The following is a 57,671-nucleotide window of genomic DNA, read 5'->3' on the forward strand; positions in this document are numbered from 1 at the left end:
GAAAGCGGCCCGCGCAGCGGGCCTGTTCCCTGTTGTTAATGGGAGCGGGTTTATGCCAGTGATGCGACAATAGACGGAAGACGGAGGCAGGTGAGCGCCGGCAATACAGCGACAGGCGGAAGTAGGTTTATGCCAGTGATGTGACAATAGACGGGAGTAAGTGAGCGTCGTCAATACAGCGACAGGCAGAAGCAGGTCAGCGCCGGCAATAGAACAACAGGCAGGAGCAGGTCAGCACCAGCAATACAGCAGGCAGGAGCAGATATTAGCGCCAGCAATAGAACAACAGGCAGGAGCAGATATTAGCGCCAGCAATACAACAACCACCAGGAACAGGTCTGCTGCGCAGACCGCCTTCCGTCCGGCGGAACAAAAAAATCGGCTTAGCCTGACGCCACCAATACAGCAGCATACAGGCATTTACCAATACACTACCCCATACCACAGCGCAGAACGGCGACGTGCCCGGAAAGGGGGAGCGCGAGGGGGAAAAGCGGGCTTCGTAACTCCGAGCGCCTTTCCCCCTCGCAAACCTGCCCACGCCAAAGTGTCCCCCCGAAAGGGAAAGAGCTTCACTGCCAAAGTGTCCCCCCCCTGGAAAGAAACTATCCGTCAGAAGACACAGGCTCTCCGCCCAGGAGCGTCCGTCAGACGCCCGACATTGTACAATATCTGGTACAATTTTCTCATTATTTTTATCAATAATACAATTACATGTATATTATAAAGAACATACTTCCAAGCTGTTGACTTTAAATTCGGAATCTGTTATCTTATGGTCGTCATGAGAAATGTTATATATTACTAACTGCGCGGGCGGTGAACGAAATATTGAGACAACAGGAAAGGATGTGTAACAAATTGGCAAAAGTTGATTTTGAACAGTGGAATGGTTTTAAGGGTGATCGTTGGAAAGAGAAGATCGATGTTCGTAATTTCATCAGTATGAACTATACACCATATGATGGAGATGCTTCCTTCCTGGAAGCACCAACAGAGGCAACAGATAAACTCTGGGGCAAGCTTCAGGAGCTTCAGAAAGAAGAGCGTGCTAAAGGCGGCGTTCTTGATATGGAGACAGAGGTAGTAACAGGAATTACAGCATACGGTCCTGGATATATCGATGAGGAACTCAAAGACCTGGAGCAGGTTGTAGGTCTTCAGACAGACAAACCTCTGAAACGTGCTTTCATGCCATACGGCGGAATCAAAATGGCAGAGCAGGCATGTGAGACTTATGGATACCATGTAAGCGACAAAATCAAAGATGTTTTCAACAACTATGAGTTCAAAACACACAACCAGGGTGTATTCGATATCTACACACCGGAGATGAAGAGAGCACGTCACAACAAGATCCTTACAGGACTTCCGGATACTTACGGACGTGGACGTATCGTAGGTGATTACAGACGAGTTGCTCTTTACGGAATCGATCATCTGATCGCAGGTAAAGAGAAAGATTTCGCAGCATGCGACCGTCAGGGTATGAGACGTTATGACTTCCAGCTTCGTGAGGAGATCGCAGATCAGATCCGTGCTCTGAAGAAGATGAAAGAAATGGCTCAGATCTATGGCTTTGATATTTCCCAGCCGGCTAAGAATGCAAAGGAAGCATTCCAGTGGCTGTACTTCGGATATCTTGCAGCGATCAAAACTCAGAACGGAGCTGCAATGAGTGTTGGACGTATCTCCACATTCCTTGATATCTATATTGAGAGAGACCTTGAGAACGGAACTCTTACAGAGAAAGAGGCACAGGAGCTTGTTGACCATATCGTAATGAAATTCCGTATGGTTAAATTCGCTCGTATCCCGTCTTACAACCAGCTCTTCTCCGGTGACCCGGTATGGGCAACTCTGGAAGTAGCAGGTATGGGACAGGACGGACGTTCCATGGTAACAAAGAACGACTATCGTTTCCTTCATACACTTGAGGATATGGGACCGGCTCCGGAGCCGAACCTTACAGTTCTCTACTCTTCAAGACTGCCTGAGAACTTCAAGAAATATGCAGCAGACATCTCTGTTACAACAAGTTCCATCCAGTATGAGAACGATGATGTTATGCGTCCGGTATGGGGCGATGACTACAGCATCTGCTGCTGTGTATCTGCTACAGAGACAGGTAAAGAGATGCAGTTCTTCGGTGCTCGTGCAAACCTTGCAAAATGCCTTCTTTACGCGATCAACGGCGGTGTTGATGAGAAGACAAAACAGCAGGTAGGACCTCAGTATCAGCCGATCACTTCCGAGTACCTTGACTATGACGAAGTAATCGCAAAATATGATCAGATGATGGACTGGCTTGCACATCTGTATGTTGGAACACTGAACATGATCCACTACATGCATGATAAATACTACTATGAGGCAGCTGAGATGGCACTTATCGATACAAAGGTTGACCGTTCCTTCGCAACAGGTATCGCCGGATTCTCACACGTAGTAGATTCCCTTTCCGCTATCAAATATGCAAAAGTAAAAGCAATCCGTGACGAGGACGGAATCACAACAGACTTCCAGGTTGAGGGTGACTTCCCACGTTATGGTAACGATGATGACAGAGCAGACGAGATCGCAACAACTCTGCTTTCCACATTCCTTGAGAAGCTGAAACACATCCATACCTATCGTGATTCCAAGCCAACCACATCCATCCTTACCATCACATCCAACGTTGTTTATGGTAAAGCTACAGGATCTCTTCCGGACGGAAGAAAAGCTGGCGAGTCTCTGGCACCGGGAGCAAACCCGTCTTACGGCGCAGAGCAGAACGGACTTCTTGCTTCCCTGAACTCTGTTGCAAAGCTTGACTATGAGGATGCCCTTGACGGAATCTCCAATACTCAGACGATCAACCCGGATGCACTTGGCCATTCTGAGGAAGAGCGTACAGAGAATCTTGTAAATGTACTTGACGGATACTTTGACCGTGGTGCACATCACCTCAATGTAAACGTATTCGGTAAAGAGAAACTTATCGATGCTATGGAGCATCCGGAAAAAGAGGAGTATGCAAACTTCACGATCCGTGTTTCCGGATACGCTGTTAAGTTCATCGACCTTACAAGAGAGCAGCAGCTTGACGTTATCGCAAGAACCTGCCACGAAAGGATGTAACAAAAAATATGGACGACCAGAAAAAAATCACTGGCTACGTCCACTCACTGGAGAGCTTCGGCTCTGTTGACGGACCAGGAGTCCGGTATGTGATCTTTTTGAGCGGCTGCGCCATGCGCTGTCAGTTCTGTCACAATCCGGACACCTGGCAAATGAAAACAGGGACGGAGTACACAGCAGATGAGCTGCTTGAAAAAGCCTGCCGATACCGCTCTTACTGGGGAAGTAAGGGCGGTATTACTGTGAGTGGAGGCGAGCCACTGTTACAGATCGATTTCCTCACTGAGCTGTTCAGAAAAGCAAAAAAACTTGGGATCCACACAACACTTGATACCAGCGGCAACCCTTACACAGAAGAGGGTCCGTGGTATGAAAAATGGGAAGAGCTGATGAAGTACACAGATCTTGTCATGCTGGATATCAAGCACATTGATGAGGAACAGCATAAGATCCTCACAGGATGTACCAATAAAAATATCCTTGCCATGGCCCGGAAGCTTTCCGATATGGGCGTATCCATGTGGATCCGTCACGTACTGGTTCCGGAACGCAATGACCGGGATGACTATCTCCACCGGCTGGCTGACTTTATTGCAACACTGAAGACAGTTGAGAGAGTGGAGGTTCTTCCATATCACACACTCGGAACCTTTAAATGGGAAAATCTGCATATTGATTATCCGCTGAAGGGAATCAATCCGCCAACGAAAGAACGTATCGAAAATGCGGAAAAAATCCTGGGAGCAGGTACACAGTAATAAAAAAACCATATCTTATGTCGAAAAACAGACATAGATATGGTTTTTTTGATGTTTACACCAGTTCTTTGTTTTTGATCAGCATTTCTTTGATGATATCCTGTGTATAGGAACCTAAGTGGCGCTGAGTATCCCGGTCAAGCTCTGAAGGAATGATAGGCTTGCCATATTCGATCACTACGTGTGTAGGTGTCATCTTCGGGAAATTGGCCTCCCAGATATTGGCAGAGTTGCTGATCGCAATAGGAATGATCGGGCTTTTGGCTCTGGCTGCGATCTTGAAGCTGCCGTCATGGAAAGGCAGCATTTCTGTTTCATCAGCATTCTTATTTCTGGTTCCTTCCGGGAAGATACATACGGAAATGCCGGATTTCACATAGTCTGCGGCCTGAAGAATCGTTTTCAGACCCTGCTTGATATCCTCTCTGTCGAGAAAGAGACAGTAGAGATTGCGCATCCAGTTGGAGAGCAGCGGATAATGCTCCATTTCCTTCTTGGCAACATAGCCGGTGCGGATCGGACAGCGGCTGTAGGTGAGCAGGATGTCGAAATAGCTCCGGTGGTTTGCTACATAGAGAACAGCCTGATCCTTTGGAACGTTTTCTTCGCCGATGACGGTGACTTTGGCGCCTGTGATCCACAGGATGAATTTGAATATGGCCTGTACCATGCGCAGAGAGCTGATATCCTTAGTCATGGGAGAAAATTTCCCGATGATCCATTCTACAAGGAGAACCGGAATGGTCAGCACCAGATAGGCGATCACCACGATACAGACAAGTATGAATCGAATCATGTCTTTTGTCCTTTCTGTTATAGATACTTGCGGAGAGTTCCGCAGTAAGATGGTATTTTATATTATACGAAGAAAATCCGATAGTTGCAATAAATCTTTCCCTGCTCACATAGAATAAATACTGAATAATGCAGGTGGCTTATATTATGAAAAAAGCAGTATTTCTGCGGATCGTGCTGACAGCTGCCGTGCTGGCACTGCTGCTTTCCGGGTGTCGATTTGTCCGGGTGGAGGAAGAAGAACGAAAACCGGTAGATTACATCGTTGTGGAACGCCGGGATATCCCGGAGGAGCTTTCCAGGCTTATGGAAGAAAAAAAGGAAAAGGAATTTCAGCTGAGTTATGAAACCGGAGAGGATCTTTATCTGGCCAAAGGGTACGGGCGGCAAATGAGTGGCGGATACAGCATTCAGGTAGAGGAGCTTGGAGAATCCTCGAATGGGATATTTTTTGTTACAAAACTTCTTGGACCGGAGGATCTTAAGGAGGCAGGAGTTCCGTCCTATCCCTGCATTGTGATAAAAACCCGGAAACAGGAAAAGCCGGTAACGTTCCGGGAAAGCAGCAGTCCGGTGAACAAAGAGTCGGAGAAAGGGGAATAGACTGTGGAATTAAAAAAAGAAAGCATGCAGATATTAAAGGAAAAAAGCAGGGCAAAAAGTCAGATCACTTTTGATGAGGATTTTAATGTACCGGATGCAAAACCGGATGCAGGAAGACTGATCCAGAATAAGGGCAGGATCATTATGGATGATGTCCGTCTTACTGACGGGAAAGGTATTCTTACGGGAAATCTGCAGGTAGATATCCTTTATGTGGGGGAAGAAAGAGGAATCGTCAGCAGTCTTACTGCAAAACTTCCATTTGAGGAAACCTTGAACCTGAAGGATATCATAAACGGGGATAAAATGTGTCTGAAGTGGGAAATTGAAGATCTTACGATCCGCCTGATCCATTCCAGAAAGCTTAATATCAAAGCTTTGGTAACTTTTTGTGCGACTGTGGATGAAACAGAACAGATCCGCCTGCCGGTGGCGCTGGATGCAGAAGAGGTATCCGTCAGAAAAAAAACAGTCCGTTTTCTGGGACTTACCGTACATAAAAAAGATACACTCCGGATCAAGGATGAGTATACCATTGCCTCCAATCGTCCGGATATCGCCAGCCTGATCTGGTATACTATGGATGTACGTGGGCTGGATCTGAAGCCGGAGGAAAATGTGGTAAAGGCAAGGGGAGAGCTGTCCGTTTTTGTGCTGTACGGAGCTGAAGATACAGAAGCCCCGGTGCAGTGGCTGGAATATTCGCTGCCTTTTTCCGGAGAAGTGGAATGTCCGGACTGCACGGAGGAGCTGATCCCGCTGATCGAAGCTTCGGTGATGCATCAGAGCCTGGAGGCCAAACCGGATGTCGATGGGGAAGAACGGATCCTTGTTTCGGATGTTGTGCTGGAGCTGGATATGAAATTTTTCAGGGAAGAGGAATATGATCTTATTACCGATGTGTATACACCGATCCGTGAATGTGTTCCGGAAGGAAAGAATGAGGTACTGGAACGGCTTCTGGTACGTAATTTTTCCAGATGCAGGATCAGTGACAGAATCCAGGTAAAGGAGACTCAGGGAAAAGTCCTCCAGCTGTGTCACAGTCAGGGAAAAGTGAAGATCGATAAGACCAGGATCGTAGAGAACGGTGTGCAGGCAGATGGCGTGGTCATGCTGAAGATCCTGTACATTATTGGAAATGATGATATGCCGTTTTATTCCATGGAGGCAATGATACCGTTTTCCCATATGGTGGAAGCAAGAGGGATCCGACAGGACAGCTGTTATCAGTTAAAAGCAAAGCTGGAGCAGCTTTCCGCAGCCATGGCAGATGGAAATGAGATCGAGATCCGGGCAACTGTAGGACTGGAGCTTCTGGCAGTTGCCAGAGAACCGGTATTTATCATTGAGAAAGTAGAGGAAAAACCACTGGATATGAAAAAACTCCAGGCTATGCCGGGAATCCTGGTTTATATGGTAAAACCGGGAGATGAATTGTGGGATATCGCAAGGAAATATCACACATCTATCCAGGAGATCCGGACGATCAATGCTCTCAAGGAAAATCAGGAACCCTCTCCGGGAACTCCGCTTCTTGTTGTAAAAAAAGTGGAAGGTCAGATCAAATAAAAAGTGGAATATTTTGCTGTTGAAAAGAATGTAAAAATCATATAAAATACATGTATAAATACTGTATACAAAGTACAAATGGAGGGGCTTATGCGTTTAAAAGCAATGGCAAAGATCAATCTCGGACTTGATGTTCTGGGAAAGAGAGAGGACGGTTATCATGAGGTACGCATGATCATGCAGACCATCCGTATGTATGATATCCTGGATATCAGAAAGACCAGACGGCCGGGGATCGTACTGACGACCAATCTTCCGTTTATTCCTACAGATCAGAGAAATCTTGTATATAAGGCAGCACAGATGCTGATGGAGGAGTTCGATGTTGAAGAGGGACTTTCCATCAAGCTTCGTAAATTTATCCCGGTGGCAGCAGGCATGGCAGGAGGCAGCTCCGATGCAGCGGCCGCATTTGTGGGTGTGAACCGGATGTTCCATTTAGGGCTTACCGAAGAACAGCTGATGGAACGTGCAGTAAAGGTCGGAGCAGATGTTCCGTATTGTATCATGCGGGGAACAGCTCTTGCGGAGGGAATCGGAGAGAAGCTGACCAGACTTCCGGAAGTTCCGAAATGTTATGTTCTGATAGGAAAACCGGGAATCAATGTTTCCACAAAAACAGCCTATGAGAATCTGAATCTGGAAGGGATCGGCAAACATCCGGATATCGATGGACTCATCGGAGCTATCAGAAATAATGATCTGTATGCCATGGCATCCAGAATGGAGAATGTATTTGAACCGGGGATCATCCGACAGTATCCTGTGATCGGCAATATCAAGAACCTTATGGAAGAAAAAGGTGCGCTGAAAGCTGTGATGAGCGGAAGCGGTCCTACTGTGTTTGGAATCTTTGATAATAGGGATAAGATGGCCGCGGCAGCCAGAAGCCTCAGAAAGAGCGGGCTTGCAAAGACTGTATTTGCCACGGATATTTACAATAGAGATGGAGGAGTTACAAATGACAAGTGATTTTTCTGTGGATATGAATGAATATCTGCCGCTTCGGGATGTTGTTTTTAACACCTTGCGGCAGGCAATCCTGAAGGGAGAGCTGAAGCCGGGCGAAAGACTTCTGGAGATCGCCCTTGCAGAGCGTCTTGGCGTGAGCAGAACACCGGTGCGTGAGGCTATGCGCAAGCTGGAGCAGGAAGGTCTTGTAGTGATGATCCCACGCAGAGGTGCACAGGTAGCCAGCATCACAGAAAAGGATCTGAACGATGTTCTGGAGGTGCGTATCGCCCTCGAAAATGTTGCCATAGAAAAAGCGTGCAAGCTGATCACAGAGGATGAGCTGGGAAGGCTCTGGGTGGCAGCCAAGGAATTTGAAAAAACAAAAGCAGAGGGAAATCTGGTCCGTCTGGCGGAAACCGATGTGGCTTTCCACGAGATCATATATCAGGCTTCTGATAATAAGCGTCTGAATCAGGTCCTGAATAATCTCCGTGAGCAGATGTATCGTTATCGTGTAGAGTATCTGAAGGAGGAGCAGACAAGAAATCTTCTGGTTAGTGAGCATGAAGAGCTGGTAAAAGCCATCCGTGAAGGAGATGTGCAAAAGGCGCAGGATATTTCTTTCCATCATCTGGAGAATCAACGAAAAGCGATCATCCGTACTATCCGCGCGGAGAATGAGGCCAAAGAGGCCGAGAAAAAAGAATAAGAACCGGATATGCGGGAATATTAAGAGAGATGTCATTGGGGCATCTCTTTTTTTAACCGAATGCGGATGCTTTTATCCGTCTGACTGCATAAAGGATGGTGGCTTTATGGAAACAAGGAAGATATCGATATCTCTTCATGAAAATGAATCGTATATCCGGAAACGGTGTGAAAACTGCGATGATATCCTGATCAGGCCCATGCGCCTTGGTGAGGGACATAAGGCGGACTGTCTGATGGTCTATATTGAGGTTGCGGTTTCAAACATGATGCTGGATGATTCTGCTATCGGAAAAATGATCAATCATTTCTGGGAGATCCCGGAGGAAAAGATCCGGGAATTTATCCGCCGAAACAGTCTTGGAATTGCAGATGTGAAGGAGCTGTCTTCCATGGAGGAGGTATTTGGTGCCATTCTTTCGGGAAATGCAGTTTTCTTTCTGGATGGATACGACAAAGCAATGAAAATTTCCAGTAAAGGATATCCGGGGCTGGCTGTATCAGAGGTGAAAACGGAAAAGGTCCTCAGAGGCTCCAAGGAGGGGTTCTGTGACAGTGTAAAAACCAATGCGGCCCTTGTGAGAAAGCGGATCCGTGATACCAGGCTGAAGGTGGAGCAGAGCAGCATCGGTGTACGCTCCAATACGGTGGTACAGCTTCTTTATGTGGAGGATCTGGTCCATGAGGAGCTTCTGACTGCTGTGAAAGAGCGCCTGGAATCTTTTGCAGTGGACGGGATCCTGGACAGCGGGATGCTGGAACAGCTGACAGAAGAAGCATGGTATTCTCCCTTTCCTCAGTTTCAGACAACGGAGCGGCCGGATCGGGCTGCCCAGGAGCTGCTGAATGGAAAAGCAGTTCTGCTCTGTGACAATTCGCCGGTGGCACTGGTGGTTCCCGGAGCATTCAACAGTTTTATGGAAAGCAGTGAAGACTGGTACAATCGTTTTGAGATGGCATCCTTCCTGCGGGTGCTCCGGTATCTGGCCATGGCTGTGGCAACGCTGCTCCCCGGACTTTATCTGGCTGTGATCCGGTTTCATACACAGATCCTTCCGGCGAATCTGATCCTTTCCTTTGCACAGGCAAGAGAGGGCGTTCCATTTTCCAGTGTAGTGGAGCTGGTGTTCCTGGAACTGTCTTTTGAGTTGATACGGGAGGCTGGTGTGCGGATCCCGGGAGCTCTTGGAAATGCCATTGGGATCGTAGGAGGACTGATCATCGGACAGGCTGCGGTGGAAGCCAATCTTGTCAGCCCGGTGGTAGTGATCATCGTGGCACTGACAGCACTGGGATCACTGGCTATACCTAATGAGGAATTTGCTTCTGCATTCCGGCTTCTGAAGTACGTTTTTCTGTTTCTGGGAGGATTTCTAGGTATATTCGGAATCGTGTTGGGACTGTATCTCACCATGGCGCATCTGGCAGGACTTTTAAGCTTCGGTGTCCCATATCTGGTACCTTTTGTAGAGAAGAACAGTGAGGCGGAAACCGGTGGAAGGATTTTGCGACAGCCCTTCCGGAAGCGGAAATTCCGGCCGCTGTATGCCAGAAATGCCCAGAAACGCAGGCTTCGGACAAGGCCATGGAGCCGGAAAGGATAAAGGCTATGAGATTTGCGGAGAATAACAGGATTTCCCACAGACAGCTTTTTCGTCAGATCATACTGGTGTTTCCGGCGCCGTTTCTGCTGTGCCTGTTTAAGAATGGAGCGATGTTGGGCATCAGTGCCATGGCAGGGACAGCTGCTGCGGCCGTAGTGCTCTCTTTTTATGTAATCTGGCTGATACGTCTGACACCTGCATATGGGGAGCTTTTCAAAAGGACAGGAAGTTTTACTGTACGATTTATTGGCCTGTTCTTTTTGGTATATGTGATCGCAAGTTCGGCATTTCTTTCGGGCCTTCTGGGGGAGGTGATCCCGGAAAGTCTGATCAGCGGGATTTCCGGAAAATGGCTGTCTCTTCTTGCAGTTGCAGCCTGTAGTCTGGGAACGCATCGCGGAATGCAGAGAAGAGGGCGGATCGCTGAGGTGTCCGGAAGGATTTTTCTGGCAGGGATCCTTCTTCTGATGCTTTTATGTGCAGGGCAAGGAAAAACAGAGTACTTTATGGAAGTGATGAAAGATCCGGAAACAGGATTTACAGGAGAGCGATGGCTCCATGATTTGTATACACTTTTGTGTGCTTTTTCAGGAGCAGGACTTCTTCCCTTCGGGCTGGAGTATGCAAAAAAACAGGGAAGTGCCAGAAAACCTGTGATCCTGGCTTTTCTTACAGTTTGCGGGATCATTTTTGGAATGCAGCTCCTTCTTCCGGCAGTCTTTGGTGGTGCACGCCTTAAAAACGAGATCTGTCCGGTACTGCCTCTTCTGGAGGGTGCAGATCTTCCGGGAAACGTACTGGCGAGATTTGATGTGATATGGATGGGGTTTCTGGTATTCGGACTTTTGTTTTCTCTGGGAAGTTTGTTTCATTACGGAAATCAGATCGCGGAAAAAACCGGATTCGGGACCGGTCGGTACTGGATCCCGGCAGCAGGCTGGCTGCTTTCCCTGTATGAGAGAAACGGGATGGGGATCCGGGAGTATTATGGCTGGTATCTGGGGTACATCTTTGTGCCGTTTCTGATTGTGATACAGCTTTTTCTCAGTACGGAAAACCGGGGAAGACGGAAGAAAAAAGTAACTGTGGCAGGACTTGTCCTGGTCATCACTTTGACGGGATCAGGCTGTGCGGCAGTAGAACCGGAAAAAAGAGCTTATCCGCTGGCACTGGGGGCCGGTGTTTCAGAGAATGGCTTTGTGCTGAAATATGCAATGCCGGATATGAGTACAGCTACCGGACAGGAAAAACCGGACGAAGATCCGATTTCTGTGCTGACTCTTTCCGGCCGGGACTTTCAGGAGATCGAGGCAGTTTACAACCGGTCTCAGGAAAAATTTCTGGATCTGGGTCATCTTGAAGTGCTGATCCTGGATGAACAGATTCTGGAAGAGGGATCCCGGGAAGCACTGATCGGATATCTGAAGCAGGAAGAGCATATCGGAGAGGATGTCTACGTGTTCCGGACGGATATGCTGGGAGATGTTTTTCACTGGAAGGGAGCCCGGGAAAGCTCCATAGGGGAATACCTTCAGGGAATCCAGGAGAACCGCACATCCGGGCAGCAGAAGAAGGGTGTGACTCTGCGGGAGGTATATCATCAGTTCTGTCAGGATGGAACGCTGCCCTGGCTTCCGGAGATATGGGTGGAAGGTGAGCTTCTGGAAGTGGATTACGGCAGTAATGAATAGATGGGAGCCGGACTGTTAATAATACAGATGATGATCAGTACGATAAATCGTACAGTATATCTCTGGATAAGATCATCAGAAGATTTTTGACAGGAGGGCTTGCTCATGGAGCATATAAAAATGAAGAAGCATGTATTAAAAAAAGCAGGAGGGTTCCTTTTGCTCACGGCAGTGATCCTTGCAGGGAGTACCTGGGAGAGAAGAACTGCAGGTGATCGGCAGCCACAGTTTTATGCCTGGTGGGGAACGATCTACCCGGAATTCTGCTTTGAAAAAGCAGAGGACAACGGGGAAAATAAGCCGGTGAAGATATCCTTCTGGCTTGCGCAAGCCCTGGATTGGTGATACAATATTTCAACGGACCAATCACGTTCGATTAATTATTTCAGGAGATAAGATCAATGAATATAGACAGAAACGCACCGGTGGGTGTGTTTGATTCCGGTATCGGAGGACTGACAGTAGCCCGGGAGATCATGCGCAATCTCCCATCGGAAAAAATCGTATATTTCGGAGACACAGCCAGAGTTCCCTATGGAAGCAAATCCAGAGAAACAGTGATCCGTTATTCCCGCCAGATCATTCATTTTCTGCAGGAACAGAAGGTGAAGGCCATTGTGGTGGCCTGTAATACAGCCAGTGCATTTGCTCTGGATGCGGTGAAGGATGAACTGGATATCCCGATCCTTGGAGTGATCGAGGCTGGTGCCAAAGTTGCTGCCCAGGAAACCAGAAATAAACGGGTGGGCATTATCGGAACGGTGGGCACGGTAGGAAGCGGTATCCATGCCTCTTATCTGAAGGAACTGGATCCGGAGATCACCGTGATCGGAAAAGCGTGCCCGCTGTTTGTTCCGCTGGTAGAAGAGGGCTGGTATCATGATCCGGTCACCGAGGAAGTTGCCAGAAGATATCTGAAGGAGCTGCAGGAGCAGGAGATCGATACACTGATCCTCGGATGTACGCACTATCCTCTTTTAAGATCTACCATACGCAAGATCATGGGTGAGGAGGTCTGCCTTGTGAATCCTGCATATGAGACGGCGCTGGAGCTTAAAAAGTTACTCTCCAGACTGGATCTTGCCAGCAATGAGGTAGCACAGGAGGAATTCCCGTATCGCTTTTATGTAAGTGATCTTGCAGAGAAGTTTAAGGATTTTGCCAATTCCATCCTGCCGTATAACGTAGAAAAAACACAGAAGATCGATATCGAAAAATATTAAACAGATCTGTACATAAATGATAGGAGAAAAGAATGCAGAAAGAAGTTTTGATCCATGTAAGAGGGCTTCAGATGATGGATGCACAGGGGGATCAGGAACCTATAGAGATCATTGTTCCGGGACAGTATTATTTCCGCAATGGTTCTCATTACCTCAGATATGAGGAACTGCTGGATGAAACAGCAGAGCCCACCATCAATTACATAAAAGTATCCGGAAAGGGTCTGGAAGTCAGCAAGAAGGGACTGGTCAATGTACACATGGTATTTGAACAGGGCAAAAAAAACATGACCTATTATACTACCCCTTACGGAACACTTCAGATGGGAATCTCAGCTACGAATCTGGAGCTGACGGAAAGCGAAGAGAACCTTCAGATCAAAGCAGATTATGCGCTGGATATGAATGAAGAACATGTGGCAGACTGCTATCTGGCGATCCAGGTACAGCCAAGAGACTGCAAGGATTTTGTTTTATAGATCCTGCAGAAAATAAAAGATATATAATTACACTACATAAGAACAGCCGCCATGCATCAGGGGAATTCCTGAAAGCATGGCGGCTGTTTTGGATTCTGATCATTTACGGAATCTTGCGAGGAAGCCTTTTTTCTTCTTCTGTGGTGCTTCGAGAGAACCACGGATTCCTTTTACGCCAACGATGTAAAGGCCGCTGACTTCAGCTTTGATCTCTTTTTTGACCGGGATCAGATCAAAAACTTTTTCATCTGCAATAAGGATGTTGATCTTCGGACCAACTTTGGCTTTTACGATCGGAAGCTTGGACCGGCGCATAAGCTTAGGTGTCTGGTCGATGACCATCTGTGGAAGTCCGGAATCTTTCAGCGGCATCCGTTTTTTATCGATGACCAGCATGGAAACTGTCTGTTTGTTAGCCTGGATCTGAGCCTGCTGTTCGTCCTGTTTTTTCTGAGCTTTTTTTCCGAAGAAATAGAGTGCGATCACTGCTGCGATCAGAATAACGAGGATGACCAGAAGAACGATGGTAACTGTACTCATTTGAGAATCCCCCTGTATATATATTTGTTTCGCAATCGGTTACATTACGCAAACAACATTTTAGCATTGTTTCATCAAAAAGGCAATTAAAAAAGTGAAAAAGACAGGTGGAACGGTGGAAATTTCAGCAGTTACCAGTTATAATGATTACGATGCAGTTCATCTGTGTATGCTGCAGAGAATACAGGACATAACTATCTTTGAGCTAACATATGTAATGGATAAACCAGAGATGGAGGAAATATTATATGAAAGAGAAAAAGCCCGGGGGAACCCGACCGGAAATGGGGACTCCTGAGTACGAAGAATGGCGGAAAGAGGTATTGAAACGCCGCAGAAAGCGCCAGCTGAAGGAACGCAGAAAGCGTCTGGCCATCATAACAGCGGCAATGATCGTCGCAGTCGGGGCATCAGTAGGAGTCGGTGCGCTGAAGGGCAGAAGTGAGAAGGCTTCAAAAGAGAAGACGGTTTCTTCTGACAAACAGAAAGAACAGACCGTTTCCGGAGAAAAAGCTTTAGAAGCAGGTACTAAAAATACAGAGACCGCTTCCAAAGATACTCTCGCAGAGGCAGAGCTTCTGGCCAGTCAATATAACTATGACAAAGCTATCGATCTTCTGAAAAAGGCTCCGTCCTATGATTCTGATAAGAAGATGCAGGCAGCTGCAAAAAAATACGAAGACATAAAAGCAACCTGTACGGCATGGCCCCTTGAAAAGGTGACACATGTCTTTTATCATATTCTGATCAAGGATCCATCCAAAGCGTTTGACGGAGACTACAAAGAAGCAGATTATAATCAGGTCATGACAACCATTGATGAGTTTAACAAGATCACGCAGACCATGTATGACAAGGGCTATGTGATGGTAAGCATCAAGGACATGGCAAAGGCAGACGACAACGGGAATATCACAGAGGGAGAGATTCTTCTTCCGCCTGGGAAAACGCCGTTTGTCCTCTCACAGGATGATGTATGCTATTATCATTACATGGACGGTGACGGCTATGCCACGAAGCTGATCGTGGATGATAAAGGAAAGATCCGCAATGAATATGTGGAAGATGACGGAAGTGTCTCCGTGGGAGATTATGACATGGTTCCGCTGATCGACCGTTTTGTGGAAAAGCATCCGGATTTCTCATACCGCGGTGCAAAAGGAATCCTGGCACTTACCGGATACAACGGGATCCTGGGATACCGGACCGACGAAAGCTATGAGACCCGTCCGGCAGATCTGGATGAAAATAAAGTACAGTGGCTGGATGCACATCCGGATTTCAGCCTGGAAAAAGAACGGGCAGCCGCAAAAAAGGTTGCCGATGCCATGAAGGCAGAAGGCTGGGAATTTGCGAGCCATACCTGGGGACATCAGAATGTGGGACAGGTCACACTGGAGAAGCTTCAGGCAGATACCGAACGTTTCAAGAAAAATGTAGATCCGCTGATCGGGGGAACGGATGTTATCATTTTTGCTTTTGGAACCGACATTACCAATGACCAGGAGTATTCCGGGGATAAATTCGAATATCTGAAGGGGCAGGGATATAATTATTACTGCAACGTGGATTCCAGCCAGTATTATGTACAGATCCGGGATCGGTACTTCCGTCAGGGAAGACGGAATCTGGATGGATACCGTATGTATTATAACCCGGAACTGTTATCCGATCTTTTTGACGTAAAAGATGTTTTTGATCCGGCAAGACCGACACCGGTACCGCCGATGTAACGGTCATATCCGGAGATACGAGGGGACTTTTAGAAAGGGGCATATATATTATTATGAAGAAAAAAATTGCAGGTGTACTGACAACAGTGCTTGCGGCGTCACTTCTTGTGGGCGGAAACCATCCGGTCACTGTTCAGGTGGACAATATGATCTCCGGGACACAGGATGACGAGGATACACAGTCTGATGAAGCGGAAGCAGAAGCTGCAGAAGCCGAAGAAGAACAGTCCGAAGAAGCCAAAGTAGCAGCGGACCCGGAGGACCAGCCGGCAGCTACCGAGACACCGAAGGAAGAAAAAAAGGCAGAAAAAGAAACACAGAAAAGGGAAGCTGCCGAGAACAGCTCCGACAGTACTTCCTCAGACGAAAAAACACTTCTCAAAAAAGCCAAAAAACTGGCACAGCAGTATGATTACACCGGCGCGATCTCCGTGTTGAAAAACAACTGGAAATTTGCCACTAGTGACAAGATGCAGGAAGCAGCAGCAGCCTACATGAAAAAAAGAGATGCCTGTGTGGAATATCCACTTGAGAATATCACCCATGTATTTTTTCATTCCCTGATCGTGAATACCTCACTGGCCTTTGACGGAGATTCCGATGAGGCCGGATATAATCAGATGATGACCACAGTCAGTGAGTTCAAAAAAATGCTCCAGATCATGTATGATAAGGGTTACGTACTGGTGAGTCCTCATGATATGGCTGTGATCAATGATGACGGAACCATGAGCAGGGGAAAGATCATGCTGCCGGAAGGCAAGATTCCTTTTGTTCTTTCAGAGGATGACGTCAGCTACTATCATTATATGGACGGAGACGGATTTGCCACAAAGCTGGTGATCGACGACAACGGAGATATCAAATGCGAGTATAAGAAGGCAGACGGTACAGTTGTGACCGGAGATTACGATGTGGTGCCGATCCTGGATTCCTTTATCAAAGAACATCCGGATTTTTCCTATCATGGAAGAAAGGGTATCCTGGCAATGACCGGTTATAATGGTGTTCTGGGCTACCGTACAGATGGGGCATATAAGACCAAGAAGAATCTTCAGGATGACCAGAAGGCTTTTCTCAAGGCCAATCCGGATTTTGACTATGATAAAGAAGTAAAAGCAGCCAAAAAAGTGGCGAAGGCCATGAAAAAGGACGGGTGGGAATTTGCAAGCCATACCTGGGGTCACAGAAACGCTACAAGCTCCACAGCAGCGGAGTTGAAGACCGATAATAAAAAATGGGAAAAATATGTGGCACCCATCCTCGGAAAAACCGATATGATCATTTTTGCCTTTGGTGCGGATATCGGCGATTGGGAAGGATACACCTCGGATAATGAGAAGTATGAGTATTACAAAAGCCGTGGCTACCGCTATTTCTGCAATGTAGATTCCAGTCAGTATTTTGTGCAGATCACAAGTGAATATTTCCGTCAGGGAAGACGGAATCTGGATGGATACAGAATGTATTACAATCCGGATATGCTCAGTGACCTGTTTGATGTATCGGAGGTGTGGGATTCTTCCAGACCGACACCGGTACCGGAAATGTAAGACAGCAAACACACTTTACAAATCTGTATAAAAAAAGATTATAATCGAACCGACAGTACTTGATGAAGGGAGTAGGTTATGAAGAAAAAAGCATATCTCATGGTTCTTGCACTGTGTGCGGCACTGGCGATCACTGCATGTGGCACATCAACAGACCAGAAAGATGACAAAAAACCTGCAGCAGAAGCGCAGGATACAACAGATAAAGAAGATTCCGGATCTGCAGATTCCAAAGAGTCAGAAGAAACGGATTCCAATAAAGACAGCGAAGAGGCAGCCTCCGGAGATACAAGGCTTGTTTCCGTGGATGATGTGAGCAAATATGTGACCATCGGAGAATATAAGGGACTGACTCTTGATAACACAGTAGAAGCCGTAACCGATGATATGGTTGACGGAAGGATCAAGGAAGAGCTTCAGAACAAGGCTGAGGAAGTAACGGAAGGCAGTGTTCAGAACGGAGATGTGGTTACCATTAATTATGTGGGAACCAAAGACGGAGTGGCTTTTGACGGCGGTACTGCAAATAATTATGAGCTGACCATAGGCTCCGGAACGTTTATCGACGGATTTGAGGACGGGATCATCGGAATGAAAAAAGGTGAGACCAAGAATCTCGATCTGACTTTCCCGAAGGAATACTCTTCGGAAGAGCTGGCCGGACAGGAAGTGGTATTTAAGGTCACTCTGCAGAGCTTTAAGCGTGCACCTGAGCTTACCGATATCTGGGTAGCCAAGAATACAGACTGCAAGAGTGTGGATGATTACAAGAAGGAAATCCGTACCACACTGGAGGATGAAGCGAAGACAAGTGCACAGAACACATTGCGTGAAACTGCATGGAACACAGTGCTCTCAGCATCTGAAGTGAAGGAATATCCACAGGAGGATCTGGATACAGCCAAGACAGAGTTTCGCAGTCTGTATGAGAATTATGCAAAACAGGGTGATATGACGCTGGAGGATTTTGTAAAAGCTCAGGGAATCTCCATGGATGATTTTGAGGAGCAGAGCGGTCAGTATGCGGAGTTTAAAGTAAAGCAGAACCTGATCGTACAGGGAATCATGGATGCGGAGAATATGACACTTGAAGATAAAAAATCTCTCAGTATCCAGGATGAACTGATCAAAGCATACAGTGTGAAGGATCTGGCTGCGCTGGTAGATAAATACGGACAGGCAGCCGTGGATGAATCCATCGGACTTCTCAGAGTGGAAGATTTTATCCTGGACAATGCAACAGTTGAGGAGAAGGTTTCTGCCGGTGATACCCAGGGAGTAAACGGAGATGATCCTTCCTCGGACGGAAGCAGTGCGGAAGGTACCGTGGATGAAGAGCTGGAAGCGGCAGAGGCTACAGATATGGTGCCGGAAGACGGCGAGGCGGATCAGGATGCAGCGGGTCAGGAGTGATCTGACAGTATCAGCAGCTAAAAAAGTGTGGTGCCCGGAATGTGTTTCGGGTACCATTTTTTTTACATGTGCATCGCGAAGTGTATTACTGAGAACGGAGTGAACAGTAACAAATTAAGAGATTCTTTCGGGAATTTCCATTGTATTTAAGCGTTAAATGCGGTATGATTAAAGACAGACATTAAATATCAAAGAAAGATATGAGTATATAAACGGGGATGTAAAAAATGGACAAAAGAGTTTTGCGTGAGAGGATGCGCAGAAAACAGCAGCAGTTAAGACGGCGGCGGATGATGAAGCGGATAACCTGTGTAGTTGCGGCGATTCTTCTGCTGGTTTTTGTTGTTCGAGGGGTAATTCTTCCCATCGTCAACCATGCAGGCGGCGGAAGCAATAAGGATGCGGAGACAGTAAATGTCCAGGCAAATACCGCCGGAGTTTCCACAGACAGCAGTACGAAGGACGGTACGGCATCGACGGATACGGCTGCTTCGGATACAGACAGCGCGGATTCCGGTACGGATGCAACGGTGATGCCGGTAAAGGGCAGTGCAGCAGGCGAAAGGCTTTCTGTTATGACTCCGGGATGGCATGAGGATTCTACAGGAAAGTGGTATCAGAATCCAGATGGTACATATTATGTAAATGGTTTTGCGGATATTGACGGAACAACATACAGCTTTGATAAAAAGGGATACATGCAGACCGGATGGGTGGAGAAAGGTGTGAAGGACTATTATTTTAATGAGGATGGCTCTTATGATCCTTCCAAGAAGCGCCCGATGATCGCTCTGACCTTTGATGATGGTCCTGGAGAGTATACAGAGACACTTCTTGATACTGTTGAGAAATACAATATCCATGTTACGTTCTTTATGCTGGGACAGAATGTGGAGGGCCGTGAATCTACCATACAGCGAATGGTAAAGCTTGGCTGCGAGATCGGTAACCATACTTGGGATCATCCGGAACAGACGCTGCCGAATATGGATCTGGATTCTGTTATGCAGGAGTTCCAGAAGACGGATGATGCACTGGTAAAAGCCTGTGGGCAGGCATCAACGGTATGTCGTGCACCGTATGGCGCGATCACAGATGAGCAGATGAGTGCAGTTGGCAAGCCTTTCTTCATGTGGTCTACGGATTCTCTGGACTGGAAGCTGATGGATGCGGATGCAGATTATAATCAGATCATGAATGATTCTTCCTTGGGAGATGGTTCTATCATCCTGATGCATGATATTCATGAACCATCTGTGAAGTGTGCCACAGAGAAGCTGATCCCGGCACTGATCGACCAGGGATATAAGCTTGTAACAGTCAGCGAGCTTGCAGAAGCGAAGGATGTTACGTTACAGAGTGCTTCCTATTCTGACTTCTGGGACAGCTCTCTTCAGGCTGGTCGTGTTGCTGGATATGCAGGAAATTCCAGCGATTCAGAGGATTCCTCTGAGGATGGCTCCGATGGAAGTGATTCTTCTGACGGATCTGATGTCAGTGACGGATCTTCCGATGAAGGGGACTATTCCGATGGTTCTGACGAAAGTGATTATTCGGATGGATCTTCCGATGATGGAAGCTATGATGATGGTTCCTACGACGAATCTTATGACGATGGAAGCGAAGAATATTAAAAAATGACAGGAGAGACCTGAATGACAAAATGTGCGTCATTCAGGTCTCTTTTTTGACTTTATCTGACACTGTCGGATAATAGACACATATTAGCCGGAGAGGGTTTTTCCTTGACTGAAAATATGGGGATTGGTATAATTATAGAATAAAAACTCCACTTAAAATTGGGGAATGGACGGTGGCAGAACTATAAAGGGAGGTACCTGAAAATGGGAAAGAAATTACAATTTACGGAGCTTGACCAGTATCTGTTTGGTCAGGGCACGAATTATGATATTTACAGGAAGCTGGGAGCACATCCGGACACGCAGAACCGGAAAAAAGGGGTTTATTTTGCAGTGTGGGCACCTAATGCACAGGCGGTTTCTGTTATAGGTGAATTCAACGAATGGGATACGGAGAAGAATCCCATGAAAAAAGTTGGACCCATTGGCGTTTATGAGACATTTGTACCGGGAGCGAAGATCGGACAGCTGTATAAATTTTACATTACAGGTGCACATGGTGAGGAGCTTTACAAGGCAGATCCATATGCCAATGCCGCTGAAATGCGTCCCGGAACAGCCTCTCGTATTACAGATATCACCAACTATAAATGGAAAGATGATACCTGGATGAAAAATCGCGAGAACTTTGATCCGGACACAAGTGCCATGTCTATCTATGAGGTGCATCCGGGTTCCTGGATGAAGCATCCGCAGACAGCAGAGGATGAGGATGGTTTCTATTCCTACAGAGAACTGGCGCCGAAGCTTGCACAGTATGTCAAAAAAATGGGATACACCCATGTGGAGCTTATGGGTATCGCAGAGCATCCTTTTGACGGTTCCTGGGGCTATCAGGTAACCGGCTATTACGCACCGACTTCCCGCTACGGAACACCGCAGGATTTCAAATATCTGGTGGATTATCTTCACCGTCAGAAAATCGGTATCATTCTTGACTGGGTACCGGCACATTTTCCGAAGGATGCACACGGACTGGTTAACTTTGACGGAACTGCTGTATATGAGCATGCAGATCCGAGACAGGGTGAGCATCCGGATTGGGGAACCAAGATCTACAATTACGGACGTCCGGAGGTGAAGAATTTCCTGATCGCAAACGCTCTTTACTGGGTAGAGGAATGCCACGTTGATGGTCTTCGTGTAGATGCGGTTGCATCCATGCTCTACCTGGATTACGGTAAGAAAGACGGTGAGTGGATCGCCAATAAATACGGCGGAAACAAGAATCTGGAGGCTATTGAATTTTTTAAGCATCTGAATACCGTTGTTCTCGGAAGAAATCATGGAACTGTCATGATCGCAGAGGAATCTACCGCATGGCCGATGGTAACAGGTAAGGCAGAAGACGACGGGCTTGGATTCTCTCTGAAGTGGAATATGGGCTGGATGAACGACTTCCTGGAATACATGAAGCTAGATCCATATTTCCGTAAATTTAATCATAATAAGATGACATTTTCTATGACTTATGCATACAGTGAGAAATATGTTCTGGTTCTGTCTCATGATGAGGTAGTACATCTGAAGTGTTCTATGCTGGAGAAGATGCCAGGAGAGCTGGATGATAAATTCAAGAACCTGAAGGCCGGATATACTTTTATGTTCGGGCATCCGGGTAAGAAGCTTCTGTTTATGGGACAGGATTTCGGACAGCTGCGTGAGTGGAGTGAGGCCAGAGAGCTTGACTGGTATCTTCTTGGCGAGGAAAATCATCAGAAGCTGCAGCAGTATGTCAGTGATCTTCTGCATATCTACCGCAAATATCCGGCACTTTACGGTGCAGATAATGATCCATCTGCATTTGAGTGGATCAATGCCAACGATGGCGACAGAAGTATCTTCAGCTTTGTGAGAAAATCTCCTACAAGACGTAATAATATCCTGATAGTATGCAACTTTACACCGGTAGCACGTCCGGATTACCGTGTAGGCGTTCCGAAGAAAAAACAGTACAAGCTGATCATGGATGAGCAGGGGCTTCTTCCGAAGGGCAAGGTATTTAAAGCCGAAAAGAAAAATTGTGACAACCGGGAATTTTCTTTTGCATATCCGTTGGAAGCTTATGGAGTTGGTATATTTACATACTGATATTCTGTATAGCGAAATCTTTGAAAGAAAATATAAAAGATAAAATAAAAATACCGGAGATCTGTGTACCTTTGAAGTGTTGGCTTCAGAGGTGCCGGATCTCCGGTATTTTATGGATCGGGGTATAAACTGGTTACGAGTTATCGCTATTCTTCGCTATCATCGTAGGAACCATCATCGTAGGAACCGTCGTCGTAGGAACCGTCGTCGTAGGAACCATCGTCGTAGGAACTATCGTCGTAGGAACCATCATCGTAGGAATCGTCGTCAGAATAACTGTCGTCGTAGGAACCGTCATCCGAGGAGTCGTCTGTGCTGCCTGAGTTATTATCAGCAGAGTTAAAGTCTTCGGAAGTGATGTCAATGCCTTTATCTGCGTAATATTTTTCTGCTGTGATGGAGTCGGTATCTTCTACGACATTTCCGGATGCATCGATCATGTTCAGGTCTGTGTCAATAGTCACATCCAGGAGGTTGGTCCCTGTGGATGGAGTGACATTCATGGACATGATCTCGTTGAACTTCTTTTTCAGGTTGTCAAGAGTGAATACACCGGAACCAATGTATGACTGTACACCGTTCTGAGATGCAAGTTCTTCTGTGTAATCGGAAAGCATATATGGTCCGAATTCACCGGCATCGCTGTTGTAATGCATGACCAGAGGTTCCACTGTAGGGGTCAGGATCTCAATTGAGGTCTTGCCGTCCTGTACGGTTTTCTGAATGGTGAATTTTGCCATTCCGCCGAGAAGTTCTTCCAGCTTCTGCTGGGTGGATACGAAATTTCCCAGAGAGTAGAAGACTACAGTTTCATTGCCTTTGTCATCAGTAAGGCGGCCATATGGCTGGAGTACATGTGGATGTCCGCCGATGATGACATTTACGCCCTGCTCCATAAGGTAGGCTGCCCACTGTTTTTCGTATTCGTTTGGCATGGTTTCGTCTTCGGTACCCCAGTGTGCTACAAAGATGATGCAGTCGGCCTGCTGTTTTGCTTTCTGGATCATGGCTGTGATCTTGTCTTTGCGGATCATGTCGATCATGTAGTCTTTTCCTTCAATGCCGCCTACGTTTGTGCCGTAGGTGTAATCCAGAAATGCGATCTTGATACCGTTTACTTCACGGATCTTGACGGTGTCGGCATCTTCCTGGGAGTCGTGGATCCCCAGAAGTGTGACATCCGGATATTTGGTTTTCCAGAAGTTCAGTGTGTCTGTGAGGAAGCCTTCTCCGAAGTCATCGATGTGGTTGTTGGCAGATTCTACTACGTTGAATCCTGCTTTTATAATGGCGTCTCCTACTTCTGTGGGTGTTGCAAAGGATGGGTAGGAGCTTACGCTGTCATGGTCGGTTGTGAAGACGGTTTCCTGATCGATCATTTTGATGTCTGCGTCCTTGATGGCGTCCTGGATGTGGGTGTAGATCTTGTCGTAGTTCCAGTTGCCGTCAGAGGATGCTCCTGCGTCGATGAGACTCTGGTGATAGAGGTTGTCGCCTACTGCGATGACGGAGGCAGTGGTAGTTTCGGCAGTGGTGTCGGCTGCTTCCTGATCGGCCTTGGCTTTGACTGCCGCGGCTTTTTTCTGGGCGTCTATGGCTGGTTTGCGGATGAGGCGGTAGTCCAGTTGATTGAAGAAGAGGACCAGGATCGCAAGGACGATGACGGATGCCATAAGACTTACACGGGCATTGCTGCGTTCGCGGAAGTTAAGGGGGATGTTGTCCTTGGGGTTGCGCCGGGGTTTTCTGAGGGAATCCGGGGTGGAGCTTTTTTTGAAGACTCCTTTGAGGGAGTCGGGGATTTTGATGTTGGGTGGAAATTTCATTTATGTTTTACCTTGTCTTTCTTTGGATTTTGAATGCGATTGATTGGTGATTGTTCGCTTTGTTATTTTTGATTTTTGTTGTGTGGTTGTATTATAGCAGATTTTTATTTTTGTGGGAAGAGGGTGGTGGGGGTGAACGTACGCCCGAGTCGGGGATGCTGTCTGGTCTGCGGCTTCGTCGGGGGCTGGCTTCTAGGCTGCCGGGAATCTGCTAAAAGCGTTTTCCAAAAGTCCGAACTCGCGTCTTGCAGCCGCTCAGACAGCGGACTTTTGAAAAACAACGCAGATTTCCGCCAGCCAAGAATCAGCTCCCCTCCTGCAGAGGCAGACCAGACAGCATCCCCGGCTCGGGCTGTGAGGTTCAAGGCGGTAGGGATAGGGTGGCTGGGCGGGAGTTGGATGAGCCGTCAGCGCTGCGCTGGACGGCGTGGAGGAAAGGCTGAGTTTCCTTGTGGTTTGATGGGAAGGGGGTGGGCCGAGGCGCTTCGCTGTCGGCTGGGAGTGTGTCGAGGCGCTTCGTTGTCGACTGGGAGTGTGTCGAATTGTGGTGGAATTTTTGGATGGGTTTTGCGTGATTTTTTCTCTGGTGTATGGTATGGTTGGTATATCTTATAAGATCTTTTGTCTGTATGGACATTCTTGGAGCTTCGGGTTCTGAAGCGTTTTCCATTTTTTTGTTACTGTGAAGGTTCTGAAAATCCGTTTTATGGGGTTTTTATGTTTTCTTTGTATGGTATAATTTATATATCAGTAGGAGTGTTAATGAATAACAATACTATATTTGACGATGTTTTCCGGACAATGGTGGAGAAGATGACTTACCTGCTCGTTCCGCTTATCAACGAGGTGTTTCATACCTCATATCCGAAGGATGTGAAGATCGTGCATCTTCGGAATGAGCATCAGCTGGAGGACGGGGAACTGATCACGGATGCCAAGCTTTTGATCGGGGATAAGGTGTATCATATTGAGTGTCAGAGTACGGATGATACTACGATGGCGATCCGAATGTTTGAGTATGATTTTGCGATTGCTTTGGAGAGTAGGCGGAGAGTAGGACGGAAGTTTTATGTGGAGTTTCCGAGATCATGTGTAATTTATTTAAGATCTACGAAGAATACGCCGGATGTTGAGGAAGTGGAGCTGCTGCTTCCGGATGGGCAGGTGTGTGTATATCGTGTTCCGACGGTAAAGGTGGAGCGTTATACAAAGGATAGCATTTTTGAGAAGAATTTACTGATGTTACTTCCGTTTTATGTAATGAGATACGAGGAGTCGGCGCATATAATAGGTGAGGATTCTGAGAAACTACGAAGATTATTGAAAACCTGTGCGTCGCATTCTCGTTACTTCAGTGATGAGTTAGGCGCACTATTTTTTGAGAATAAGCAGAACAAATGTTTGTAAATTCTATTTGCATATGGTATAATAAAAACATGGATAAAAATATGTTTAATATCAATAACAATGAACTTTCATATGGTAGAGGATATGTGTATTCCCTGCAGTACCATCTGGTATGGTGTACAAAATATCGGAAAAAAGTTTTAAAAGATGGTATTGATGCAGAATGCAAAGAAATGCTCTGTGACCTTGCAGAAGAATATAAATTTCAGATTCTGGCAATGGAGGTTATGCCGGATCATATCCATCTGCTTGTAGATTGCAGACCACAGTTTTATATCTCGGATATGATCAAGATCATGAAGGGGAACATTGCCAGGCAGATGTTTCTTGTGCATCCAGAACTGAAGAAGGAGCTTTGGGGAGGGCATCTGTGGAATCCATCTTATTGTGCAGTGACGGTAAGTGACAGGAGCAGGGAACAGGTATGTTCTTACATCGAAGGGCAAAAAGAAAAACAGTAATCTGAATGAACACGTTTTTATATTTGTAAGAAAGAGGAGAAAAGATGAGGACAGTATCCAGTTATGGCGTAGGATTGCGAAAACAGAATATTCCGATCCGCCAGACACTGGATATTTATCGCACTGCGGTCAGCTGCCTGACGGAGATCTATGCGCAGATATGGGATGAACTGGCAGTGATCACGGAACCTAAAAAACGTTTCAATACGGCAGAACATCTGGTGCATACCACTAAAAAGAACCAGGCAAAGTTTGCTTTTGACCTTCGTTTTCCAAAGATGCCTTCTTATCTCAGAAGGGCAGCTATCCAGCATGCCCTGGGAAGCGTATCATCATATAAGACAAGGCTGGAACTGTGGGAAAAAACGGATCAGAAAGGCGGCAGGCCGAAGCTGGGGTGTGGTGATCATGCTATGCCGGTATTTTATCGTGATGTGATGTACCGTGAGGATACAGAAGAAAAAGATAGAGCGTACTTGAAACTTTTTGACGGTCATGACTGGAAATGGTTCCGGGTCAGCTTCAGCCATACAGATATGGAATATCTCAGAAAGAACTGGGCAGGAAAAAAAGCTGCAGCTCCCGTGCTGGAAAAAAGGCATCGTAAATATTTACTGCGTTTTTCTTATACAGAAGAGGTGCAGCTTACAAAGGCACCTGCAAAAGAACAGATCATCTGCAGTGTGGATTTAGGGCTCAATACGGATGCAGTCTGTACCATTATGCGGTCAGATGGAACTGTCCTGGGAAGAAAGTTTATCAATCTTTCCAGTGAAAAAGACCGGATGTACCGTGTGCTGGGACGGATAAGCAGGTTCCAACGGGAGCATGGCTCTGCACAGGTGAAAAGCAGATGGGCTTATGCGAAGCGTCTTAACACAGAACTCGGAAGAAAGATCGCCGGAGCAGTCACAGGATATGCGGAAGAAAACCATGCGGATGTGATCGTGTTTGAGTATCTGGAAACAAAAGGAAAGATATCCGGAAGAAAGAAACAGAAGCTGCATCTGTGGAGAAAAAGGGATATCCAGAAAAGATGTGAACATCAGGCGCATCGTAGAGGGATGCGGATATCCAGGATCTGTGCGTGGAATACCAGCAGGCTTGCCTATGATGGGTCAGGAACAGTTGTCCGTGATCCGGGCAATCACAGTTTATGTACATTCCAGAATGGAAAAAGATATAACTGTGATCTTTCGGCGTCTTATAATATTGGAGCAAGATATTTTATCCGGGAACTCTTAAAACCCCTTCCGGCAACGGAAAGGTCTTTGCTGGAGGCAAAAGTCCCTTCAGTAAAGCGTAGGATCTCATGTGTATATGCGGACTTAAGAGAACTATTTTCAGAAATGGAACTCTTAAGAGTAGCATAAACACAGGCAGATATACAGCGGATTACCTGCAGTGTGGGAACTTGCCATATCTGGCATGGAAAAAGCGCATGACTGTGCATATCCTAAGCTACAGGCGTATCCGCCGATATTTAGCCTTGTCGCTTAAAGCGACTGAGGAGCATGTGACTTTAGTCGTGTGAGATCCACTAGATTAATTGTAAGGATATCAGATTACATGATCAATCGTTTGATCGCGGATGGTCGAATGGATGAGATTGGGAAAATCATAGACAGTGCGGAGGCTTGCAGGGAGTTGTATAAAGAGTATGGTTTGTGAGAAATAAAGAGGATATTTTGTTACTGGTGACAAATGTCAGATTTTTACAGAAGAGAGGATATAAACATGGGTGTTTACAGGCGTAAGGCACAGTATCATGAGACAGATCAGATGGGGATCATCCATCATTCCAATTATGTGAAATGGATGGAAGAGGCCCGGATCGATTTCATGAAGGAGTTGGGCTTTGGTTATGGTGAGGTGGAGAAGCGGGGGATTGTTTCTCCGGTTGCAGAGGTTTCAGTTTCTTATAAGAAGCCGGTGCTTTTTGATGATGTAGTGGAGATTTCAGTTTCGGTGAAGAAGTACAGTGGTGTGGTTCTGGAGCTGGCTTATGAGTTTTTTAATGTGACCAGAAGTGAGGTTTGTACAGAGGCTTCCTCGAAGCATTGTTTTACCAGGAATGGGGAGCTGGTTTCTCTGAAAAAAGAGATTCCGGAACTGGATGTGCTGTTCAGAAGCTGTGTGAAGGGGGATTGAGTCTGATGGAAGTTGTGGAGATGCTTGATAATCTGAAGGAAAAGGCCCGCAGGGACCCGGCGCTTCGGGAGATGTTGCTTGCTACCCGCAGGGAGAAAGCGCCGCTGGCTGCTTTCTGTAAGAAGTGCCGGGAGCTTGGGGTTCCGGTTTATGAGATGGATCTGATCGCAGCTGGTGAGGAATTTTATGCAGCGATGAAGAGGAGTACCAATGGCGGCGGAGAGAATTCTCCGATGCTTGAGGGTGAGGATGATTTTTATGAACTGTTTTTTGCTGGGTTGGAGTGAAAAAACAGTTTCAAAATTCCGCATCAATATACTTCTCCAGCACCGGGAACTGTACACCACCGATCTTCAGTACCTGGCTGTGGAAAGCTTTCAGATCAAAGTCCTGGCCAAGGCGGTTCTGTTCGGAAGTGCGTAAGTCCAGAAGGCTTAAGTAGCCCCAGTAGTATTTCAGATAATTTCCTGGGGTTTCCAGGATATACTGGTAGATCTCGGAGACAACGGCGCTGTCTTCGATACCAAAGGCTTTCAGAAAGCTGGCGGCTTCGGCCTGAGTCCAGCCGTTGTAATGGATCTCAATGTCCAGAAGGGAGTACATGCATAAATTGATGCTTCGGTTCAGCCAGGAGATCCTGGCAAGCTCTGTGGCAGAAGGATCCTGAATATAATCGGCGGCGTACTGGTAGGCATAGGGTTCGATGTAGGTGGCCCATCCTTCTGCAAAGCCGGAGGTGCAGAGAAGATTTCGGATGTTGGAGGATTTTTGGCGTTGGAAGGTGACAGTCTGGTAAAGATGCCCCGGGAATCCTTCATGTGCCAGTGTGGTAAAAAGCTCCAGACCCTGGTAGCTGGCAGCCGGATTTATGTAGATCACATTGGGGGTTCCGGTATCCATAGGTGGGGTGAGATAAAAGGCGGGGCTTAGATATTCTTTCATGGAATCGTGGACTGTGCGGAGCTCAAAGGTGACATCTGTGAGAGGTGGGAAGTCTGTTTGGATCTTCTGCTGCAAGGCATTCAGCATCTGGGCAGGCTTTATTTCTCTGAAAGTGATTCCCCGGCTGAGAGTAGTCAGAAGCTCCGGGTTTTGTCGAAGTATGGTTCCTGCGATGCCGATCTCGTCGGAAAGCTGTCTGGAGAGTCGTTTTTCCATTTGCTTTACAGGAACGTAAGAGCCGGTCTGACTCTGAAGAAGATAGAGATAGTAGGCTTTTCCTCCCTTGAAATAAGTCAGGCCACGAGTGTTTTTTCCTGTGCCACGCAAAGCTTCCAGACCGGTCATAAGTTCCTGATAGGCTGGGATGACTTCTGTTTTCATAAGATTTTGGTGGGCCAGGAGCAGAGCGTTCTGCTCTGAGGAAGGAAGTTTTCCATATTCGGATAGCTTTTTCTGGAAAATTTCCAGCATATAATTGTTGTCGGGATTCTGGATAAAAGAACTGCATTGTGCCAGGATCCGGTCCAGTGTGGTGTCACTCATAAAAAAACCAGCTTCGGATTTCTTTTTCTCAAATTCCAGGATGCTCCGAAAGTATGGGCGGATGGTGGTAAGAAGAGTGAGATAGTCGGTGATATCACGATCTTCATAAAAGGCATATTCCGCCAGAAGAACCGGAAGCTGAGCTTGAATACCAAGACTTGGGCCAAGAGGCTCCTGAAGCAGATAATTGTCGCCCAGGGATTTTTCTGTGTGGTAATAGAGGAGCATGGAGTCCAGCGTCAGCTGATTTTCCGTGGAAAGGCGGCTGTAGCGGAAGGATTTCAGCTTTTTTTCGTACTGGCTGCAGATCTGGTATGTATTTTTCATATCTGTGGGGACAGTGCCAAGAGAAGCTTTTTTTCGCCGGATACCCTGTTTTTCCGGATGTGCCAGGGTATAATGGAGAGTAAGGGTGCTGCCGGAAACTTCATTTTGAAAAACTTTTCCGGAAAAGGCTTCGAATTTTCCGTTTTCTGTGATCCCGTGAACGGAAAAATAACCGGCAGTAAGGCCGGTGAGAAGTGCCAGGATAAGAAGCAGAGTGATGAAAATAGGAGATTTATTTTTCCTGATTTTAAGAGACATACGACAGTCTTTCGTTACTGTTTACAGACATATGCCATGTGGAGAGTGCTGATGGTCTCGAAGCAAACAGTAACGTCCTTTCAGAGTGGCGCTTTGTTCTATCATATTGGAAAATTACGGAATCTATGATATTATGTGAGCGGAAATATACAAAAATGGAGAAATAACATGAGTGATATTTATGATCTTGCAATTTTAGGCGGAGGTCCGGCAGGGATCACGGCAGCGATCTATGCGTCCAGGGCCAGGTTAAATACCATATGGATCGATAAAAACTTTGCACCGGGCGGTCAGGTCACAGCTACCTATGCGGTGGATAATTATCCGGGAATGCCGGGGATATCGGGCATGGATCTCGGAGAAGCCTTTGGGGCACATGCCCGGAAGCTGGGATTGGAACCGCAGCGAGAGAAGATTCTTTCCCTGGAAAATATTTCCGGAGAGATCAAGACGATTCGTACAAAAAAGCATGAATATCAGGCGAAAGCCCTGATCCTTGCATTTGGGGCAGAGCACCGGAAGCTGGATATCCCGGGAGAGGATGATCTGAGCGGCCTTGGTGTTTCCTACTGCGCTACCTGTGACGGAGCTTTTTATAAGGATCGGACCGCAGTGGTAGTGGGGGGAGGAAACGTGGCAGCAGAGGATGCAGTTTTTCTTTCCGGCCTCTGTGAAAGGGTATATCTTGTTCATCGCCGTGATGCGCTTCGAGCAGATCAGGCACTTCAGGAGAAAGTCTTTGCCTGTGAGAATATAGAAATGGTGTGGGACAGTGTTCCCCTTGAGATTCTGGGACAGGATGAAGTGACCGGTCTTAAGATCCGTAATATAAAAACAAATGAAGAGAGGGAATTGACCGCAGAAGGTGTTTTCATTGCTGTGGGGATCGTTCCTAATACGACACTTGTAAAGGACCAGCTCAAGCTGGATGAAAATGGATATATCTGTGCAGGAGAGGAGGGTGTTACCAGCGCACCTGGGGTTTTTGCAGCGGGGGATATTCGTACCAAGGCACTTCGCCAGATAGTAACTGCTGTTTCAGACGGAGCCAATGCAGTGGCTTCCGCACAGAAATATCTCTGGAGGAAAGATAATGGCAACGATTAAGGAAATCGCGCAAAGAGCAGGCGTGAGTACAACAACTGTTTCCAACGTCATACATGGAAAAACAAAAAAAGTATCTCCTGCCAATATTCAGAAGATCGAGAATCTTATCCGGGAGATGGGGTATGTCCAGAAAATGGGACTGAGAGTTCTGAATAAAGAAAAATCCCAGCTGATCGCAGTTGTGATCAATTATCATAAAGACTTCAAGGATTCTATCATCGGAGATCCTTTTTATGGAAAGATCATCGGTTTTATCGAGAAATACGTGCAGGAACTGGGATATTATCTGATGCTGTATTCCGCAAAGGATACAGATAAGATATTCCAGATGGTCATGGGTTGGGATGTAGATGGTGTTATTGCCATTTCCTTCAGCAAAAGCAACTGCGAAAAAATCTATCAGCTGATCAACAAACCGATCGTTTCTATTGATGCATATGGTGAGCTTGATGCAGGCCAGGAAAACCATGTCCTGAATATCGGACTGGACGACGAAAGTGGCGGCTATCTTATGACAAAATATCTTCTGGAATGCGGCTATGAGCATATCCAGGTTTGTGCAGGCCGTGATAATGGTGTGGATCATCTTCGTTACATGGGCGCTCAGCGGGCGGCGAAGGATCTTGCAAAGAAAAAGCAGAAGGTGCAGTTTACTGCTCTTGGAATGAACTACGCCAAACGAAAAGAAAGCTATGCGTGGCTGCTCCAGCGGAAAAAACCAAAGGCCGCACTGTTTTTCCTGTCGGACCTCTATGCATTGGAGGCTATCAGCTTTTTCAGCAGTCGTGGAGTAAAGATTCCGGAGGAAATCGGAATTGCAGGATACGATAACATCAGCTATGCGGAATTTTCCGTGCCTCGTCTGACTACTATCAGTCAGAATGTGGAGCAGAAGGCGTCTCTTGCAGTGGAAATTCTGATGGAACGGATCAATGGAGTGGAAAAAGAGCGTGAAAATGAGATCATGCTTCCGGTCACGCTGATCCCCAGGAGATCTGTACAGCCGCAGCATGAGGAAAAGTAAGTCTGCAGAGAATGTACCTGATCTGATCAGGGGGGTAGATACGAGAAGTCACTGCAGAACTGTGAAAAACAGAAAATCGGGACTTTCAATATAGTAAGAGTACAGAGAAAGAGTACAGAAAATCTGAGATATAAAGATATCAAAAGCCGAAATATACGGGAACTGTCAGTGTCTGACAGTCAGAGTATTTTCGGCTTTTTGTAAATTTACCTGAAATCGTAAAAGAGTTATCCTGTGTAGGTTCGTGCTGAAGATGTGGATAATAAACATTTGCTGTTCTATGTGAAACCTGCACAAAACCATGATTTTGAACTTGTTGCAATGATGGGTTATGTACATAACCTATTTACACAGCCTAACTTTGATGCTATAGTGTGAACATAAAGGTTAGGTACATAACCAAAGGGAAAGAGTACAGAAGGAGTGAATACCAGATGAAACAGATTCTGATCGCCACACATGGAAAAATGGCCTCCGGCATTCGTTATACAGCAGAGCTGATCGTTGGAAAAATGGCTGAGATCACAACCATTGATGCTTATGTGACACCGGAAGACAATGTGGAGAAAAAGTTTGAAGAATATTTCGCACAGCATGAAAACGACAGGATTTTCGTTTTCACAGATCTGATGGGAGGAAGCGTAAATCAGAAGCTTCTGGGATACAGCCAGAAAGAAAATGTCACACTGATTACAGGAACCAACCTTCCGGTCCTGATGCAGGTCATGATGGCAGATGACGATGTGACAGAGGAGGAGATCCAGGAGTTCATCGATGATGCCAGAGAAGAGCTTCAGATGGTAGACCTTGGCGGTGGAAAGAAATCCACATCTGAAAAAAATGCTGAAGAAGATACTGCACAGGGTATCGAAAATACTGCGCAGATTTCAGAAGGTGCTGCATCGTATGCAAAAAAATCCGCACCGAAAAAAGCTCTGGCTCCCCAGTCCTATGACAATTCCACAGCAAAGATCACCGCACTTCGTGTAGATGACCGTCTGATCCACGGACAGGTTGCCATGACCTGGACCAAACAGCTGGCTGTACAGGGAATCGTGGTAGCTAACGACGAGGCAGCTAATGATAACACCCAGAAGATGGCATTGAAAATGGCCGTACCGGGCGGAATCAAATCGCTGATCAAACCGGTGGATGAAGCCATTCGTATCTTAAACAATCCGAAGGCATCCAGGATGCGTATTCTGGTTCTGACAAGAACGGTAAAGGATGCTCTGAAGATAAGACAAAGTGTTGGTGAGATCGGATTTCTCAATGTAGGAAATACGGGACGTTTTGATGGGGTCGATGTTTCCGAGAAGCTTGTCCTGACCCCGACTATCATGCTGACAAAAGCAGAACAGCAGGCACTGAAAGAGCTGGTGGCTCTTGATCCGAAGGCCTGTATGCAGCAGGTACCCAATGATGAGCAGAAGCTTGTGAAGGATATACTGGACAAGCTTGACTGACATCCACTGAATAAATAAAACGTAGCACAAAAAAGGGAGGAAAGAAAAAATGTTAAATGCATTTCTTGTAGCACTTGCCGTATTTATCTGCGTCGGCGGTGCAGAGCTGATCGGATTTACCATGCTGAACCGTCCGATCGTCATCGGACCGCTGGTAGGTCTGTTGCTTGGAGATCTTCATACAGGAGTTATCATCGGAGCTTCATTGGAAGCTGTTTTCATGGGAGTTGTAAATATCGGCGGTGCTTCTGCGGCAGAGCCCGGAATCGCCACAGCTGTAGGAACTGCTTTTGCCATCATGCTTGGCAAAGGCTCTGAGGTTGCCCTGACACTGGCACTTCCTATCGGTATCCTTGGTCTTCAGATCAAAACAGTTCTTTATATCTTTATTGTAGGTATGTTTGCAAAAACCTTTGACCGCCTGGCAGCAGAAGGAAAAGAAAAACAGATCGTTGCTCTTCACTATGGGCTCTGGGCTGTAAACTGGTTTTTATATTCTCTGTTTGCATTCTTCGGGATCCTGTTCGGATCTGACGCAGTCAGCGCACTTCTGGATGCCATCCCGGATGTTGTTATGAATGGTCTGACAGTTTGCGGCGGACTTCTTCCGGCAGTAGGTATGGCAATGCTGATGAAGATGCTCTGGGACAACAAGATCTGTATGTTTTATTTCCTGGGCTTTGTTCTTGCAGCATACTTAAAGCTTCCGCTGATCGCCCTTGCCGTGATCGGTGTGATCATTGCCATTTCCATTGGTATGAACGATTACAAGCTGAACCAGCTTGCGGCACAGAGAGTGGCAGCTTCACCAGCCGGTGGTTCTGACGAATATCTTGATGAAGAAGAGGAGGAATTTTTCTCATGAGTAATTTAACGAAATCCATTCCTGCAGATGAAAGAAAAATGCTGAGAAAAGCGTTCTGGCGTTCCTTCACTCTGTATGCGGCAGTAAGCCCGGCAAAACAGGGAGCTTCCGGTTTCTGTTATTCCCTGATGCCGTTTATCAACAAATTTTACAAAAATGATGAGGAGGGCAAAAAAGCAGCCCTCACAAGAAGTATGTCCTATTTCAATACAACCATCACCTGTTCCACTTTCATTATGGGTCTTGTAGCTTCCATGGAGAAGAAAAACAGCGAGCAGAAGGATTTTGATGCAAGCTCTATCAATGCAGTCAAATCCTCTCTGATGGGACCTCTGGCCGGCATCGGTGATTCCATTTTCTGGGGCGTTCTCCGTGTGATCGCGGCCGGGATCGCAGTAGGTCTTGGTGCATCCGGAAACGTTCTGGCACCGATCGTGTTCCTGCTTCTTTTCAATATTCCGTCTATTCTTGTGAAATATTACGGAACCTTCCTGGGATACAAGCTTGGTTCCGAATACATCCAGAAGGTTTATGCAAGCGGTCTTATGAACATCCTGACAAAGGCTGCCAGCATTGTAGGTCTGATCATGGTCGGCGGCATGACTGCCAGCATGGTAACCTTTAATTCCACTTATGAACTCACCATGAAGGGTGAATCTGTTCTGAATCTCCAGAACATGCTGGACCAGATCTTTGTCGGCATCGTTCCTCTTGGACTGACTCTTCTGTGCTACTATCTGCTGAAAAAGAAAAATATCAGCATCACAGTTCTGATCATTGGTGTTATCATCCTGAGCATCCTTCTCTCTCTTCTTGGAATTGCATAAGCCTTAAGGATAAGGAATAAAGATCAGAATTATGAAAAGGCGGGCCGTATAGGGTCCGCCTATAAAAAAGCCTAAAAAAAGTTATATCGAAATAACTGACCGCAAAAAGGGCAGTTGAAGAACACCTGACCGGATATAAATAAGCAGCAAATACGGATTATAAATATCTGCTCAATGCAAAATAAAGGAGACATAAGAAATGAAAGATTGGTGGAAGAATTCCGTTGTATATCAGATTTATCCAAGAAGCTTTAAGGACTCCAACGGAGATGGCTTTGGCGATCTCAGGGGTATTATTGAAAAGCTCCCCTACCTTCAGAACCTTGGGATCGATGTGATCTGGCTTAGTCCTGTTTTTGACTCCCCACAGGACGACAACGGTTACGATATCAGTGATTACCGGAAGATCTACGCAGGTTTCGGAAGTAACGAGGACATGGATGAGCTGATCCAAAAAGCTCATGAGCATGGTATCAAGATCGTTCTGGATCTTGTTGTCAACCATACTTCCGATGAGCATGCATGGTTTGTGGAAAGCCGGAAGTCAAAAGACAGCAAATACAGTGATTATTATATCTGGAAGGATCCGAAAGCAGACGGCAGTGAGCCGAACAACTGGGGTTCCAGCTTCTGCGGAAGTGCCTGGGAATATGACGAAGAGCGTGGCCAGTATTACCTTCATTTCTACAGCAGAAAACAGCCGGATCTCAATTGGGAAAATGAAACCGTCCGTAAGGAAATCTATGATCTGATGAAATTCTGGATGGACAAAGGTGCTGACGGATGGCGCATGGATGTGATCGCATCTATCTCCAAGGATCAGTCCTTCCCGGATTACCCGAAAACGGATGGCCGCAAGTATTATACAGGAAAATATCACAGCAACGGACCAAGACTTCATGAGTTTATCCATGAGATGAACCGGGAGGTGCTTTCAAAATATGACTGTATGACGGTAGGTGAGGCGCCGGGCTCCACACCGGAGGTTGCAAGACTGTTTACAGATCCGGAGCGTGAGGAACTGAATATGATCTTCACATTTGAGCATATGAACATCGACCGTATTCCGGGCTCTGTAAACCGCAAGTGGGAATTGAAGCCTTTTGATCTCCGTGATTTGAAACGTGTTATGAGTGAGTGGCAGAACAAGCTTTATAACAAGGGCTGGAATGCTCTGTATTTTGAAAATCATGACCAGCCACGTGTGATCTCCAGATGGGGAAATGACACTACTTACCGCGAGGAATGTGCAAAGGCTTATGCTACCGTTCTCCATGGTATGCAGGGAACTCCTTATGTATATCAGGGAGAGGAGATCGGTATGACAAACGTGCAGTTCCCGCTGGAGGAGTACGAGGATATAGAGGTTCGTAATGCATATCAGGATCTTGTCGTTAAGAACAAAACCATTTCTGAGGATGATTTCCGCAAGGCAGTATGGAACAAGAGTCGTGACAATGCCAGGGTTCCTATGCAGTGGGATGACAGCGAAAATGCAGGATTTACAACCGGTAAGCCATGGTTCCGCCTTTCTGATCGTTACCGGGAGATCAATGTAAAAAAAGCTCTGGAAAAAAATGATTCCGTGTTTTATTATTATAAGGATCTGATCTGTCTTCGTCATGAGGAAGAGCTTCTCACAGAAGGTGACTATCAGCTCCTTCTTCCGGAAGACGAGAAGATCTTTGCATATTTAAGAACTTCCGACAAAGAGCAGTGGATCGTGGTGGCAAACCTTTCTGAGGATACGGTAAGTACAGAAGGTCTTGTGAAATATGTGTCCGATAAAAAGGATATTAAGATTGCAAACTATAAGGACAGAACAGGAATCAAAGCGGACTTAAGACCGTACGAGGCGTTTATGATGAGGATCCGGTAATTCCTGAGCTGTTGTATATGTAGTAGTAAAGTGGAAGAAAAGTCTCCGCTTTACAGAGAGCAGGTATGAGTATTTGTGCGTATCTGTACTGCCAAAGGATATCCGGGTGCAGTGCAGATGCGCTTTTTGCCTGTGGGGAAAAGACAAACAGGAGGAATTTATGGAAAAATATATCATTGCAGTGGATATGGACGGAACTCTTCTGAACAGTGAGAATAAGATTTCTGAAAGGAATAGAAATGTTCTGCAGCGTCTGATCGATGACGGACATTATGTGGTGCCGGCAACCGGAAGGACCAGAGAGCTGATCCCTCAGGAGTTTTCTGTGCTCCGGGGTGTGAAATGGGGAATCGTGGAAAACGGCTGTGTTGTCTGGGATTACGATAAAAATGAGATGATCTGGCGAAAAACCATGCCCAAAGGAATGGTAAGCAAAATCCTGAAGGATGTGGAAAACAGCGGCGCAAAAGGCTGGATCGCAGAGGCTTATGCAAACGGAATCGCCTATTCTGATGCGGATGCCAGAGATTATGTGGCATCTGTAGCGGATAAAGATCTGCTGGAAAAAACTTTTGTGGATTATTTTCTCAGCAGACATGAATATGTTAAGGATTTTTATCATCAGAAAGATATTCTGGATCAGGCAGAGAAGATCAATATTTATTTTGATGATATGGAGACCAGCAGGGCACTTCGTGAAAAATGGAAGAATCTGGATGATGTGGCAGTGACTACTTCCATCAGCGGCAATGCGGAGTTTAATGCAGCAGGCGTGGACAAGGGTGTGGGTCTTGCCATGCTTCGCACAAAGCTTGGTATTGACCGGATGCATGTGATCGCTTTCGGAGATAATGAGAATGATCTGGAAATGCTGGAGGGTGCAGGTATCGGTGTTGCTATGGGCAATTCCAAACAGTATGTAAAGGATGCTGCTAATGAGGTGACCGGAGATAATGATCATGATGGTGTGGCGGAATTTCTGGAGAGGTTTTTCGGGCTGTGAGCTGTGGTTGATCGTGATCGTTGATATAAGGGACAGGGAAATGTATTTTTCTCTGTCTTTTTTATTTTCATTTTTGGTGATATAAGGTATGATAAACGAAGAGGATGCGGGGATTGCTGGTTTTGCCTGGCAGTTACCGGTGAAAATTATTTGAGGAGATCAGGAGGGTAATTTTTAATGAAAAATCTGATACCAAAGCGTGTGATGGAGTACATCATTATCACATTTGCTGTTGTTCTGATGGATGTGGGGATTTATGTATTTAAGTTTCCGAATAATTTTTCCTTTGGTGGTGTTTCGGGTATGGCGGTTGTGTTTTCGCATTTTATTCCGATGACGTCTGCGCAGATCAATCTGGTGATCAATCTGATTTTGCTGGTGATCGGGTTTATTGTTCTTGGCCGGGATTTTGGAGTGAAGACGGCTTATGTTACGGTTGTTTCTTCTTTGCTTCTGAATGTGTTTGAGAAGGTTTTTCCTATGGACAGGGCGCTGACGGGGAATATTATGCTGGAGCTTTGCTTTGCGATCATTTTGCCGGCGTTGGCTGCGGCGCTGCTGTTTTTTGAGAATGCTTCGGGTGGTGGCACGGATATTGTGGCGATGATCATTAAGAAGTATTCTACGATGAATATTTCGGGTGCATTGTTTGCAGTGGATTGTGTGATCGTTGTTGTTTCGTTTATGGTGTTTGATCTTACTACGGGGCTTTGTTCTGTACTGGGGCTTATAGCTAAGACGTTGCTGATCGATAAGTCTATTGAGAGGATGAAGCTGAATAAGTATTTTACGATCATTTCCAGTAAACCGGATGAGATCTGTGAGTTTATTATGAATGGGTTGGATCGGAGTGCTACGGTTTATCATGGGGAGGGTGTTTATTCGCATAAGGATAAGAAGATTATTCTGACGGTTGTTGATGTGAGGCAGGCGGTGCTGCTGCAGAGGTTTATTGATGAGGTGGATCCGCAGGCGTTTTTGATGGTTACTAAGAGTAGTGAGGTTATTGGGAAGGGGTTTATGAGTTATATTTGATGCGATCGTATGGGGGTGTATGCTGATCGCAGGTGATTGTGTATGATTGTAAGCTGATGGAAATTAGGAGAGCGTTCTTTGCGGGCTGGATGGGCTGCGGGGCGCTCTTTTTTGTGGTGGATGGCGGATGGCGGATGCCGGACGCCGGGGAGACGGGTGCCGGTTTGCTCCGGGCTTCGTCGGGGGCTGGCTTCTAGGCTGCCGGAATTCTGCTAAAACCGTTTTTAAAAAGTCCGAACTCGCGGCTTGCTGCCGCTCAGACAGCGGACTTTTTAAAAACAACGCAGATTTCCGCCAGCCAAGAATCAGCTCCCCTCCTGCAGAGTCGTAGCCAACCGGCACCCGTCTCCCCGGCTGTTCGGTTCCGGGCGGGAGGTAGTGGTGGGGGTGTGGGGCGACTGGCGGAAGTGGGGATTGATGAGGGCTGGAGGATTGAGTGGATTCCCGGGAGTTGGATGAGCCATCAGCGCTGCGCTGGATGGCTGGGAGGAAAGGCTGAGTTTCCTGTGGCCTGAAGGTGAGGGATGAGCCATCGTCGCTGCGCTGGATGGCTGGGAGGAAGGGCTGAGTTTCTTGTGGAAGTCATCGTCGCTGTGCTGGATGGCTGGGAGAAAGGTTGAGTTTCCTGTGGTGAAGGTGAGGGCTGGGGCATCGTCGCTGTGTTGGATGGCTGATTGGTGTGTGAAGGTTTTGTGAAAGGGGTTTGACAGGTGGGGGTTTTTATGGTAGGATACACACTTACGTAACAAATTTAATAAAAATGTAACAAAATGGCGAATGAGGAGCGTGGCGAAGTGGATTGTGAATGTCTGCCTGAATGGGTGGGTGCTGCTGCGTGGTTTTCTGAGAGGAGTTTTATTGTTTATGTTTTATAAGAAATTTGCTGCTGTTGTTCTGAGTGCTGTTCTTGTGGGTGTGGTTCCTTCTGTTGTTTTTGCGGATGTGGATGGTGTCAGTGCTGTGTCTGATGGAGATGTGGAGGAGCTTTCTATTGAGGATGATTTTTCGGATGGTGCGGATTCTATTTCTGCTTTTGCCAGTGCTCTGGCGGATAAGACGGTTTCTGAGGTTCAGGGGTATCAGGAGGCGAAGGCTGAGGCTGAGGTGATCGCACAGGAGAGGCTTGAGGCTGAAGCGGCTGCTGAGGCTGCGCGTAAGGCGAAAGAGGAGCGGAAGGCTGCTGAGGCTGCGCGTCTGGAGAAGCGGCGGGGGATTGTGGATTTTGCGCTGCAGTTTGTGGGGAATCCTTATGTTTATGGTGGTACGAGTCTGACTAACGGGGCGGATTGTTCGGGGTTTGTGATGTCTGTGTTTGCGGAGTTTGGGTATGAGCTTCCTCGTGTTGCTGCAGCTCAATGTTCGGCTTCTGAGAAGAAGAGTGTTGCGGATATTGAGGCTGGTGATCTGGTTTTTTATGGTGAGGGTTGTATTGATCATGTGGCGCTTTATATTGGTGATGGCAAGATCGTTCACGCCAGTACAGCGGCTACAGGGATCAAGGTTTCTGACTATGATTACCGGGCTCCGGCTGCGGTTGGTTCGTTTGTGGCTTAGGATATAGATATAAATGCTCTACTGATATGAAATATAAACTGTCTGCGGAGATTTTTTGGCCGGGTAGGCTGAAAAATAGCTGCAGGCAGTTTTTTTGCTGAAAAATAGTGTATAATTTAACCGAATCAAGTAAGTCTCCTGCGGGTTGCGAAAAGCAATAAGCAGTGGGTGGGGACTCGAAAAAAATTCAGAAAGGTTGTGGGGTTATGAATACGAAGGAAATCAGTGGCAGGCGGCAGATGGAGTTTTTGACGGGGTTTGATTTTGTCAGAGAAGCGGGTACTGCTGGGGAAGTGAAGGCGGCGAAGATGATCAGGGATACTTTGGACAGCTTCGGAGTGAAGAATTGGATGGAGGAGTTTTCTTTTTGGGGTTTTCGGATCAACAGGGCGGTGCTTAAGGTTGTGGAGCCTTATCAGAAGGAGTATGTGGTGACCGGGTATGGAAGATGTGGAAATACTGGGGCAGAAGGTCTGAAAGCGGATTTTTTGTATGTGGAGAATGGAGATGCTGTCAGTCTTTCCCGGGCGAAGGGTAAGATCGTTATGGTGAATGGCCGGGTGAGTGGTGATGTGTATCAGAGACTGGTGAGCGCCGGAGCTGTTGGTTTTATCAGTGTGGAGGGTTCTCCGCTGGATGAAGGAGTGGACAGGGTTCCCTGTCAGCGTAGCCTGCCGATGATCTTTCCGGGAAATGCAGAAGGAGAGATAGAAGGATTGTCGGAGTCTTCAGAGGATATTCACGAGATGCAGGAAAAATATAGTGGTAGGATCCCGGGTGCGAATCTTCATTATAAAGATGCGGTGGAGCTGGTGACGGAGGGTGCAGCTGTGGTTTGTCTGGCTGTAGAACAGGAAGTGACGGCCTGTACATCCCGAAATGTAGTGGCGAGGATTGAAGGTACGGATAAGAAAGATGAGATTTTAACGCTTACGGCGCATTATGATTCGGTACCGGAGGGACCGGGGGCCTATGATAATATGGCTGGGGCAGCGATCATCATGGAACTTTGCAGATATTTTCAGCAGTATAGACCGCGCAGGACTATGGAATTTGTGTGGTTTGGTGCTGAGGAGAAGGGCTTGCTGGGCAGCCGGGATTATATCAGAGTTCATGAGAGTGAGCTTGGAGCGCATCGTTTTAATATGAATGTAGATCTGGCCGGGCAGCTGATCGGAGGAAATGTTCTGGGAGTGACGGGAGAGGCTTCTGTTTGTGATAAGCTTCTTGAAATCGCTGACGGAGCAGGGATCGGAGCGTCTGTGAAGAATCAGATCTGGGGAAGTGATTCCAATTCTTTTGCATGGAAGGGAATTCCGGCCATGACTCTGAACCGGGATGGTTTTGGCATGCATACCCGTTACGATACCATTGATCTGCTGTCTGCCTGGTCGCTGGAGAGAAGTGCGATCCTTCTGGGATGTATTGCAGATGAACTGGGGAATGCGGAGGTTTTCCCATTTGAGAGAAAGATGCCGGGGAAATTTATCAGAGAGCTGGATGAATATATGTGCAGATAGTAAAAATCTGATTTTATCTGCTCATAACTGGATATTTGTTATGGAACTGTGGGGACTTGTCTGTTTCGGGAAGAGTACAGACAAGTCCTCATAAGTTATTCAATATTTTCAATGTTTATTGACCTTTATAATTCCGCAAGGGAACATGTGGCTTTGAGTCAGGGGGATATTTGCAGCTTTGTAAGGGATTCCCAGAACAGGGGGCAAGCGGAGGTTCGCAATTGAACCAGTGGAATTACTTGATTTGATCGAAATGCGATAAAACAATAAAAAATAATACAAAATAATTGACAGTAAGATATCGAACTGTTATACTGAAATCACAGGCTTTCCAGGGATCAATGCGCCGGATATTGTTTTGCGGAGTATTGATTTCTGGAACTTTTATCACAGAAAAATCAGGAATGAGGAGATAGGACCATGTTTACAGAAGAACGACAGAATGCAATAGAGAAATGTCTCCGCGAAAAAGGAAAAGTCAGAGTCAAAGAATTAAGTGAGATGTTTCAGGTTACGGAGGACTGTATCCGCAAGGATCTCAAGATCCTTGAAAATGCAGGCAGATTAAAGAGGACTTACGGCGGAGCGATCCTGTCACAGGAGTATCCTCTGGAGAGAAACGTAGTAGACAGGCGTATGTACAATCTTGATAAGAAGAAAGTGATCGCTGCGAAAGCCTTCAAGCTGATCAAAAATAACGAAACGATCTTTCTGGATGTTTCCACTACAAATATAGAGCTGGCAAGGCTTATCGCTTCGTCGGGTATGCATGTTGTGGTTGTCAGCAATATGATCGATATCCTGCAGATCCTCGCTGCGAATCCGTCCATCACGGCCATAGGCACAGGGGGAACTATGTACCGTTCGGTGAACGGATTTATGGGAGCTGCGGCCATTGAGGTGATCAAGCAGTACAGCTTTGACCGGGCATTTATGGGAAGCTGTGGCGTGGATATGACAGATTTTGCAGTTACTACATCCGGAGTGGAGGATGGATTGACCAAGAAGGCGGCAGTGCAGAGCAGCAGACATAAATATGTGGTTATGGAGAGAGAGAAGTTTTATTTTAACGAATCTTATAAATATACACATTTTGATGATATCAGCGGGATCATTACCGATGAATTTCCGGATGATACCATTGTGAACATACTGAGGAATACCGGAGTGAAATTACTCTGAGCAGACAGTAATAAAGGGGGGATTTTTACATGAAAGACTATATTCTGGAAACCTGTGTGGATTCTGTGGAATCCGCCATGGCAGCAGCCGAGGGTGGTGCGGACAGATTGGAGCTTTGCAGCAATCTGATCATCGGGGGAACAACTCCCGGCCCATGGCTTTTTGAGGAAATAAGGAAGCGTTCGGATATCAGGATCCATGCGCTGATCCGTCCGCGGTTTGGAGATTTCTGTTATACAGATGCGGAATTTTCTATGATAAGGAATGCCGTAAAGGATTTCCGCAAAATGGGAGCGGAGGGTGTTGTGGTAGGTATCCTGAAACCGGATGGCACCTTGAATATGGAACAGATGCAAGAGCTGATGGATGCGGCGGGAGATATGTCTGTTACGCTGCACAGGGCTTTTGATGTGTGCGCAGATCCGATCGAGGCTATGGAACAGGCGATCTCGCTGGGAATCGATACGATTCTTACCTCCGGACAGAAGAATACCTGCCTTCAGGGTGCGGAGCTTCTGAAGGAACTGGAAACCAGGAGTCAGGGGCGTATCACCATCCAGGCGGGGAGTGGCGTCGGTGCGGAAGTGATCCGCCAGCTTTATCCCCTTACCGGGATCAAGGCTTATCATATGAGCGGCAAGGTTGTAACGGACAGTGCGATGCAGTTTCGCAAGGAAGGTGTCAATATGGGACTTCCGACATTCAGTGAATATGAGATATGGCGTACAGATATTGAAAATGTTCGTGCTGCAAAGAAAGTTCTGGAGGAATTATAATGGCTGAGGGGAAGATTTTTCTGAAAGAAAACCGTGATCGGATCGAAAAAAAATATCGGGAGCAGGTGATGGGGTTACCGCAGGCTTTTGCGGAGATTGATAAAAAGCTTGCGGAATGCACAGACGAAGTGGCTCTGGCGTGCAAATATTTATATGCGTTCATGCCGTACAGTGATATCGGAAATTACGCGTTTGAAGTATTTCTGGATTATGCGGAGAATGGCGTATATTTATGGAAGGAAAACTCCGGGGTGGCAGAGCTGCCGGAGGAAATCTTTTTGAATTATGTGCTGTTTCACAGAGTAAATGAGGAGGAGATCGCACCCTGCCGTACATTTTTCCGCAGGGAGATCGGAGAGAGAACTGAGGGAATGGGCTTCCGGGAAGCTGCCCTGGAGGTGAACTACTGGTGTGCACAGGAGGCTACCTATCATTGTACAGATGATCGTACCCTGTCTGCACTTGCCGTATACCGCAGAGGAAACGGAAGATGCGGAGAGGAATCTGTATTTACCGTTAATGCACTGAGAAGTATTGGTGTACCTGCCCGTCAGGTATATGCACCAAAGTGGTCTCATTGTGATGATAATCATGCGTGGGTGGAAATCTGGTGCGATGGAAGCTGGTATTTTCTGGGAGCCTGTGAGCCGGAGGAGATCCTGAATAAGGGATGGTTTACCAACGCTTCCTCAAGGGCCATGATGGTCCATTCAAGAGTTTTTGATACCATGATCCCGGAGGGAGAAGTGATCGGCAAAGATGGTATGGTGACTATGCTCAACGAGCTGAAACGATATGCACTGACAAAAGAGATCACTGTGTCCGTAAAGGATTCACATGGAAAACCGGCAGAAGGTGCAGAAGTTTCTTTTGAGGTGCTGAATTATTCGGAATATGCCCCGATCGCAGAACTGAAAACCGACAGTCTGGGAAAAGTCAGCCTGACAACAGGGCTTGGAAGTATCCATATTTCTGCAAGGATGTATGCAGATGGAGAATGGCTGCATGCAGAAAACAGCATGGATACAAAAACAGAGGATTGTTGTGAGATCTGTCTGATGCCCGTAGGAAAGGAAAAGGGTATTTTTTATGAGGAGTGGACGGAGATCGATATGATCGCACCTCATGATGCACCTGTAAATAAAGATATGCCAACACCGGAGCAGAAGGAAAGAGGCAGCAGACGTCTGGCAGAGGCAAACGCTTACAGGGAACAGAAGGTAAGAAACCTGAGCAATCTGGAGTGTCGGAAATTCCTGGAAAAAGAAACTGGAGATTCTTCAATGAGAAAAAAACTCCTTGAAGTCCTCACAGAGAAAGACAGAACAGACTGTATCAGCCAGGTTCTGGAGGAGCACCTGAAATTTGCATTACCGTATGAAAAAAACATGGATGCAGATATTTTTGTACCATATGTACTGAACCCGAGAGTTGACGATGAAGTTTTGCAGAAATACAGAAAAACGATTCTTGAGCAACTGTCGGAAGAAGAAAAAAATATGCTGCAAAAGGAGCCGGCAAAGATCTGGAAATGGATTGAGGATAAGATCATTTCCAGCCCGGAGAAAGAACGCAGCAGTGTGATCACCACGCCGTCCGGATGCCTGAAAACGGGAACAGGAAGCCTTCTGTCAAAGAAGATCCTTTTTGTGGCAATGGCGAGAACACTGGGAATTCCGGCGCGCCTGAACCCTCATGACCGTTCTATGGAGTATATGAAAAACGGAAAATTCATCCCGGTATCTGCAGAAACGGAGAAAACCTCATCGATCCTTCTGAAGGCAAGTGAGGATACACAGTGGAAATATTTCCAGAACTGGAGCATCGCAAAACTGGAAGCCGGAAAATATATCACATTGAAGCTGGAAGCCGAAAATTTCAGAGATCAGGTGATGAAGCTGCCATTGGAAGCGGGAAATTACAGGATCCTTACCTCAAACAGACTGCCAAATGGAAATATATTTGCAGCGGAATATTATTTTGAGGTTCAGATCGGAGAAATGAAGCGGGTGGAGCTGGCATTTCGGAATGCAAACCTGGAAGACATGCTGGAGAATATTTCTATACCGGAATTTACTCTCAGAAAAGAGGATGGAAGCACCGTGAAGGCGTCAGAACTGACGGCAGATGGGAAGCATATCCTGGCGTTTCTGGAAGAGGAGAAAGAACCGACGGAGCATATCTTAAATGAGATGATGGAGCAGGAAGAAGCTTTTTCCCGATATGCGAATAGGATCATTTTTGTAGTAAAAAGCAAAAAAGCGCTGGAGACCCCTACCCTTTCAAGAGCACTGGGTAAGCTTGGAAATGTTCAGATCTTATATGATGATTTTTCAGAGATCATCAATACACTGGGAAGAAGAATGTACGTAGATCCGGATAAGCTTCCGCTGATCATTGTGACAAACGGAAGCCTGAATGGGATCTATGCAACCAGCGGATACAATGTGGGAACCGGAGATATGCTGCTGAGACTGCTGTGACAGATATAACGGATATATACAGAAGGAACACAGGCCGTATCATCGACTGTGTCGGTGACGGTCTGTGCCCCCTGTAAAAGCTGTGAAATTATTGCAGTGGTTCAGATGCTCAGAATATGAAAGCAGATCGGAATGAGAATGCCTGTTGTGCTTCCCGAAATTGCCGTAATAAAAGTTGTTTTGCATTACTTACCATCAGAATAGAGATTACGCACAGAATCCCGGTAAATGCATTCCGGCTTCAGGCGGATCGTCCTTGGAAAATCGCAGTAGTCTCCGTTCATTCTGCGAAGCAGCAGATCACAGGCCTGCTCTGCCAGACCGGCCAGCGGCTGACGGACAGCGGTCAGCTGAGGAGAAAGCAGCATGGACAGTTCAAAATCATCAAAGGAGACAACAGACAGGTCTTCCGGGATACGGATGCCAAGGCTGTAGATCGCTTCATAAATACCGAGGCATAGTGTGTAGTTCGCAGAAAATACGGCAGTCGGACGTTCCGGAAGATTCCATAATTTCTGCATTGCCTGATATCCAAAGTCGTTTGCATAATTTTCAGCGATGATATAATCGGGGTTAACAGGAATATTGTAGTCTTCCAGTGCCCGGAGATATCCTTTTTTTCGTTCGCATGCGGTATAGGATGCAGGAGGACCGGTGACAAGGGCGATCTTCTGATGCCCCATTTTTATCAGATGCTCCACAATCTCATAGGCCCCGGAGGTACAGCTGGTCTGTACACAGTCTGTACGGTGGAAATGACTATGCTCTTCCAGCTCCACAACAGGGATCTTGGTATGTTCCACGGCAGAACAGATGTCCTTGCTCAGACAGAAAGAAGAAATGATAAGACCGTCGATCCCTGAGTGGAGCATATGGGGGATAAATTTATTGACATGATCCTTATATTTGTCGCCGCTCATAAATGTGAGAGAATAACCGTGAGCACGCATGGTGTTTTCTATTTTGCTCAGAAGAAAAGCATTATGCGGATTATTGGGAGGAGCGGATATCAGACCGATACGGTATGTCTTGGAGGAACGAAGTCCCCGGGCCGTGTTTCGTGGAACGTAATTCAGTTTCCGGATCGCTTCGTCGATCTGCTTTTTGTTTTGCGGCCGTACAGTTCCGCCGTTGATATATTTTGAAATGGTGGCCAGTGCCAGACCGGTTTCTTTGGCAATGTCCTTGATGGTTGCACTCATAAATCAATCCTTTCCGGATGCTGTACTGTTGTGCCCGGACAGGTCTTTTACAGAGCGCCGCGGGTGGAATACAATATCCAGCATGTCTATTTTTGGAAAATCCGTATAGTCTCCATGGATTCTTTTTAAAAGTAATTCCACAGCATGTTTCCCCATGCTTGTCAGATCCTGTGAGACACAGGTCATAGTCGCACTCATGGTCTTGAAAAGCGGATCATCATCAAAGCACACAAAGGAAATATCCTGAGGAACGGAAATCCGTGCCTGGCTGGCAGCGCTTAAACCACCCATTGCGGAGAGATAGCAGTCAAAAAAAACAGCAGTAGGGGGATCGGAAGAATCAATAAGCTTCTGGAAATGCAGGTTGCTCTGGGTGATGGTTTCTGCAGTGGAACCAAAAGAAACAGGGGGAAAAGAATCCTGCTGTTTCAGAAGGTCAATGCCATTTTTCTGGTATACATCCACAAAGCCCTGAATCCGCTGCTCGATCGTGTAGGCGTCCAGATACTGTTCCATGATCCAGACCTTTGTGTGGCCTTTTTCCAAAAGGTGCTCTGCCAGCAGTGCACCGCCTTTGTAATTATCAGAAATAACACAGTCTACAGGAAAATGTCTCATGGAAGCAGGAATCTGATCGAGCATTACAACCGGTATGCTGGCATTTTGCAAAAGCTGGTACAGATCATCATGCCAGCAGGATGGGAGCATGATAACTCCGTCAAAGTGCTGGGAGATAATATCCTGTATCGTATCGATCTCCTTCTGATGTTCAAAAAAGAAAGAACAGACAATAACTGTATAACCATGATCCGTGAAATGCTTGATAATGGAATTGACAAGCTCGCCCCAGAAATAATTACCAAGATCTGAGATCAGGATACCGATGGTATGTGTGTTTTTGGCACGGAGAAGCTGGGCATTCCGGTTTGGGGTATATCCAAGCTCCTGAATTGCCTTTTCTATAATGATACGATTTTCTTCCCGTATTTTTTTGTGGTTTATATATTTTGAGATCGTTGCGGTGGACAGGCCTGTCGCACGGGCGATATCATTGATCGTAACGTTCATGTAAAACCTCCGGTTCTGATACATTTACAGATAATAGAGTATTCTCATATTATATCATGAAAAAGAAAACGCCTCAACACATAAGGCATTTTTTACACATAAACTATCAGAAAAAACGAGTGTATTGTACAGAAAATTGATAAAAATGAAACGTTTAACAAAACCTGATACGAAAAAATACACAAAAACAAGATGGAATAATTGTAAAAAATAGGAAAAATGATTTTTGACCCATGATTTTACTTGAAAAACTGCTTCGGATGCGGTAAGATAGTCTTAACAAAAAACGAAACGTTTTACGCAACAAGAAAATCAGCTATACGAAACAAGGAGAAGGTTATGGCAGACACAAAGCAGCAGTGGTATAAAGATGCCAAATACGGATTATTCATCCATTGGGGACTTTATTCCATCCTTGCAGGAGAATGGAAAGATCCGAAGACCGGCGAGGTCACCAAGACAGACCGTATTGCAGAGTGGATCGAGAACAATCTCAACATTGACAAGGAAGATTACAGAAAGCTGAAAGATGAGTTCCATCCGGACAAATTTGACGCGGACATGTTTGTGAAAAGAGCGAAAGAGCAGTGGGGTGTTAAATATATCGTTCTTACTTCCAAGCATCACGAGGGATTCGCAATGTACGATTCCAAGGTCAGTGATTTTAATGTAGTGAAGGCTGCAGGAAGAGATATCTTAAGAGAGCTTTCCGATGCTTGTAAGAAATATGACATGACTATGGGTATCTATTATTCACAGGCTCAGGACTGGGATGATGACAATGCCTATAAGAAGGATTACGAAGACAAGAACGAGTGGAAGCCGGAATTCCGTACATACTTCGATGAGAAATGCAAGCCGCAGTTAAAAGAGCTTCTTGAGAATTACGATAATATTTCCCTGATCTGGTTTGATACTCCGATGGGAATGACCGCAGACGAGGCTCAGGAATTAAGAGACTGGGTTAAGGGTATTAAGCCTGACTGCATCATCAGCGGACGTATCGGACACCAGAAGGGCGATTACATGACCACCGGTGATAACTTTATCCCACGTCTTCCATACGACGGTGACTGGGAAGTACCGGCAACTGTAAATGACACATGGGGTTACAATAAATACGATACAAACTGGAAGAATCCGGATGATATCCTGAACCTTCTTCTCAAGATCGTCGGCAGAGGCGGAAATTACCTGCTGAACGTAGGACCAATGGCAGACGGAACTGTTCCGGAAGCTTGTGTCGAGGTTATGAATGAGGTTGGTAAATACGTGACTGAGAATGCGGAAGCAATTTACGGAACCAAGAATGTTGGTATCTATCCGTATGAGATTCCGAGCATTGAATTTACCAAGAGACCACATAAACTTTATGTACATGTACTTGCACCGAGATATCGTGTAGAGCTGCTGAACATCGGCAACCAGTTAAAAGGTGCATATGTGGTAAGCACGGGAGAGAAACTTCCATGCCGCGCATTAAAGTGCTGCGAAGGAAACTCCATGGTAGAGGTTGAACTTCCGGAGAAACTTCAGGGAGCAAAGAACTACTGTGTATGCCTGGAGCTTGAGGAAGAGGAGCCGATCTTTGAGGCGATCATCGATTAACTTAAGAGCATCAATGGGTAAACTATATAAATAAAATCATATTAAGGGAGGATTTATTCATGAAGAAACGAATGAAAAAAGTTGCAACACTGTGTCTCGCCGGTGTAACAGCAATGTCTACAGTAGGCGTAACAGGAAGCGCTGTATTTGCAAAGGGTGACACAAACTACGATGTAGAGAGTATGGATTTTGAAAACGTTGAGCTGCGTGTAGCATTCAGATTTAACAACGGATCTGATACAGACGGACAGGCTAAATGGTATTACAAAGCTCTTGAAGAGTTCAATAAAGAGAACGAAGGAAAGATCCATGTAACAGATGAGAGTATTTCTACAGAGTCTGATTACGAAGAGAAGCTTACAACAGATTTCGCTTCCGGTAATGTACCGAACGCATTCCTTCAGTATGGCGGAAGCCGTACAAGAGAGTATGTAGATGCAGGATATATACTGGATCTGACACCATACTTCGAGCAGTATCCGGAATGGAAAGAGGGAGTTCAGGATTTTGCATGGGAGACAACACAGTTTGACGGCATTGAAGGAACCTATGGTATTCCGTGGTCCGCTTATCAGCTCTGCCTCTACTACAACAAAGATTACCTTGATCAGGTTGGCGTAGATGTTCCGGAGTCCTGGGATGATCTTGTTGATGCCTGCGCGAAATTAAAAGATGCAGGAATCCAGCCATTCAACTACTCTGACAAAGATAACTATCACTTCGAGCATCTGATGAGTGCTCTTGCTCTGAAAGCTTACGGAACAAGCATCGCAGATGATCTTGCAAGCGACAAAGAAGCTTACAACGGCGAGAAGATGGTTGCAATCTATCAGAAGATGAAAGATATGATCGATGCAGGATACTGGGGAGACGGAATCCTCAGCACAGACTTCAACACAGAGAGAAATATGTTCGAGGCAGGAAAAGCTGCATTCACAGTTGACGGAACATGGAACTGCGGTAACTTCCAGAATGACTCCGATACAACTCTCTTCGATGCTCAGAAGATCGGTGTTACAAGAATTCCTTATATCGACGAAGCAAACAAGACTGTAGAGATGGGTGGCGGTTCTGATACATACTACATCACTACATTAAACAAGAGTGATGAGGAAATCGCAGCAACTGTTAAATTCATCAAATACCTTACAAGTGTAGATTCCATCAACGAAATGTGCAAATCCAGCCCGACAACATATGCTGAGAAGGTTACAATCGATACAGGTAACTATCTGCTTGACGATGTAAATGCGATCATGGCTGAGAATACAGAGTCTAAACTTGAGATTCCTACATATGACAGCAACACAGCAGCTATGGACACAATCCGTAATTCTCTTCAGGCATTAGCGACAGGCGCAAGTGCACAGGAAGTTGGAGACGATATCGTTGACAAAATGTCTGCTTACGAATAAAGAGAATTTTGACTGAACGCATGATGTGTGGATAAGAGAAACAGGGGGAAGCATCATCTGCTTCCCCTTGTTTATTACGGAGGTATACATATGGCAGGTAAATCTGTACCAAAGGTAAAACAGAAGCTGGACAAAAAAGATCTTACGCTTTCTTTAGCGTTCCTTCTTCCGGCAATTTTAATAACTGTTATTTTTGTTATCTACCCTGTTTTTGACACCGTAGGCTTATCATTCCGCAAATGGAACGGTATGTTTGGTGCAGCAAAGCAGTGGGTAGGACTTGAGAACTATCAGAAGATCTTTTCAGATAAGCTGTTCTGGAATGCAATGCTCAACAGCGTGTACTTTATGATCGGTGGTTTCGTTATCCTGATGCCGCTTTCATTTGGTCTCGCAATGCTGGTAACTGCAAAGATCAAGGGAACCGGATTCTTCAGAACCTGTTACTTCCTTCCGAATATGTTAGGAACAACAGCAGTAGCCCTGATGTGGACATTTATGTTAAATCCGAACTTTGGTATCTTTAATACCATTGAAAATATTTTCGGCCTTCATGGTACGATCCCTGATGTGCTGACGATAAAGACTGTAAACGTTTGGATCGTTATCCTGGTAAATGAGTGGATGTATGCCGGATATAACATGCTGATATTTGCAGCGGGTCTGGTGGCGATCCCGGATGAGTTAAATGAGGCAGCAGCACTGGATGGAGCTACCGGATGGCAGAGAGTTCGTTACATTACCCTGCCTCTGATGAAAAACTCCTTCAAGGTATTCTCTATTTTGTGTATCACAGGATGTCTGAAAGTATTCGATATTATCTGGGCGATGACAAGAGGAGGCCCGAACGATATCAGCTCCACACCTTCAATCATGCTTTATACACAGGGATTCTCCTATAAGCTGTTTGGACGAAGCAGTGCATACGGCGTTATTCTGTTAGTACTGGGTGTTGCACTGAGTCTTATAACTAATCATTTGTTCCGTGAAGATAAAGATCTTGCAATGTAGGCGGAAGGAGAAGAGACAATATGGAAAAAACAGCTAATAAACAGAAAATGCACGGAGGAAAGATAGCACTGTACGTTATCGCGATCCTGTGGACAGTTGTTACACTGTTTCCGGTAGTAGTGACCGTAATGGCTTCCTTCAAAACAAACTCAGAGATCTACCTGAACCTGCTGAGCTTACCTAAGAAGCTTATGTTCCAGAACTATATCAGCGCAAACAAAACAGCGGATGCATTGAATACCATCAAGAACTCCCTGGTTGTAGCAACTCTGACAACTGTATTTAATACTGTAGTCGGAATGATGGCAGCATACATCTTATCAAGAAAAGATTACAAATTCCTGAAATGGGTATATGTATTCTTTATGATCGGAGTAATGGTTCCGGTTCACTGTACACTGATCCCGATCAACAACATTGCAACAGCATTAAATGCAAAGAACAACCTGTTCTTCCTGATCCTGATCTATGTTGCGTTTGGCATGTCCCAGGCGATATTCCTTTATACAGGATTCATGGATGGAATCTCCAGGAACCTGGATGAGGCGGCGATCATTGATGGATGTAACAACTGGCAGCTGCTGTGGAAGATCCTTTTCCCTGTCTGCAAGCCGATCATCGCAACAGAGGCGATCTTCGTATTCATCTATGGATACAGTGAACTTGTATTCTCCATGATCCTGATGACAGATACCAAATATTTCACAGTTTCACGTGCGATGCTGAACTTCTCTTCCGCGCATACACAGGAGATCGGAAGCCAGTTTGCATATGTAGTAATGTCTGTAATTCCGATGATTATCATTTACATCGTGTTCCATAAACAGATTGAAAAAGGTATGCTTTCCGGAGCTATCAAAGGCTGATGCTTTTAATCTAAACAGGAGGAAAAAATCATGTATCAGTTTGACAGAAAAGAATATGAAAAACGTATGGAGTGGTACCAGGATGCCCGTTTTGGAATGTTTATCCACTGGGGATTATATTCTATCCCTGCAAGAGGCGAGTGGGTACGAAGTGTAGAGGAAATACCTGAGGAAGAATATCTTCCGTTTATGAAAGAGTTTGATGCAAGAGACTACAACCCGAAGCAGTGGGCAAAAGAGGCCAAGGCTGCAGGTATGAAGTATGTAGTCCTGACAGCGAAGCATCACGACGGCTTCTGCTTATTTGACAGTAAATACACAGATTACAAGGTAACAAACACACCGGCAGGAAGAGACCTGATCAAGGAATATGTAGAGGCACTTCGTGAGGAAGGCCTTAAGGTTGGAATTTATTTCACACTGCTTGACTGGCATCATCCGGATTATCCGCATTACGGAGACCGTATCCATCCGATGAGAAACCACAAAGAGTGCGGAAATGAGAACCGTGATTTCTCACGTTATACAGAATATCTGTATAATCAGGTAGAAGAGATTTGTACAAACTACGGACAGATCGATATCATCTGGTTTGATTTCTCCTACGACGATATGAGAGGGGAAAAATGGGGCGCAACAAAGCTGATCAACATGGTGCGCAGCTTACAGCCGCAGGTTATCATCGATAACCGTCTGGAAGCCAGCGGAGAGGGAAGAGGATCCCTGTATGAGTGTGATCCGACACCGTACCATGGCGATTTCGTAAGCCCTGAGCAGATCATCCCGCCGGAAGGAATCTGCGATAAGGAAGGCAATCCAATGGTCTGGGAAGCATGCTTCACCATGAACAACAACTGGGGATACTGTGCAAACGACCATTATTACAAACCGGCTTCCATGCTGATCAAGAAGCTGGTAGAGTGTGTTTCCAAGGGTGGAAACATGATCCTGAACGTAGGACCGGATGCCAAAGGTAAATTCCCGAAGGAATCTTCTGCGATCCTGGCTGAGATCGGCCGCTGGATGGATAAGAATCATGACAGTATCTACGGCTGTGTACCGGCTGAAAACATTCCGAAGCCGGATTACGGACGTATCACCAGAAACGGAAATAAATACTATGTGCATATTTATGAGAATACACTGGGACCACTTCCACTTCTGGGATTTGATAAGGATAAGATCGTGAAGGTGCGTGCACTGGATGACGGACATGAGGTGCCGATCTCCAATGCATGGATGCACAGCGATTACCCGGATATCGCATTCGTTGATCTGGGACCTGACCCGGTACTTCCGGATCCGGTAGACTATGTTCTCGAAGTAGAGATGGCTGAGTAAAAAACTAATCAATAATAAAAAAAGAACAACAGGAAAAGCAGGAGATATGCGAATCTCAGTTATCCGGTTGTTCTTTTTTACCATAAGGAGAAGGGAAAAGATTATGATTATTTATACAGGAAAAGATTACTATGACGTAAGCAGAAAAGCGGCAAACATCATGTCTGCACAGATCATCATGAAGCCAAACGCTGTTCTCGGACTTGCTACAGGCTCCACACCGGTGGGAATGTACAAGCAGCTGATCGAGTGGTATAAAAAAGGAGATCTGGACTTTTCACAGATCACATCCGTAAATCTTGATGAATACAAAGGACTTTCCGGAGATAACGATCAGAGCTATCGCTATTTTATGAACACAAATCTGTTTGATCATGTAAATATCGATAAGACAAGAACTTATGTGCCAAACGGACTGGAAGAGGACAGTGAGAAAGCCTGTGCGGATTACAATGAGATCATCCGCAGCGTAGGCGGTATCGACATGCAGCTGCTTGGAATCGGCGGAAACGGTCATATCGGATTCAATGAGCCGGGAGCAGCTTTTGAGAAAGAGACTCATTGCGTAGACCTTACAGAGAGCACCATCAAGGCAAATGCAAGATTCTTTGAGACTATGGATGATGTGCCGAAGCAGGCGTATACCATGGGTATCAAGAACATCATGACTGCAAAGAAGATCCTTCTGGTCGCTACCGGAGAGGCAAAGGCAGATGCCCTTTACAAATCTCTCTACGGACCGATCACGCCCAACGTGCCGGCATCTATCCTGCAGCTTCACCCGGATGTGACGGTTGTGGCCGATGAAGGCGCTTTAAAGCTGATCCGTGAGAAGGGGCTGCTGTAAGAGATACTGAGGAAATTTCCACGAATTAAATGAACGCAGATCATGGATATCCGTTTGAAGCAGGCGGATATCAGCGATCACTCATGGGATTTTCCTGATTTGGTTAAAAAAGAAAGTTTCGATTCAACTCTCATCGATGAGCGATGTGCTCAGAGGGTGGATCGAAGCTTTTTGTGCTTTCGGGACGTAAACCTGCAGGCGGCTGCAAGCAGGCCGGTGGGGCGGACATTTGCATTCTCAGGCTTTTTTCAACGTTTTGTGATAAACCATGACAGAAACGATGGCTGTAAACACCTCTGTGATCCAGAATGCGTTCCACACGCCATCAGGACCCATAAAACGGGACAGAAGATATGCGGTGGGCATGATAACGACCACGTAGCGGAAAAGAGAAATAACAAGGGACTGGGTACCTTTTCCAAGGCCTTCCAGGGCACCGGAGGCAGTAACGGATACAGCGGAAACCAGGAAACCGGCGCTGATGATCTTCAGGGCTCTGGAGCCTGCGGCAATGGTTTCCGGGGTAGTTGTGAAAAGTCCCATAAGCTGTCCGGATGCCAGGAGACAGATAACGGTTCCAAAGAGCATGATCACACAGCTGGACTCCAGGGTCAGCCGGAAGATTTTTTTCACACGCTTCATTTCACGGGCACCGAAGTTATAACCGATCAGCGGGCGCATTCCCTGGATGATTCCGTTGGCCGGGAGATACAGGAAGGTCTGCAATTTATAGTAGATGCCGAGGATCACAACGTAACTGTCGGAATAAGAAGCCAGTACGGAGTTTAAAAAAGAAATCAGAAACGATGGCAGTGCCAGGTTCAGGATCGCGGGAACACCGATGGTGTAGAGGCTTTTGTCGGTCTCGATACTGGCTTTCAGAGCTTTTGGCGTCACCCGGACAAGGATCGGACGCAGGATGTAAAAGGCCACATATACAATGATCGTAAGCAGCTGGCCGATGCCGGTTGCCAGAGCTGCGCCCCGGATACCCAGCTTCGGAAAAAAACCGATTCCCCAGATCAGGAACGGATCCAGGATGATGTTGCTGGTACATCCCACCAGCAGGGCGATCATAGATACTTTCATCCGTCCTACAGCCTGGAAAAGTTTTTCGAAGAAAAGGCTGATGGAAATTACTGTGGAAAACATGAAAACGATGGTAGAATACTCCAGCCCCATCCGGATCACAGTTTC

The 57,671-nt window shown here is 46.2% G+C and carries 48 protein-coding genes (1 of these 48 running past the window's edge); 41 read left to right on the forward strand and 7 right to left on the reverse strand.

Annotated features, from left to right (window positions below):
* Positions 1 to 861 precede the first annotated feature (861 nt).
* Positions 862 to 3,123 (forward strand): formate C-acetyltransferase, encoded by a 2,262-nt coding sequence (gene pflB, locus DWX61_RS10190; RefSeq protein WP_286188074.1) that lies wholly within the window; start codon positions 862 to 864, stop codon positions 3,121 to 3,123.
* 8 nt (positions 3,124 to 3,131) lie between these two features.
* Positions 3,132 to 3,881 (forward strand): pyruvate formate-lyase-activating protein, encoded by a 750-nt coding sequence (pflA, locus tag DWX61_RS10195; protein WP_015525340.1) that lies wholly within the window; start codon positions 3,132 to 3,134, stop codon positions 3,879 to 3,881.
* A 55-nt stretch (positions 3,882 to 3,936) separates the two neighbouring features.
* On the opposite strand, the gene DWX61_RS10200 is transcribed toward pflA, so the two are convergent.
* Complete coding sequence (locus tag DWX61_RS10200; RefSeq protein ID WP_118625130.1) at positions 3,937 to 4,677, reverse strand: lysophospholipid acyltransferase family protein; 741 nt, start codon at positions 4,675 to 4,677, stop codon at positions 3,937 to 3,939.
* Between the two features lie 146 nt (positions 4,678 to 4,823).
* On the opposite strand from DWX61_RS10200, the gene DWX61_RS10205 reads away from it, so the two are divergent.
* The 9 genes from DWX61_RS10205 to DWX61_RS10245 all read left to right on the forward strand — a co-directional run bounded on the left by DWX61_RS10205 (position 4,824) and on the right by DWX61_RS10245 (position 13,510).
* The gene (locus DWX61_RS10205; RefSeq protein ID WP_118625132.1) at positions 4,824 to 5,279 is read left to right on the forward strand and encodes a protease complex subunit PrcB family protein; all 456 of its coding nucleotides are present in this window, start codon (positions 4,824 to 4,826) and stop codon (positions 5,277 to 5,279) included.
* Positions 5,280 to 5,282: 3 nt separating this feature from the next.
* The gene (locus DWX61_RS10210; RefSeq protein WP_173723148.1) at positions 5,283 to 6,851 is read left to right on the forward strand and encodes a DUF3794 and LysM peptidoglycan-binding domain-containing protein; all 1,569 of its coding nucleotides are present in this window, start codon (positions 5,283 to 5,285) and stop codon (positions 6,849 to 6,851) included.
* A 90-nt stretch (positions 6,852 to 6,941) separates the two neighbouring features.
* On the forward strand, positions 6,942 to 7,823 hold the full coding sequence (ispE, locus tag DWX61_RS10215) for a 4-(cytidine 5'-diphospho)-2-C-methyl-D-erythritol kinase (protein WP_015525345.1): 882 nt from the start codon (positions 6,942 to 6,944) through the stop codon (positions 7,821 to 7,823).
* The gene (locus DWX61_RS10220; RefSeq protein WP_022427303.1) at positions 7,813 to 8,514 is read left to right on the forward strand and encodes a GntR family transcriptional regulator; all 702 of its coding nucleotides are present in this window, start codon (positions 7,813 to 7,815) and stop codon (positions 8,512 to 8,514) included. The genes ispE and DWX61_RS10220 overlap by 11 nt, the downstream gene beginning before the upstream one ends.
* A 106-nt stretch (positions 8,515 to 8,620) precedes the next feature.
* Positions 8,621 to 10,117 carry a spore germination protein gene (locus DWX61_RS10225; protein WP_110104073.1) on the forward strand — a complete coding sequence of 499 codons (1,497 nt, stop codon included), beginning with the start codon at positions 8,621 to 8,623 and terminating at the stop codon, positions 10,115 to 10,117.
* A gap of 5 nt (positions 10,118 to 10,122) precedes the next feature.
* Complete coding sequence (locus DWX61_RS10230; protein WP_118625304.1) at positions 10,123 to 11,808, forward strand: GerAB/ArcD/ProY family transporter; 1,686 nt, start codon at positions 10,123 to 10,125, stop codon at positions 11,806 to 11,808.
* Positions 11,809 to 11,913: 105 nt separating this feature from the next.
* Positions 11,914 to 12,153 (forward strand): hypothetical protein, encoded by a 240-nt coding sequence (locus DWX61_RS10235; RefSeq protein WP_021653073.1) that lies wholly within the window; start codon positions 11,914 to 11,916, stop codon positions 12,151 to 12,153.
* A gap of 56 nt (positions 12,154 to 12,209) precedes the next feature.
* A complete protein-coding gene (gene murI / locus DWX61_RS10240; RefSeq protein WP_021653072.1) occupies positions 12,210 to 13,031 on the forward strand; it encodes a glutamate racemase in 822 nt (273 codons plus the stop codon).
* A 32-nt stretch (positions 13,032 to 13,063) separates the two neighbouring features.
* The gene (locus DWX61_RS10245; RefSeq protein ID WP_021653071.1) at positions 13,064 to 13,510 is read left to right on the forward strand and encodes a YwiB family protein; all 447 of its coding nucleotides are present in this window, start codon (positions 13,064 to 13,066) and stop codon (positions 13,508 to 13,510) included.
* A gap of 99 nt (positions 13,511 to 13,609) precedes the next feature.
* Here DWX61_RS10245 and DWX61_RS10250 read toward each other — a convergent pair whose 3' ends face one another.
* Positions 13,610 to 14,050: a type IV pilin gene (locus tag DWX61_RS10250; protein WP_021653070.1), complete on the reverse strand. Its 441-nt coding sequence runs from the start codon at positions 14,048 to 14,050 to the stop codon at positions 13,610 to 13,612.
* A 94-nt stretch (positions 14,051 to 14,144) separates the two neighbouring features.
* Between DWX61_RS10250 and DWX61_RS18790 the strand changes: the two genes are divergently transcribed.
* The 6 genes from DWX61_RS18790 to glgB all read left to right on the forward strand — a co-directional run bounded on the left by DWX61_RS18790 (position 14,145) and on the right by glgB (position 22,480).
* On the forward strand, positions 14,145 to 14,348 hold the full coding sequence (locus DWX61_RS18790; protein ID WP_021653069.1) for a hypothetical protein: 204 nt from the start codon (positions 14,145 to 14,147) through the stop codon (positions 14,346 to 14,348).
* The gene (locus tag DWX61_RS10255; RefSeq protein ID WP_330577113.1) at positions 14,299 to 15,783 is read left to right on the forward strand and encodes a polysaccharide deacetylase family protein; all 1,485 of its coding nucleotides are present in this window, start codon (positions 14,299 to 14,301) and stop codon (positions 15,781 to 15,783) included. Before DWX61_RS18790 ends, DWX61_RS10255 begins: the two co-directional genes overlap by 50 nt.
* 53 nt (positions 15,784 to 15,836) lie before the next feature.
* A complete protein-coding gene (locus DWX61_RS10260) occupies positions 15,837 to 17,336 on the forward strand; it encodes a polysaccharide deacetylase family protein (protein WP_021653067.1) in 1,500 nt (499 codons plus the stop codon).
* Positions 17,337 to 17,414: 78 nt separating this feature from the next.
* A complete protein-coding gene (gene tig, locus DWX61_RS10265; RefSeq protein ID WP_118607952.1) occupies positions 17,415 to 18,749 on the forward strand; it encodes a trigger factor in 1,335 nt (444 codons plus the stop codon).
* A 227-nt stretch (positions 18,750 to 18,976) separates the two neighbouring features.
* Positions 18,977 to 20,383 (forward strand): polysaccharide deacetylase family protein, encoded by a 1,407-nt coding sequence (locus tag DWX61_RS10270; RefSeq protein ID WP_118607951.1) that lies wholly within the window; start codon positions 18,977 to 18,979, stop codon positions 20,381 to 20,383.
* Between the two features lie 210 nt (positions 20,384 to 20,593).
* Complete coding sequence (gene glgB, locus DWX61_RS10275; RefSeq protein WP_021653063.1) at positions 20,594 to 22,480, forward strand: 1,4-alpha-glucan branching protein GlgB; 1,887 nt, start codon at positions 20,594 to 20,596, stop codon at positions 22,478 to 22,480.
* A 146-nt stretch (positions 22,481 to 22,626) separates the two neighbouring features.
* Here glgB and DWX61_RS10280 read toward each other — a convergent pair whose 3' ends face one another.
* The gene (locus tag DWX61_RS10280) at positions 22,627 to 24,306 is read right to left on the reverse strand and encodes a CapA family protein (RefSeq protein WP_330577114.1); all 1,680 of its coding nucleotides are present in this window, start codon (positions 24,304 to 24,306) and stop codon (positions 22,627 to 22,629) included.
* A 762-nt stretch (positions 24,307 to 25,068) separates the two neighbouring features.
* Between DWX61_RS10280 and DWX61_RS10285 the strand changes: the two genes are divergently transcribed.
* The 5 genes from DWX61_RS10285 (at position 25,069) to DWX61_RS10305 (ending at position 28,612) form a co-directional block, all read left to right on the forward strand.
* Positions 25,069 to 25,713 (forward strand): hypothetical protein, encoded by a 645-nt coding sequence (locus DWX61_RS10285; RefSeq protein ID WP_118625134.1) that lies wholly within the window; start codon positions 25,069 to 25,071, stop codon positions 25,711 to 25,713.
* 29 nt (positions 25,714 to 25,742) lie between these two features.
* Positions 25,743 to 26,174 carry an IS200/IS605 family transposase gene (gene tnpA, locus DWX61_RS10290; RefSeq protein ID WP_118625308.1) on the forward strand — a complete coding sequence of 144 codons (432 nt, stop codon included), beginning with the start codon at positions 25,743 to 25,745 and terminating at the stop codon, positions 26,172 to 26,174.
* A gap of 44 nt (positions 26,175 to 26,218) precedes the next feature.
* Positions 26,219 to 27,547, forward strand: coding sequence for an IS200/IS605 family element transposase accessory protein TnpB (locus DWX61_RS10295; RefSeq protein ID WP_118625136.1), 1,329 nt, complete (start codon positions 26,219 to 26,221; stop codon positions 27,545 to 27,547).
* 364 nt (positions 27,548 to 27,911) lie between these two features.
* Positions 27,912 to 28,325, forward strand: coding sequence for an acyl-CoA thioesterase (locus DWX61_RS10300; protein ID WP_270427407.1), 414 nt, complete (start codon positions 27,912 to 27,914; stop codon positions 28,323 to 28,325).
* Between the two features lie 5 nt (positions 28,326 to 28,330).
* Positions 28,331 to 28,612: a hypothetical protein gene (locus DWX61_RS10305; RefSeq protein ID WP_021651190.1), complete on the forward strand. Its 282-nt coding sequence runs from the start codon at positions 28,331 to 28,333 to the stop codon at positions 28,610 to 28,612.
* Between the two features lie 10 nt (positions 28,613 to 28,622).
* On the opposite strand, the gene DWX61_RS10310 is transcribed toward DWX61_RS10305, so the two are convergent.
* Positions 28,623 to 30,395: a DUF885 domain-containing protein gene (locus DWX61_RS10310; protein WP_270427408.1), complete on the reverse strand. Its 1,773-nt coding sequence runs from the start codon at positions 30,393 to 30,395 to the stop codon at positions 28,623 to 28,625.
* 168 nt (positions 30,396 to 30,563) lie between these two features.
* Between DWX61_RS10310 and trxB the strand changes: the two genes are divergently transcribed.
* The 13 genes from trxB to DWX61_RS10380 all read left to right on the forward strand — a co-directional run bounded on the left by trxB (position 30,564) and on the right by DWX61_RS10380 (position 47,116).
* Positions 30,564 to 31,502 carry a thioredoxin-disulfide reductase gene (trxB, locus tag DWX61_RS10315; protein WP_114001924.1) on the forward strand — a complete coding sequence of 313 codons (939 nt, stop codon included), beginning with the start codon at positions 30,564 to 30,566 and terminating at the stop codon, positions 31,500 to 31,502.
* On the forward strand, positions 31,489 to 32,526 hold the full coding sequence (locus tag DWX61_RS10320; RefSeq protein ID WP_270427410.1) for a LacI family DNA-binding transcriptional regulator: 1,038 nt from the start codon (positions 31,489 to 31,491) through the stop codon (positions 32,524 to 32,526). The genes trxB and DWX61_RS10320 overlap by 14 nt, the downstream gene beginning before the upstream one ends.
* A 434-nt stretch (positions 32,527 to 32,960) precedes the next feature.
* On the forward strand, positions 32,961 to 33,992 hold the full coding sequence (locus DWX61_RS10325) for a PTS sugar transporter subunit IIAB (RefSeq protein ID WP_118625142.1): 1,032 nt from the start codon (positions 32,961 to 32,963) through the stop codon (positions 33,990 to 33,992).
* Positions 33,993 to 34,041: 49 nt separating this feature from the next.
* On the forward strand, positions 34,042 to 34,857 hold the full coding sequence (locus DWX61_RS10330) for a PTS mannose/fructose/sorbose/N-acetylgalactosamine transporter subunit IIC (protein ID WP_118062547.1): 816 nt from the start codon (positions 34,042 to 34,044) through the stop codon (positions 34,855 to 34,857).
* Entirely contained in the window at positions 34,854 to 35,684 is an 831-nt protein-coding gene (locus tag DWX61_RS10335) for a PTS system mannose/fructose/sorbose family transporter subunit IID (RefSeq protein ID WP_118062548.1), read from the forward strand. The genes DWX61_RS10330 and DWX61_RS10335 overlap by 4 nt, the downstream gene beginning before the upstream one ends.
* A gap of 199 nt (positions 35,685 to 35,883) precedes the next feature.
* Positions 35,884 to 37,563: a glycoside hydrolase family 13 protein gene (locus DWX61_RS10340; RefSeq protein WP_118625144.1), complete on the forward strand. Its 1,680-nt coding sequence runs from the start codon at positions 35,884 to 35,886 to the stop codon at positions 37,561 to 37,563.
* 160 nt (positions 37,564 to 37,723) lie between these two features.
* Entirely contained in the window at positions 37,724 to 38,566 is an 843-nt protein-coding gene (locus DWX61_RS10345; protein ID WP_147419621.1) for a Cof-type HAD-IIB family hydrolase, read from the forward strand.
* A gap of 177 nt (positions 38,567 to 38,743) precedes the next feature.
* The gene (locus tag DWX61_RS10350; RefSeq protein WP_118625148.1) at positions 38,744 to 39,601 is read left to right on the forward strand and encodes a YitT family protein; all 858 of its coding nucleotides are present in this window, start codon (positions 38,744 to 38,746) and stop codon (positions 39,599 to 39,601) included.
* Between the two features lie 864 nt (positions 39,602 to 40,465).
* Complete coding sequence (locus tag DWX61_RS10360) at positions 40,466 to 41,155, forward strand: C40 family peptidase (RefSeq protein WP_118625152.1); 690 nt, start codon at positions 40,466 to 40,468, stop codon at positions 41,153 to 41,155.
* Positions 41,156 to 41,361: 206 nt separating this feature from the next.
* Complete coding sequence (locus tag DWX61_RS10365; protein ID WP_118625154.1) at positions 41,362 to 42,675, forward strand: M20/M25/M40 family metallo-hydrolase; 1,314 nt, start codon at positions 41,362 to 41,364, stop codon at positions 42,673 to 42,675.
* A 420-nt stretch (positions 42,676 to 43,095) separates the two neighbouring features.
* Positions 43,096 to 43,857 (forward strand): DeoR/GlpR family DNA-binding transcription regulator, encoded by a 762-nt coding sequence (locus tag DWX61_RS10370; protein ID WP_118625156.1) that lies wholly within the window; start codon positions 43,096 to 43,098, stop codon positions 43,855 to 43,857.
* 29 nt (positions 43,858 to 43,886) lie between these two features.
* Positions 43,887 to 44,633, forward strand: a complete 747-nt coding sequence (locus DWX61_RS10375; RefSeq protein ID WP_118625158.1) for a copper homeostasis protein CutC — start codon at positions 43,887 to 43,889, stop codon at positions 44,631 to 44,633.
* On the forward strand, positions 44,633 to 47,116 hold the full coding sequence (locus DWX61_RS10380; protein ID WP_118625160.1) for a transglutaminase domain-containing protein: 2,484 nt from the start codon (positions 44,633 to 44,635) through the stop codon (positions 47,114 to 47,116). The genes DWX61_RS10375 and DWX61_RS10380 overlap by 1 nt, the downstream gene beginning before the upstream one ends.
* Positions 47,117 to 47,301: 185 nt before the next feature.
* Here DWX61_RS10380 and DWX61_RS10385 read toward each other — a convergent pair whose 3' ends face one another.
* Both DWX61_RS10385 and DWX61_RS10390 read right to left on the reverse strand, forming a co-directional pair.
* The gene (locus DWX61_RS10385; protein ID WP_118625162.1) at positions 47,302 to 48,318 is read right to left on the reverse strand and encodes a LacI family DNA-binding transcriptional regulator; all 1,017 of its coding nucleotides are present in this window, start codon (positions 48,316 to 48,318) and stop codon (positions 47,302 to 47,304) included.
* A 3-nt stretch (positions 48,319 to 48,321) separates the two neighbouring features.
* Positions 48,322 to 49,386: a LacI family DNA-binding transcriptional regulator gene (locus DWX61_RS10390; protein ID WP_118625164.1), complete on the reverse strand. Its 1,065-nt coding sequence runs from the start codon at positions 49,384 to 49,386 to the stop codon at positions 48,322 to 48,324.
* 243 nt (positions 49,387 to 49,629) lie between these two features.
* On the opposite strand from DWX61_RS10390, the gene DWX61_RS10395 reads away from it, so the two are divergent.
* From DWX61_RS10395 to nagB, 6 genes are all read left to right on the forward strand, one after another.
* Positions 49,630 to 50,994, forward strand: coding sequence for an alpha-L-fucosidase (locus tag DWX61_RS10395; protein ID WP_270427413.1), 1,365 nt, complete (start codon positions 49,630 to 49,632; stop codon positions 50,992 to 50,994).
* Between the two features lie 59 nt (positions 50,995 to 51,053).
* Complete coding sequence (locus DWX61_RS10400) at positions 51,054 to 52,409, forward strand: ABC transporter substrate-binding protein (protein ID WP_118625168.1); 1,356 nt, start codon at positions 51,054 to 51,056, stop codon at positions 52,407 to 52,409.
* A gap of 90 nt (positions 52,410 to 52,499) precedes the next feature.
* Positions 52,500 to 53,420 (forward strand): carbohydrate ABC transporter permease, encoded by a 921-nt coding sequence (locus tag DWX61_RS10405; protein ID WP_118170019.1) that lies wholly within the window; start codon positions 52,500 to 52,502, stop codon positions 53,418 to 53,420.
* A gap of 20 nt (positions 53,421 to 53,440) precedes the next feature.
* Complete coding sequence (locus DWX61_RS10410) at positions 53,441 to 54,286, forward strand: carbohydrate ABC transporter permease (RefSeq protein ID WP_227752335.1); 846 nt, start codon at positions 53,441 to 53,443, stop codon at positions 54,284 to 54,286.
* Positions 54,287 to 54,316: 30 nt separating this feature from the next.
* Entirely contained in the window at positions 54,317 to 55,627 is a 1,311-nt protein-coding gene (locus tag DWX61_RS10415; RefSeq protein ID WP_021653144.1) for an alpha-L-fucosidase, read from the forward strand.
* Positions 55,628 to 55,730: 103 nt separating this feature from the next.
* On the forward strand, positions 55,731 to 56,474 hold the full coding sequence (nagB, locus tag DWX61_RS10420) for a glucosamine-6-phosphate deaminase (RefSeq protein ID WP_118625170.1): 744 nt from the start codon (positions 55,731 to 55,733) through the stop codon (positions 56,472 to 56,474).
* Between the two features lie 237 nt (positions 56,475 to 56,711).
* Here nagB and DWX61_RS10425 read toward each other — a convergent pair whose 3' ends face one another.
* Positions 56,712 to 57,671 carry the 3' portion of an MATE family efflux transporter gene (locus DWX61_RS10425; RefSeq protein ID WP_118625172.1) on the reverse strand. 372 nt of this gene lie beyond the right edge of the window, so the window shows 960 of its 1,332 coding nt (coding positions 373–1,332); its start codon lies beyond the right edge, outside the window; the stop codon is at positions 56,712 to 56,714.

This window comes from Ruminococcus sp. AF20-12LB (assembly GCF_003478985.1).
Taxonomy (GTDB): Bacteria; Bacillota; Clostridia; order Lachnospirales; family Lachnospiraceae; genus Blautia_A.

Excerpts from the sequence above, each read along its gene's own strand:
- DWX61_RS10375 (WP_118625158.1), top strand. The coding sequence starts at position 43,887 with ATGAAAGACTATATTCTGGAAACCTGTGTGGATTCTGTGGAATCCGCC.
- trxB (WP_114001924.1), top strand. The coding sequence starts at position 30,564 with ATGAGTGATATTTATGATCTTGCAATTTTAGGCGGAGGTCCGGCAGGG.
- ispE (WP_015525345.1), top strand. The coding sequence starts at position 6,942 with ATGCGTTTAAAAGCAATGGCAAAGATCAATCTCGGACTTGATGTTCTG.
- tnpA (WP_118625308.1), top strand. The coding sequence starts at position 25,743 with ATGGATAAAAATATGTTTAATATCAATAACAATGAACTTTCATATGGT.
- DWX61_RS10205 (WP_118625132.1), top strand. The coding sequence starts at position 4,824 with ATGAAAAAAGCAGTATTTCTGCGGATCGTGCTGACAGCTGCCGTGCTG.
- DWX61_RS10320 (WP_270427410.1), top strand. The coding sequence starts at position 31,489 with ATGGCAACGATTAAGGAAATCGCGCAAAGAGCAGGCGTGAGTACAACA.
- DWX61_RS10260 (WP_021653067.1), top strand. The coding sequence starts at position 15,837 with ATGAAGAAAAAAATTGCAGGTGTACTGACAACAGTGCTTGCGGCGTCA.
- glgB (WP_021653063.1), top strand. The coding sequence starts at position 20,594 with ATGGGAAAGAAATTACAATTTACGGAGCTTGACCAGTATCTGTTTGGT.
- DWX61_RS10225 (WP_110104073.1), top strand. The coding sequence starts at position 8,621 with ATGGAAACAAGGAAGATATCGATATCTCTTCATGAAAATGAATCGTAT.
- DWX61_RS10365 (WP_118625154.1), top strand. The coding sequence starts at position 41,362 with ATGAATACGAAGGAAATCAGTGGCAGGCGGCAGATGGAGTTTTTGACG.
- DWX61_RS10300 (WP_270427407.1), top strand. The coding sequence starts at position 27,912 with ATGGGTGTTTACAGGCGTAAGGCACAGTATCATGAGACAGATCAGATG.
- DWX61_RS10415 (WP_021653144.1), top strand. The coding sequence starts at position 54,317 with ATGTATCAGTTTGACAGAAAAGAATATGAAAAACGTATGGAGTGGTAC.
- DWX61_RS10345 (WP_147419621.1), top strand. The coding sequence starts at position 37,724 with ATGGAAAAATATATCATTGCAGTGGATATGGACGGAACTCTTCTGAAC.
- DWX61_RS10390 (WP_118625164.1), bottom strand. The coding sequence starts at position 49,386 with ATGAACGTTACGATCAATGATATCGCCCGTGCGACAGGCCTGTCCACC.
- DWX61_RS10245 (WP_021653071.1), top strand. The coding sequence starts at position 13,064 with ATGCAGAAAGAAGTTTTGATCCATGTAAGAGGGCTTCAGATGATGGAT.
- murI (WP_021653072.1), top strand. The coding sequence starts at position 12,210 with ATGAATATAGACAGAAACGCACCGGTGGGTGTGTTTGATTCCGGTATC.
- DWX61_RS10250 (WP_021653070.1), bottom strand. The coding sequence starts at position 14,050 with ATGAGTACAGTTACCATCGTTCTTCTGGTCATCCTCGTTATTCTGATC.
- DWX61_RS10200 (WP_118625130.1), bottom strand. The coding sequence starts at position 4,677 with ATGATTCGATTCATACTTGTCTGTATCGTGGTGATCGCCTATCTGGTG.
- nagB (WP_118625170.1), top strand. The coding sequence starts at position 55,731 with ATGATTATTTATACAGGAAAAGATTACTATGACGTAAGCAGAAAAGCG.
- DWX61_RS10330 (WP_118062547.1), top strand. The coding sequence starts at position 34,042 with ATGTTAAATGCATTTCTTGTAGCACTTGCCGTATTTATCTGCGTCGGC.
- DWX61_RS10385 (WP_118625162.1), bottom strand. The coding sequence starts at position 48,318 with ATGAGTGCAACCATCAAGGACATTGCCAAAGAAACCGGTCTGGCACTG.
- DWX61_RS10310 (WP_270427408.1), bottom strand. The coding sequence starts at position 30,395 with ATGTCTCTTAAAATCAGGAAAAATAAATCTCCTATTTTCATCACTCTG.
- tig (WP_118607952.1), top strand. The coding sequence starts at position 17,415 with ATGAAGAAAAAAGCATATCTCATGGTTCTTGCACTGTGTGCGGCACTG.
- DWX61_RS10340 (WP_118625144.1), top strand. The coding sequence starts at position 35,884 with ATGAAAGATTGGTGGAAGAATTCCGTTGTATATCAGATTTATCCAAGA.
- DWX61_RS10360 (WP_118625152.1), top strand. The coding sequence starts at position 40,466 with ATGTTTTATAAGAAATTTGCTGCTGTTGTTCTGAGTGCTGTTCTTGTG.
- DWX61_RS10405 (WP_118170019.1), top strand. The coding sequence starts at position 52,500 with ATGGCAGGTAAATCTGTACCAAAGGTAAAACAGAAGCTGGACAAAAAA.
- DWX61_RS10335 (WP_118062548.1), top strand. The coding sequence starts at position 34,854 with ATGAGTAATTTAACGAAATCCATTCCTGCAGATGAAAGAAAAATGCTG.
- DWX61_RS10325 (WP_118625142.1), top strand. The coding sequence starts at position 32,961 with ATGAAACAGATTCTGATCGCCACACATGGAAAAATGGCCTCCGGCATT.
- pflA (WP_015525340.1), top strand. The coding sequence starts at position 3,132 with ATGGACGACCAGAAAAAAATCACTGGCTACGTCCACTCACTGGAGAGC.
- DWX61_RS10285 (WP_118625134.1), top strand. The coding sequence starts at position 25,069 with ATGAATAACAATACTATATTTGACGATGTTTTCCGGACAATGGTGGAG.
- DWX61_RS10305 (WP_021651190.1), top strand. The coding sequence starts at position 28,331 with ATGGAAGTTGTGGAGATGCTTGATAATCTGAAGGAAAAGGCCCGCAGG.
- DWX61_RS10380 (WP_118625160.1), top strand. The coding sequence starts at position 44,633 with ATGGCTGAGGGGAAGATTTTTCTGAAAGAAAACCGTGATCGGATCGAA.
- DWX61_RS10220 (WP_022427303.1), top strand. The coding sequence starts at position 7,813 with ATGACAAGTGATTTTTCTGTGGATATGAATGAATATCTGCCGCTTCGG.
- DWX61_RS10255 (WP_330577113.1), top strand. The coding sequence starts at position 14,299 with ATGAAAGAGAAAAAGCCCGGGGGAACCCGACCGGAAATGGGGACTCCT.
- DWX61_RS10410 (WP_227752335.1), top strand. The coding sequence starts at position 53,441 with ATGGAAAAAACAGCTAATAAACAGAAAATGCACGGAGGAAAGATAGCA.
- DWX61_RS10370 (WP_118625156.1), top strand. The coding sequence starts at position 43,096 with ATGTTTACAGAAGAACGACAGAATGCAATAGAGAAATGTCTCCGCGAA.
- DWX61_RS10295 (WP_118625136.1), top strand. The coding sequence starts at position 26,219 with ATGAGGACAGTATCCAGTTATGGCGTAGGATTGCGAAAACAGAATATT.
- DWX61_RS10235 (WP_021653073.1), top strand. The coding sequence starts at position 11,914 with ATGGAGCATATAAAAATGAAGAAGCATGTATTAAAAAAAGCAGGAGGG.
- DWX61_RS10230 (WP_118625304.1), top strand. The coding sequence starts at position 10,123 with ATGAGATTTGCGGAGAATAACAGGATTTCCCACAGACAGCTTTTTCGT.
- DWX61_RS10350 (WP_118625148.1), top strand. The coding sequence starts at position 38,744 with ATGAAAAATCTGATACCAAAGCGTGTGATGGAGTACATCATTATCACA.
- DWX61_RS10400 (WP_118625168.1), top strand. The coding sequence starts at position 51,054 with ATGAAGAAACGAATGAAAAAAGTTGCAACACTGTGTCTCGCCGGTGTA.
- DWX61_RS10270 (WP_118607951.1), top strand. The coding sequence starts at position 18,977 with ATGGACAAAAGAGTTTTGCGTGAGAGGATGCGCAGAAAACAGCAGCAG.
- DWX61_RS10280 (WP_330577114.1), bottom strand. The coding sequence starts at position 24,306 with ATGAAATTTCCACCCAACATCAAAATCCCCGACTCCCTCAAAGGAGTC.